Annotated in this window: 52 protein-coding genes and 1 tRNA gene (1 of these 53 running past the window's edge); 26 read left to right on the plus strand and 27 right to left on the minus strand. The window is 71.5% G+C overall.

Annotated elements, in window-relative coordinates:
• The first annotated feature begins 83 nt into the window (after window positions 1-83).
• Both ACFWV8_RS15755 and ACFWV8_RS15760 read left to right on the plus strand, forming a co-directional pair.
• Window positions 84-1,388 carry a M18 family aminopeptidase gene (locus ACFWV8_RS15755; RefSeq protein WP_384201517.1) on the plus strand — a complete coding sequence of 435 codons (1,305 nt, stop codon included), beginning with the start codon at window positions 84-86 and terminating at the stop codon, window positions 1,386-1,388.
• 103 nt (window positions 1,389-1,491) lie between these two features.
• Window positions 1,492-1,710 (plus strand): DUF6458 family protein, encoded by a 219-nt coding sequence (locus ACFWV8_RS15760; protein WP_384201520.1) that lies wholly within the window; start codon window positions 1,492-1,494, stop codon window positions 1,708-1,710.
• A gap of 93 nt (window positions 1,711-1,803) precedes the next feature.
• Here ACFWV8_RS15760 and ACFWV8_RS15765 read toward each other — a convergent pair whose 3' ends face one another.
• The 3 genes from ACFWV8_RS15765 to ACFWV8_RS15775 form a co-directional block, all read right to left on the minus strand.
• A complete protein-coding gene (locus tag ACFWV8_RS15765) occupies window positions 1,804-3,645 on the minus strand; it encodes an NHL domain-containing thioredoxin family protein (protein WP_384201523.1) in 1,842 nt (613 codons plus the stop codon).
• Window positions 3,646-3,833: 188 nt separating this feature from the next.
• On the minus strand, window positions 3,834-3,998 hold the full coding sequence (locus ACFWV8_RS15770) for a hypothetical protein (RefSeq protein WP_384201526.1): 165 nt from the start codon (window positions 3,996-3,998) through the stop codon (window positions 3,834-3,836).
• Window positions 3,999-4,124: 126 nt separating this feature from the next.
• The gene (locus ACFWV8_RS15775; protein WP_384201529.1) at window positions 4,125-5,114 is read right to left on the minus strand and encodes an ArsR/SmtB family transcription factor; all 990 of its coding nucleotides are present in this window, start codon (window positions 5,112-5,114) and stop codon (window positions 4,125-4,127) included.
• A gap of 81 nt (window positions 5,115-5,195) precedes the next feature.
• On the opposite strand from ACFWV8_RS15775, the gene ACFWV8_RS15780 reads away from it, so the two are divergent.
• A complete protein-coding gene (locus ACFWV8_RS15780) occupies window positions 5,196-6,443 on the plus strand; it encodes an MFS transporter (protein ID WP_384201532.1) in 1,248 nt (415 codons plus the stop codon).
• On the plus strand, window positions 6,440-6,934 hold the full coding sequence (locus ACFWV8_RS15785) for an LURP-one-related/scramblase family protein (protein WP_384201535.1): 495 nt from the start codon (window positions 6,440-6,442) through the stop codon (window positions 6,932-6,934). The genes ACFWV8_RS15780 and ACFWV8_RS15785 overlap by 4 nt, the downstream gene beginning before the upstream one ends.
• A gap of 64 nt (window positions 6,935-6,998) precedes the next feature.
• Here ACFWV8_RS15785 and ACFWV8_RS15790 read toward each other — a convergent pair whose 3' ends face one another.
• A complete protein-coding gene (locus tag ACFWV8_RS15790; RefSeq protein WP_384201538.1) occupies window positions 6,999-7,811 on the minus strand; it encodes a carbon-nitrogen family hydrolase in 813 nt (270 codons plus the stop codon).
• A 177-nt stretch (window positions 7,812-7,988) separates the two neighbouring features.
• Here ACFWV8_RS15790 and ACFWV8_RS15795 point away from each other — a divergent pair, with 177 nt between their 5' ends.
• Window positions 7,989-8,813 (plus strand): maleylpyruvate isomerase family mycothiol-dependent enzyme, encoded by an 825-nt coding sequence (locus tag ACFWV8_RS15795; RefSeq protein WP_384201541.1) that lies wholly within the window; start codon window positions 7,989-7,991, stop codon window positions 8,811-8,813.
• A 94-nt stretch (window positions 8,814-8,907) separates the two neighbouring features.
• On the opposite strand, the gene ACFWV8_RS15800 is transcribed toward ACFWV8_RS15795, so the two are convergent.
• Together ACFWV8_RS15800 and ACFWV8_RS15805 are read right to left on the minus strand one after the other, a co-directional pair.
• The gene (locus tag ACFWV8_RS15800; protein WP_384201544.1) at window positions 8,908-10,272 is read right to left on the minus strand and encodes a nitrate/nitrite transporter; all 1,365 of its coding nucleotides are present in this window, start codon (window positions 10,270-10,272) and stop codon (window positions 8,908-8,910) included.
• Window positions 10,269-10,952 (minus strand): GntR family transcriptional regulator, encoded by a 684-nt coding sequence (locus tag ACFWV8_RS15805; protein WP_384201548.1) that lies wholly within the window; start codon window positions 10,950-10,952, stop codon window positions 10,269-10,271. Before ACFWV8_RS15805 ends, ACFWV8_RS15800 begins: the two co-directional genes overlap by 4 nt.
• 163 nt (window positions 10,953-11,115) lie before the next feature.
• Between ACFWV8_RS15805 and ACFWV8_RS15810 the strand changes: the two genes are divergently transcribed.
• Entirely contained in the window at window positions 11,116-12,117 is a 1,002-nt protein-coding gene (locus tag ACFWV8_RS15810) for a D-alanyl-D-alanine carboxypeptidase family protein (protein ID WP_384201551.1), read from the plus strand.
• Window positions 12,118-12,274: 157 nt separating this feature from the next.
• Window positions 12,275-13,102: an RNA methyltransferase gene (locus tag ACFWV8_RS15815; RefSeq protein ID WP_384201554.1), complete on the plus strand. Its 828-nt coding sequence runs from the start codon at window positions 12,275-12,277 to the stop codon at window positions 13,100-13,102.
• A 95-nt stretch (window positions 13,103-13,197) separates the two neighbouring features.
• Here the strand turns inward: ACFWV8_RS15815 and ACFWV8_RS15820 are convergent, their stop codons facing one another.
• Genes ACFWV8_RS15820 through pdhA (ACFWV8_RS15830) form a run of 3 tightly spaced genes read right to left on the minus strand, consistent with a single transcriptional unit; the run spans window position 13,198 to window position 16,759 of the window.
• On the minus strand, window positions 13,198-14,580 hold the full coding sequence (locus tag ACFWV8_RS15820) for a dihydrolipoamide acetyltransferase family protein (RefSeq protein ID WP_384201558.1): 1,383 nt from the start codon (window positions 14,578-14,580) through the stop codon (window positions 13,198-13,200).
• A 14-nt stretch (window positions 14,581-14,594) separates the two neighbouring features.
• Window positions 14,595-15,575, minus strand: coding sequence for an alpha-ketoacid dehydrogenase subunit beta (locus ACFWV8_RS15825; protein WP_384201561.1), 981 nt, complete (start codon window positions 15,573-15,575; stop codon window positions 14,595-14,597).
• A gap of 2 nt (window positions 15,576-15,577) precedes the next feature.
• Window positions 15,578-16,759, minus strand: a complete 1,182-nt coding sequence (pdhA, locus tag ACFWV8_RS15830; protein WP_384201564.1) for a pyruvate dehydrogenase (acetyl-transferring) E1 component subunit alpha — start codon at window positions 16,757-16,759, stop codon at window positions 15,578-15,580.
• A gap of 325 nt (window positions 16,760-17,084) precedes the next feature.
• Here pdhA (ACFWV8_RS15830) and ACFWV8_RS15835 point away from each other — a divergent pair, with 325 nt between their 5' ends.
• The 3 genes from ACFWV8_RS15835 to ACFWV8_RS15845 all read left to right on the plus strand — a co-directional run bounded on the left by ACFWV8_RS15835 (window position 17,085) and on the right by ACFWV8_RS15845 (window position 19,454).
• Window positions 17,085-17,744 carry a response regulator gene (locus ACFWV8_RS15835; RefSeq protein ID WP_384201567.1) on the plus strand — a complete coding sequence of 220 codons (660 nt, stop codon included), beginning with the start codon at window positions 17,085-17,087 and terminating at the stop codon, window positions 17,742-17,744.
• A gap of 120 nt (window positions 17,745-17,864) precedes the next feature.
• The gene (locus ACFWV8_RS15840) at window positions 17,865-18,359 is read left to right on the plus strand and encodes a pyridoxamine 5'-phosphate oxidase family protein (protein WP_384201569.1); all 495 of its coding nucleotides are present in this window, start codon (window positions 17,865-17,867) and stop codon (window positions 18,357-18,359) included.
• A gap of 72 nt (window positions 18,360-18,431) precedes the next feature.
• Window positions 18,432-19,454 carry a phosphotransferase gene (locus tag ACFWV8_RS15845; RefSeq protein WP_384201572.1) on the plus strand — a complete coding sequence of 341 codons (1,023 nt, stop codon included), beginning with the start codon at window positions 18,432-18,434 and terminating at the stop codon, window positions 19,452-19,454.
• 28 nt (window positions 19,455-19,482) lie between these two features.
• Here ACFWV8_RS15845 and ACFWV8_RS15850 read toward each other — a convergent pair whose 3' ends face one another.
• Entirely contained in the window at window positions 19,483-21,093 is a 1,611-nt protein-coding gene (locus ACFWV8_RS15850) for a protein kinase (RefSeq protein WP_384201575.1), read from the minus strand.
• A 383-nt stretch (window positions 21,094-21,476) separates the two neighbouring features.
• Between ACFWV8_RS15850 and ACFWV8_RS15855 the strand changes: the two genes are divergently transcribed.
• From ACFWV8_RS15855 to ACFWV8_RS15880, 6 genes are all read left to right on the plus strand, one after another.
• A complete protein-coding gene (locus ACFWV8_RS15855; protein WP_384201577.1) occupies window positions 21,477-23,102 on the plus strand; it encodes a protein kinase in 1,626 nt (541 codons plus the stop codon).
• Between the two features lie 195 nt (window positions 23,103-23,297).
• On the plus strand, window positions 23,298-23,963 hold the full coding sequence (locus ACFWV8_RS15860) for a hypothetical protein (protein ID WP_384201580.1): 666 nt from the start codon (window positions 23,298-23,300) through the stop codon (window positions 23,961-23,963).
• A gap of 158 nt (window positions 23,964-24,121) precedes the next feature.
• Window positions 24,122-24,823, plus strand: coding sequence for a PadR family transcriptional regulator (locus ACFWV8_RS15865; protein ID WP_384201583.1), 702 nt, complete (start codon window positions 24,122-24,124; stop codon window positions 24,821-24,823).
• Between the two features lie 88 nt (window positions 24,824-24,911).
• A complete protein-coding gene (locus ACFWV8_RS15870) occupies window positions 24,912-25,652 on the plus strand; it encodes an ABC transporter ATP-binding protein (RefSeq protein WP_384201586.1) in 741 nt (246 codons plus the stop codon).
• Window positions 25,649-28,609 (plus strand): FtsX-like permease family protein, encoded by a 2,961-nt coding sequence (locus tag ACFWV8_RS15875; RefSeq protein WP_384201589.1) that lies wholly within the window; start codon window positions 25,649-25,651, stop codon window positions 28,607-28,609. The genes ACFWV8_RS15870 and ACFWV8_RS15875 overlap by 4 nt, the downstream gene beginning before the upstream one ends.
• 98 nt (window positions 28,610-28,707) lie before the next feature.
• On the plus strand, window positions 28,708-29,262 hold the full coding sequence (locus ACFWV8_RS15880) for a bacterial proteasome activator family protein (RefSeq protein ID WP_329384796.1): 555 nt from the start codon (window positions 28,708-28,710) through the stop codon (window positions 29,260-29,262).
• 78 nt (window positions 29,263-29,340) lie between these two features.
• Here the strand turns inward: ACFWV8_RS15880 and ACFWV8_RS15885 are convergent, their stop codons facing one another.
• The 7 genes from ACFWV8_RS15885 to pdhA (ACFWV8_RS15915) all read right to left on the minus strand — a co-directional run bounded on the left by ACFWV8_RS15885 (window position 29,341) and on the right by pdhA (ACFWV8_RS15915) (window position 37,647).
• Complete coding sequence (locus ACFWV8_RS15885) at window positions 29,341-30,327, minus strand: NAD(P)H-quinone oxidoreductase (RefSeq protein ID WP_384201593.1); 987 nt, start codon at window positions 30,325-30,327, stop codon at window positions 29,341-29,343.
• Between the two features lie 94 nt (window positions 30,328-30,421).
• Entirely contained in the window at window positions 30,422-31,477 is a 1,056-nt protein-coding gene (locus tag ACFWV8_RS15890) for a potassium channel family protein (protein WP_384201765.1), read from the minus strand.
• Window positions 31,478-31,497: 20 nt separating this feature from the next.
• Window positions 31,498-32,949 (minus strand): molybdopterin molybdotransferase MoeA, encoded by a 1,452-nt coding sequence (locus ACFWV8_RS15895; RefSeq protein WP_384201596.1) that lies wholly within the window; start codon window positions 32,947-32,949, stop codon window positions 31,498-31,500.
• The gene (locus ACFWV8_RS15900) at window positions 32,946-33,851 is read right to left on the minus strand and encodes a DUF6457 domain-containing protein (protein ID WP_384201768.1); all 906 of its coding nucleotides are present in this window, start codon (window positions 33,849-33,851) and stop codon (window positions 32,946-32,948) included. Before ACFWV8_RS15900 ends, ACFWV8_RS15895 begins: the two co-directional genes overlap by 4 nt.
• Window positions 33,852-33,986: 135 nt before the next feature.
• On the minus strand, window positions 33,987-35,426 hold the full coding sequence (locus ACFWV8_RS15905; protein WP_384201599.1) for a dihydrolipoamide acetyltransferase family protein: 1,440 nt from the start codon (window positions 35,424-35,426) through the stop codon (window positions 33,987-33,989).
• The gene (locus tag ACFWV8_RS15910; protein ID WP_384201602.1) at window positions 35,426-36,457 is read right to left on the minus strand and encodes an alpha-ketoacid dehydrogenase subunit beta; all 1,032 of its coding nucleotides are present in this window, start codon (window positions 36,455-36,457) and stop codon (window positions 35,426-35,428) included. Before ACFWV8_RS15910 ends, ACFWV8_RS15905 begins: the two co-directional genes overlap by 1 nt.
• Window positions 36,454-37,647 (minus strand): pyruvate dehydrogenase (acetyl-transferring) E1 component subunit alpha, encoded by a 1,194-nt coding sequence (pdhA, locus tag ACFWV8_RS15915; RefSeq protein WP_384201605.1) that lies wholly within the window; start codon window positions 37,645-37,647, stop codon window positions 36,454-36,456. The genes ACFWV8_RS15910 and pdhA (ACFWV8_RS15915) overlap by 4 nt, the downstream gene beginning before the upstream one ends.
• A 157-nt stretch (window positions 37,648-37,804) precedes the next feature.
• Here pdhA (ACFWV8_RS15915) and ACFWV8_RS15920 point away from each other — a divergent pair, with 157 nt between their 5' ends.
• Window positions 37,805-38,320, plus strand: a complete 516-nt coding sequence (locus ACFWV8_RS15920; protein WP_329384811.1) for an Lrp/AsnC family transcriptional regulator — start codon at window positions 37,805-37,807, stop codon at window positions 38,318-38,320.
• 44 nt (window positions 38,321-38,364) lie between these two features.
• On the opposite strand, the gene ACFWV8_RS15925 is transcribed toward ACFWV8_RS15920, so the two are convergent.
• Both ACFWV8_RS15925 and ACFWV8_RS15930 read right to left on the minus strand, forming a co-directional pair.
• Window positions 38,365-38,961, minus strand: coding sequence for a TetR/AcrR family transcriptional regulator (locus ACFWV8_RS15925; RefSeq protein WP_329384814.1), 597 nt, complete (start codon window positions 38,959-38,961; stop codon window positions 38,365-38,367).
• Window positions 38,958-40,505 carry a 3-hydroxyacyl-CoA dehydrogenase gene (locus tag ACFWV8_RS15930; RefSeq protein WP_384201609.1) on the minus strand — a complete coding sequence of 516 codons (1,548 nt, stop codon included), beginning with the start codon at window positions 40,503-40,505 and terminating at the stop codon, window positions 38,958-38,960. Before ACFWV8_RS15930 ends, ACFWV8_RS15925 begins: the two co-directional genes overlap by 4 nt.
• A gap of 241 nt (window positions 40,506-40,746) precedes the next feature.
• Here ACFWV8_RS15930 and paaN point away from each other — a divergent pair, with 241 nt between their 5' ends.
• Window positions 40,747-42,456, plus strand: a complete 1,710-nt coding sequence (gene paaN / locus ACFWV8_RS15935) for a phenylacetic acid degradation protein PaaN (RefSeq protein ID WP_384201612.1) — start codon at window positions 40,747-40,749, stop codon at window positions 42,454-42,456.
• Between the two features lie 114 nt (window positions 42,457-42,570).
• On the opposite strand, the gene ACFWV8_RS15940 is transcribed toward paaN, so the two are convergent.
• From ACFWV8_RS15940 to ACFWV8_RS15950, 3 genes are read right to left on the minus strand one after another with little or no spacing between them, the layout of a single operon-like run.
• A complete protein-coding gene (locus ACFWV8_RS15940) occupies window positions 42,571-43,323 on the minus strand; it encodes a TrmH family RNA methyltransferase (protein ID WP_384201615.1) in 753 nt (250 codons plus the stop codon).
• Between the two features lie 34 nt (window positions 43,324-43,357).
• The gene (locus ACFWV8_RS15945; RefSeq protein WP_384201618.1) at window positions 43,358-44,656 is read right to left on the minus strand and encodes an HTTM domain-containing protein; all 1,299 of its coding nucleotides are present in this window, start codon (window positions 44,654-44,656) and stop codon (window positions 43,358-43,360) included.
• On the minus strand, window positions 44,653-45,411 hold the full coding sequence (locus ACFWV8_RS15950) for a DUF5819 family protein (RefSeq protein WP_384201621.1): 759 nt from the start codon (window positions 45,409-45,411) through the stop codon (window positions 44,653-44,655). Before ACFWV8_RS15950 ends, ACFWV8_RS15945 begins: the two co-directional genes overlap by 4 nt.
• A gap of 114 nt (window positions 45,412-45,525) precedes the next feature.
• On the opposite strand from ACFWV8_RS15950, the gene paaA reads away from it, so the two are divergent.
• Genes paaA through ACFWV8_RS15975 form a run of 5 tightly spaced genes read left to right on the plus strand, consistent with a single transcriptional unit; the run spans window position 45,526 to window position 49,179 of the window.
• Window positions 45,526-46,575, plus strand: a complete 1,050-nt coding sequence (paaA, locus tag ACFWV8_RS15955) for a 1,2-phenylacetyl-CoA epoxidase subunit PaaA (RefSeq protein ID WP_384201624.1) — start codon at window positions 45,526-45,528, stop codon at window positions 46,573-46,575.
• Entirely contained in the window at window positions 46,572-46,862 is a 291-nt protein-coding gene (gene paaB / locus ACFWV8_RS15960) for a 1,2-phenylacetyl-CoA epoxidase subunit PaaB (protein WP_069628646.1), read from the plus strand. Before paaA ends, paaB begins: the two co-directional genes overlap by 4 nt.
• On the plus strand, window positions 46,859-47,632 hold the full coding sequence (paaC, locus tag ACFWV8_RS15965) for a 1,2-phenylacetyl-CoA epoxidase subunit PaaC (RefSeq protein WP_384201628.1): 774 nt from the start codon (window positions 46,859-46,861) through the stop codon (window positions 47,630-47,632). The genes paaB and paaC overlap by 4 nt, the downstream gene beginning before the upstream one ends.
• Complete coding sequence (paaD, locus tag ACFWV8_RS15970) at window positions 47,626-48,129, plus strand: 1,2-phenylacetyl-CoA epoxidase subunit PaaD (RefSeq protein WP_329384838.1); 504 nt, start codon at window positions 47,626-47,628, stop codon at window positions 48,127-48,129. Before paaC ends, paaD begins: the two co-directional genes overlap by 7 nt.
• Window positions 48,130-49,179 (plus strand): 2Fe-2S iron-sulfur cluster-binding protein, encoded by a 1,050-nt coding sequence (locus tag ACFWV8_RS15975; protein ID WP_384201631.1) that lies wholly within the window; start codon window positions 48,130-48,132, stop codon window positions 49,177-49,179. It begins immediately after the preceding gene.
• Window positions 49,180-49,680: 501 nt separating this feature from the next.
• On the opposite strand, the gene ACFWV8_RS15980 is transcribed toward ACFWV8_RS15975, so the two are convergent.
• The 4 genes from ACFWV8_RS15980 to ACFWV8_RS15995 form a co-directional block, all read right to left on the minus strand.
• Window positions 49,681-50,025 (minus strand): rhodanese-like domain-containing protein, encoded by a 345-nt coding sequence (locus ACFWV8_RS15980; RefSeq protein ID WP_329384842.1) that lies wholly within the window; start codon window positions 50,023-50,025, stop codon window positions 49,681-49,683.
• A gap of 71 nt (window positions 50,026-50,096) precedes the next feature.
• Window positions 50,097-51,059 carry a J domain-containing protein gene (locus ACFWV8_RS15985; protein WP_384201635.1) on the minus strand — a complete coding sequence of 321 codons (963 nt, stop codon included), beginning with the start codon at window positions 51,057-51,059 and terminating at the stop codon, window positions 50,097-50,099.
• Between the two features lie 101 nt (window positions 51,060-51,160).
• A complete protein-coding gene (locus tag ACFWV8_RS15990; RefSeq protein WP_384201638.1) occupies window positions 51,161-52,621 on the minus strand; it encodes a DUF2252 domain-containing protein in 1,461 nt (486 codons plus the stop codon).
• A 142-nt stretch (window positions 52,622-52,763) separates the two neighbouring features.
• Entirely contained in the window at window positions 52,764-53,120 is a 357-nt protein-coding gene (locus tag ACFWV8_RS15995) for a winged helix-turn-helix transcriptional regulator (protein ID WP_384201641.1), read from the minus strand.
• A 164-nt stretch (window positions 53,121-53,284) separates the two neighbouring features.
• Between ACFWV8_RS15995 and ACFWV8_RS16000 the strand changes: the two genes are divergently transcribed.
• Entirely contained in the window at window positions 53,285-53,896 is a 612-nt protein-coding gene (locus tag ACFWV8_RS16000; RefSeq protein ID WP_384201644.1) for an FMN-dependent NADH-azoreductase, read from the plus strand.
• 325 nt (window positions 53,897-54,221) lie between these two features.
• Here ACFWV8_RS16000 and ACFWV8_RS16005 read toward each other — a convergent pair.
• Window positions 54,222-54,308: transfer RNA gene (locus tag ACFWV8_RS16005), tRNA-Leu, on the minus strand.
• Between the two features lie 315 nt (window positions 54,309-54,623).
• Between ACFWV8_RS16005 and ACFWV8_RS16010 the strand changes: the two genes are divergently transcribed.
• Both ACFWV8_RS16010 and ACFWV8_RS16015 read left to right on the plus strand, forming a co-directional pair.
• Window positions 54,624-55,481 (plus strand): FhaA domain-containing protein, encoded by an 858-nt coding sequence (locus tag ACFWV8_RS16010; protein WP_384201647.1) that lies wholly within the window; start codon window positions 54,624-54,626, stop codon window positions 55,479-55,481.
• Window positions 55,482-55,491: 10 nt separating this feature from the next.
• Window positions 55,492-55,655 carry the 5' end (the start) of an FHA domain-containing protein gene (locus ACFWV8_RS16015; RefSeq protein ID WP_329384922.1) on the plus strand. It continues 352 nt past the right edge of the window, so 164 of the gene's 516 nt are visible here — the first part of the coding sequence; its start codon is at window positions 55,492-55,494; its stop codon lies beyond the right edge, outside the window.

Raw genomic sequence — 55,655 nt, forward strand, 5'->3', positions numbered from 1 at the left:
GGCCGTGATCACGGCCCGCCCGGCGCCCGGCGCCCGCTTCAGCCATGCGAATACGCCACAGCATGGCTCGTTATGGTGATCCCATGAGCAGATCCGCCCGCTTCGACCGCGGCCACACCGACGACCTGATGACCTTCCTCGCCGCAAGCCCCACGCCGTACCACGCGGTGGCGAGCGCCGCCGAGCGCCTGGAGAAGGCCGGCTTCCGGCAGGTCCAGGAGACGGACGCGTGGGAGGGGACCACCGGCGGCAAGTACGTCGTGCGCGGCGGGGCGCTCATCGCCTGGTACGTCCCGGAGGGGGCCGAGGCGCACACGCCGTTCCGGATCGTCGGCGCGCACACGGACTCTCCCAACCTCCGGGTGAAGCCGATCCCGGACACCGGTGCGTACGGCTGGCGGCAGGTCGCCGTCGAGGTGTACGGCGGGCCGCTGCTCAACACCTGGCTCGACCGGGACCTCGGGCTGGCCGGCCGTATCTCCCTGCGGGACGGCAGCCACCGGCTCGTCGACGTGGACCGGCCGCTGATGCGCGTACCGCAGCTGGCCGTCCATCTGGACCGCGGGGTCAACACCGACGGTCTGAAGCTCAACCCGCAGCGGCACATGCAGCCGATCTGGGGGCTCGGCGAGGTCGGGGAGGGCGACCTGATCCGCTTCGTCGCCGAGGAGGCGGGGGTCGCGGCGTCCGACATCACGGGCTGGGACCTGATGCCGCACTCCGTCGAGCCGCCCGCCTATCTCGGGCGCGACCGCGACCTGGTGGCCGGGCCGCGGATGGACAACCTGCTGTCGGTGCACGCCGGGACGGCCGCGCTGGCCGCCGTCGCGGGGGCCGCCGGTTCGGGCACGGAGCTGCCGTACATCCCGGTCCTCGCCGCCTTCGACCACGAGGAGAGCGGCTCCCAGTCGGACACCGGCGCCGACGGGCCCCTGCTGGGCACGGTGATGGAGCGCTCGGTGCTGGCACGCGGCGGTTCGTACGAGGACCGGGCGCGGGCCCTGGCCGGTACGGTCTGCCTCTCCTCCGACACCGGGCACGCCGTGCACCCCAACTACCCGGAGCGGCACGACCCGACGCACCACCCGCGCGCCAACGGCGGCCCGATCCTCAAGGTCAACGTCAACATGCGGTACGCCACGGACGGCGGCGGGCGCGCGGTGTTCGCGGCGGCGTGCGAGCGGGCCGGGGTGCCGTGGCAGACGTTCGTCTCGAACAACTCGATGCCCTGCGGCACGACGATCGGCCCGATCACGGCGGCCCGGCACGGCATCAAGACGGTCGACATCGGGGCAGCGATCGTCTCGATGCACAGCGCGCGCGAACTGTGCGGCGCGGACGACCCGTTCCTGCTGGCGAACGCGCTGGCCGCGTTCCTGGAGGGCTGACTTCCGCGGGCCGAACTCCCTTCTCCCGCATGGGTGTTCCCGGGCCGGGTACCCGCATGGGCGGCCCGGGAACGACCACCACTCGTGTCAGGAGGCGGGATTCATGGGCGTTGGCGGATGCATCGCACTCATCGCGGTGGGGGCGATCCTCACCTTCGCGACGGACTGGGAGGCGGAGAGCGTCAACCTCGACCTGGTCGGGGTGATTCTGATGGCGGTCGGCCTCATCGGTATCGCGACATTCACGAGCATGGCGAAGCGCCGGCGGGCGATCGTGACACCGCCGACGGTCATCGAACGCGACCGGCAACACGACCTGTAGGCCGGGGCGGTACGCGCTCCGCACGCCGGGGGCGGTACGCGCTCCGTAAGCCGTCGGCCGTACGCCGAAGCCCGTACGCCGGGGCCGTACGTGCTACGCGTCCAGCCCGGCCAGCACCAGACCCAGCCTGCCCGCGCCGGACCCGGTGACGCGTACGGGCACGCCCCAGTCCTGCTGGTGCACATGGCACGCCGGGTACTCGATCTCCGGAGCGTCGTCGCAGGACGCGGCCATCGCCGAGACATGCAGCACGCCCTCGGTGACACCGTCCGCGAGCACCAGTTCGCGCCCCAGGTCGGTACCGGCACCGGCGCCCTCCGCCAGCAGCTCCGGCGGGGTGGCGGAGACCAGGAGCCGGGTCGAGGGACCGTAACGGGTGTCCAGCTTCTGCCCCTTGGGCGCCTCGAAGACCACGTCGAGCCGCAGCGCGCCCGGCGCGACATCGGTCGCGGCGCGCTGGGTGCGGTGAGCGACCGACTCGACCCGGACGGCCTCGTCGGGCAGCCGCAGCCGGGTCAGCCGGTGCCGGGCGGACTCGACCACGACGATGTCGTCTCCGACGAGCACCGCGCCGGACGGCTCGCGCAGGTCGGTGGCGAGCGTCGTGACCTCGCCGGTCGCCGGGTCGTAGCGGCGCAGGGCGTGGTTGTAGGTGTCGGACACGGCCACGGAGCCGTCCGGCAGCGCGGTCACCCCGAGCGGGTGCTGGAGCAGGGCCTGGCCGGCGGGGCCGTCACGGTGACCGAAGTCGAAGAGCCCGGTCCCGACGGCGGTCCGTACGACGAAGCCGTCCCCGTCCCCGTCCCGCTCCACGTACCGCAGGGCGCTGGTCTCGGAGTCGGCGACCCACAGCCGGTCCTCGGTGGCGGCCAGCCCGGACGGCTGCGCGAACCACGCCTCGGTGGCGGGCCCGTCGACCAGCCCCTCGTTGGTGGTACCGGCCGCGACCGCGACGGTGCGGGTCTTCGGGTCGTACGTCCACAGCTGGTGCACCCCGGCCATCGCGATCCAGAGCCGGTCGTGCCACCAGGCCACGTCCCACGGCGAGGAGAGCGCCACGTCGAGCGCGGGGCCGTGGGCCGGTGAGCCCTGCCACCACTGCCTGCCGGTGCCGGCGAGGGTCTCGACGGCGCCGGAGGCGGGGGTGAACTCGCGGATCGCGTGGTTCACGGTGTCGGCGACGGCGATCCGGCCGTTCGGTATCAGGGCGAGCCCCTGCGGCTCGTTGAACGACTCGGGCCCGAAGCCGCGCTCGCCGCCGCCGATTCGCCGTACGACGCTCTCGCCGTCGGCCGCCAGCTCGACGAGCTGGTGGCGGGTGGTGTCGGAGACCAGGAAGTTCCCCGAGTCCAGCGTGACCGCCTTGCCGGGGAAGCGCAGGTCGGTGGCGACGGGCTCGGGCGCGACGTAGGGCCCGTCGCCGCGCCGCAGGGTGCCCTTCGCGGCGTGCTCGGCCTCCAGCTCCTCCACCAGCTTCTCGATGGCGTGCGCGTGCCCCTCGCCGGCGTGCTGCGCGACGACGTACCCCTCGGGGTCGATGACGACGAGCGTGGGCCAGGCCCGTACCGCGTACTGCTTCCAGGTCGCCAGCTCGGGATCGTCCAGGACGGGGTGGTGCACCTCGTACCGCTCGACGGCGTCCACGACGGCCGTGTGCTCGGCCTCGTGGACGAACTTCGGCGAGTGGACGCCGATGGTCACCACGGTGTCGCTGTGCTTCTGCTCCAGCTCGCGCAACTCGTCGAGGACATGCAGGCAGTTGATGCAGCAGAAGGTCCAGAAGTCGAGCAGAACGATACGTCCGCGCAGGTCGGCGAGGGTGAGCGCGCTGCCTCCTGTGTTCAGCCAGCCGCCCTTGCCGACCAGCTCGGGGGCACGGACACGGGCACGGCGGCGGGGCGCGGGAGAGGAGCCGGAGGCGGAGACGTCGTTCATGGTTCCAGGGTGCCACCCGCCTCGGACAACGCGACCCGGACCCCGCGTCGGCCTGCCGGAATGAAGAGTTACGGGCTACCGCGTCCCACTCGCACCGGCCCACCGGGGCCAGGCGCGTGCGCCCGCGCGGGTGCGGCGTTCCCGGGGGGGTGCCCGCGAAGCGGCGTCGTCCGCCCACACGGGGGGGCTCACGCCCGCCGCGTCAGCGGCTGACGCGTCCCGCTGGTGCGTGCGATCGCGGCAGAGCCGTGCCGACCGACGACCACGGAGGGCGCACCTCGTGCCCGAAGGGCGCCGAGTCCCTCGCCGTCCAGCGCGGCCGTGAGCAGCGCGCCGAGGCCTGCTCCGTGCAACGGCTCCTCGGCCTGTGGTCGGTGGCGGTCGTGCGCGACCCCGCCACCGGCGCTCTGATGAACCAGCTGCGCCGACTCCCGTGGCCGGGCAGGCCGACCGCGAGCCCAGCAGGAGCGGAAGGGGCCCTATCCGCGTCCCCCGGCCTCCGCCGCGCCCATCAGGACCTCGCCCGCCTCCGTACGGAAGTAGAGCACCGAACGGCCCGCCCGGCGCCGGGCGATCAGGCCCGCGTCGTGCAGCACCCTGAGGTGGCGGCCCACCGAGCCCAGGCCCTGGCCGGTCAGGGCCACCAGTTGCGTCGTGCTCTTCGGGGAGCCGAGCAGGGCCAGCACCGCGGCCCGGCCGGGACCGAGCAGGGCGCGCAGCGGCTCGGGCACCGGCGGCCGGCCGCCCTCGTGGGCCAGGGCCCCGGCGCACGGGTAGACCACGGCGTACCGGTCGGCGTCCCACGACACCCAGCTCTGCCGAGGCGTCACCGGCACGAACATCAGCCGCGCCCCGGGGATCTCCTGCGACCGGTCGGCGCGGGTGGAGATCTGGAGCCGGCTGCCGCCGAGCCAGCGCATCCCGCGGCGCATGTCGCCCAGCGCGCTCGCCCAGCCGCCCCGGCTCAACTGGGCCGTGCGCGCGACGATGTCGGCCTCGATGAGGCGCCGGCGCCGTGGCCAGTACGGCAGCACCGTCCGCGCCCACACCCACTCCACCACCGCGGCTGCCCGCTCCGGCAGATCGTCGCGGCCGGCGAGGAGCGCGGGGAGCGGGCCGTTCAGGGAGACCAGCAGGTCGGCGCGGACGGTCGCGGGCGGGGTGTCCCGTATCCGGGTCAGTTCGGTCTCGAAGGTCTGCCCCGTCAGGGGCTGACCGGTGGGCGTGGGGGTGATGAAGTCCGCGTTCCAGGTGCGGCCGAAGGCCGCCCGTACGAGCAGCGCCGTGACCGGGTCGCCGGCCTGCCGGGCCCGGTAGGCGGGCAGATGGGCGTCGAGCCACGCGCGCTCGCCCGGGTGCGCGGCCCGGCCGTCCTCCAGCGCTCGCAGGCTCGCCACCGCCTCCGTAAGAGGCGACACGACGAACCGGCTCCCGGCGAGCGTGTCCGCGTCGACCTGCCACCAGCCCATGCGCCCCCTCCCGCCCCCACCATGTTTCGCTCTCACGCGAAACATTAACGCCGCCTCCCGCGCGCCTCGGAGACTCCGGACATGCGCACCTACCAAGAGCTGTTCCGCACCCGGGAGTTCACCCCGCTCTTCCTCACATCGGCCGGACAGGTCGGGGCTCAGACAGTGAGCGGGCTGGCGCTGAGCACGCTCGTCTACACGGCGACCGGCTCGCCGCTGCTCTCCGCGCTCGCCATGTTCGGCCCCTCCCTCGCCCAGGTGCTCGGCGCGACGATGCTGCTGTCGGCGGCCGACCGGCTGCCGCCGCGCGCCGCGCTGACCACGCTGTCGCTGGTCTTCGCGCTCGGCACGGCGGCCACCGCCCTGCCGGGTCTGCCCGTCCCGGCGGTCCTCGCGATCGTGCTCTGTCTGGGCACCGTCTCCGCGCTGGGCGGCGGGGTGCGCTACGGGCTCGTCAACGAAGTCCTCTCCAAGGAGGGCTATCTGCTCGGCCGGTCCGCGCTCAACATGTCCGCGGGCCTGATGCAGATATGCGGCTTCGCGGCCGGGGGTGCGCTGGTCGTGTTCCTGTCGCCGCGCGGCGCGCTGCTCACCGGCGCCGGGCTCTTCCTCGCGGCGGCGGCCGTCGCGCGGCTCGGCCTCAGTAGAAGGCCGCCGCGCGCCACCGGCCGCCCCTCGGTCGCCCAGACGTGGCGGAACAACGCGCGCCTGTGGTCGTCCCGGCCCCGGCGCACCGTCTATCTGGCGCTGTGGGTGCCCAACGGTCTGGTCGTCGGCTGTGAATCCCTGTACGTGTCCTACGCCCCCGAGCACGCGGGGCTGCTCTTCGCCGCGGGTGCGGCGGGCATGCTCGCCGGGGACATCCTGATCGGCCGGTTCGTCCCCCGCCGCCTGCGCGCGCACCTCGCGGTCCCGCTGTTGCTGCTGCTCGCCGTGCCGCACCTGTTCTTCTTCCTCGGCCCGGCCCTCCCGCTCGCCGTACCGCTCGTGACGCTCGCGACCGTCGGCTACGCGGCGAGCCTCGTCTCCCAGGAGCGGCTGATGGCCCTGACCCCGGACGAGCTGAGCGGGCACGCGCTCGGACTGCACTCCTCCGGCATGCTCACGATGCAAGGCGTGTGCGCCGTCCTGGCGGGCACCGTCGCCGAGTGGACCTCGCCGGGGACGGGCATCACGGTGCTGGCCGCGGCCTCCGTCGCCGTCACCCTCACGCTGGCGCGCGGGCTTCGGGAGAAGGCGGTGCCGACGGGCGACGCCGTCATCCGTACGCGTGCAGGTGACGCCGTACCACCCTCGCCCGGCAGCCCGGTGGGTACGGATCCTTCATGAAGTACTTGGTGCGCGACAAGATCTTCGCCATCGGCGACGACTACTGGATCGAGGACGAGCAGGGCCGCCAGGCCTTCCTCGTGGACGGAAAGGCGCTGCGGCTGCGCGACACCCTGGAGCTGAAGGACCCTCAGGGGCGGGTACTGGTCACGCTCCGTCAGAAGCTGCTGAGCCTGCGGGACACGATGACGATCGAGCGGGACGATGAGCCGCTGGCCACCATCCGTAAGAAGAGGCTGTCGCTGCTCCGTAACCACTACCGGGTCGAACTGGCCGACGGCACCGAGCTGGACGTGAGCGGGCGGATCCTGGACCGCGAGTTCGCGATCGAGTACGACGGCGAGCTGCTGGCGCATGTCTCACGCCGGTGGTTCCGGGTGCGGGAGACATACGCCGTGGACGTGATCAGGGACGAGGCGGACCCGTCACTGCTGATCGCGGTCACGGTATGTGTGATCCGGATGGCGGAGAAGGAGCACGAGGGGGGCTGAAGGGTGGCCGCCGACCCGGCGCGGGCCCGCCTCCTTGAGAGGCGGGCCCGTCCCGTGAAGAAGCTCAGCCGCGCGGCGCCGTCACACCCAGCAGACGGTCCTTCAGCACCGGGAACTGCTCACGCGTCGTCGCGACCTTCGCCGGGTCGAACTCGACGCTCAGGACCTCCTCGCCGGTCCCCGCCTCCGCCAGCACCTCGCCCCAGGGGTCGACCACAATGCTGTGCCCGGACTGCTCCACCCCGGCGTGCGTGCCGGCGGTCGAGCAGGCGAGCACATACGCCTGGTTCTCCACCGCGCGCGCCTGCGCCAGCAGCGTCCAGTGCGCACGGCGGCGGGCCGGCCAGCCCGCCGGGACCACGAAGAGCTGTGCCCCCTCGTCGAGCAGCCCCCGGAACAGCTCGGGAAACCGCAGGTCGTAGCAGGTGGCGAGACCCATCACCGCGTCCGGCAGGGCGACGGTCACCAGGTCGCCGCCCGCGCCCATCAAGGTCGCCTCACCCTTGTCGAACCCGAAACGGTGAATCTTGCGGTACGAGCGCACGAGGGAGCCGTCCGGCGCGATGACGAGCGCGGTGTTGTAGAGGTCGGCCGCACCGTCCAGGACCGCCTCGGGGGCACGTTCCACGATGGACCCGGCGTGCAGCCAGACGCCCGCGTCCCGCGCCGCCCGCGACATCTCCTGGAACGTAGGACCGTCCAGCGTCTCCGCCTCGGCGGCGAACGACTCGTACGCGAAAGCCCCCACCGGCCAGAGCTCGGGCAGGACCACCAGGTCGGCGCCGCGCTGCTGCCGTACCAAGGAGGCGGCGCGCTGCCTGCGGGAATTGACTGGTTCGTCCGGGTCTACTGCGATCTGGATGAGGGAGGCGCGCACACTACCACCGTCCTGGCATTCGAGCCGTCTACACGGGCCTACGATCGTCACACGAAAGCACTGCCGGGGTGCCAACGGGCAGCGTAACTTAGGCCTTCGAACCTCCCACGCAGCCCACAGCCCGCCGCCCGCAGCCAGCAGCCCAGCCCGCTAACCGCAGAACCGTCGAGGGGTCCCGTGACCGTCCATCCCAGCCTTCAAACCTACGCCGACGCCTGGTCCGACTCCATTGAAGCCATAGCCGAGCTGGTGCAGCCACTCGTCGAGGGTGAGTGGAACCGGCCCACGCCGTGCCCCGGCTGGTCGGTGCGGGACATCGTCTCGCACGTCATCGGTCTGGAGTGCGAGATGCTCGGGGACCCACGCCCCATCCACAGCCTGCCGCGCGACCTGTACCACGTACGGAGCGAGATCGCCCGCTACATGGAGATGCAGGTGGACGTGCGGCGCCACCACACCGCTCCGGAGATGACCTCCGAGCTCGAATACACGATCATCCGCCGCAACCGCCAGCTGCGGAACGAGAACCGCGCGCCCGACGCCATGGTCCGCGCGCCGCTCGGCACCGAGCAGACCCTCGAACAGGCCATGCGGGCACGCGCGTTCGACATCTGGGTGCACGAGCAGGATCTGCGTACGACGCTGAGCAAGCCCGGCAACCTCGCCTCCGGCGGCGCGCTGGTCACCCGCGACGCGCTCCTGGAAGCTCTCCCGAAGGTCGTCGCGAAGGGTGCCGGCGCCCCGCCGCACACGGCGGTCGTCTTCGACGTGCACGGCCCCGTGGAGTTCCTGCGGACGGTGCGGGTCGACGCGGACGGCCGCGGCACGATCGACGGCTCGCCGTCGCTCGGCCCGGCGGTGACGCTGGTGATGGACTGGGAGACGTACTTCCGGCTGGCGTGCGGGCGGGTGCGGGCCGCCGCGGTGCCGGACCGGATCAAGACGGAGGGGGACGCGGAGCTGGCGGCGGCGATCCTGCGGGAGTTCGCGGTCACGCAGTAGCGCCGCGCGCCCTGCCCTCGCCCCGTACGTGTCCTTGTGCGGGTCCTCGTACAGATCCACGGGGTCCTTGTACGTGTCCTGGTGCGGGCCGTGCTCAGACGGGCACGTGCACCGCCTCCACCCGGCTGGCCACCAGCCGCTCACGCTCCCGTCGCGCCGTGCGCGCCCGCAGCCGCAGGATCTGGACGATCCCCAGCGCTTCGAGGACGAAGACGGACGAGAACGCGACGCGGTAGTCGCCGCCGGTCGCGTCGAGCAGCACACCGATGGCGAGCAGCGTCGTCATCGAGGCCACGAAACCGCCCATGTTGACGATGCCGGAGGCAGTGCCCTGACGGGCCGGCGGGTTCGCGGGCCGGGCGAAGTCGAAGCCGATCAGCGAGGCCGGTCCGCAGGCGCCGAGGATGACGCAGAGCGTGATCAGCAGCCACATCGGCGCGTGGTCGCCGGGATAGGCGAGGGTCGACGCCCAGACGAGGGCGGTCATGCCGATCGTCCCGAGCGCGATCGGGGCCCTGGCGGCGTGGTGGCGGGCGATGATCTGCCCGAAGACGAGGCCGATCACCATGTTGACGAGAACGACGAGGGTGAGCAGATCGCCCGCCGTGGCCCGGGACAGCCCCTGGGCCTCGACGAGGAACGGCAGGCCCCACAGCAGCATGAAGACCATGGCGGGGAACTGGGTGGTGAAGTGCACCCAGAGCCCCAGCCGGGTGCCGGGCTCCCGCCACGACTCGGCGATCTGCTTCCGTACATAGGTCGCGCCCGCGTGTTCGGCCGGCGGCGGCTCATGGCCCTCGGGGTGGTCCTTGAGGAAGAGCAGCAGGAGTACGAGGACGACGACACCGGCCATCGAGCTGCCGACGAACGTCGTGGTCCAGCCGAGGTCGCTCAGGAGGCGGGCGATGAGAAGGGTCGAGACGAGATTGCCCGCCATCCCGAAGAGCCCGGCGAACTGCGCGATCAACGGGCCCCGGCGGGCGGGGAACCAGCGGGCGCCGAGGCGCAGTACGGCGATGAAGGTCAGCGCGTCGCCGCAGCCGAGCAGGGCGCGGGCGGCGAGGGCCATGCCGAAGGTGGGGGCGAGGGCGAAGCTGAGCTGGCCGATGGTGAAGAGCGCCGCGCCGAGGGTGAGGACCCGGCGGGTGCCGAGCCGGTCGACCATGAGGCCGACGGGTATCTGCATCCCGGCGTAGACGAGGAGTTGGACGATCGAGAACGTGGAGAGGGCGGAGGCGTTGACGTCGAAGCGGTCGGCGGCGTCGAGTCCGGCGACGCCCAGACTCGTACGGAAGATGACGGCGACGAAGTAGACGGCGACGCCGATGCCCCAGACGGCGACGGCGCGACGGCCGCCGGGCGGGTCGCCGGGAAGGGTGAGGGCGGGGCCGCGGCCGGAGCCTCCGGGGGTTCCCGGGGCTCCGCCCGGTCCCTCGGCTCCGGAAGAGGACGAGCTCACCGGGCCTCACCCCGAATGAGCACCTTGACGCGGCTGACGTGGGCACGCACGCAGCGGGCGGCGGCCTCGGCGTCACCGGCCCGGATGGCTTCGAGCAGTTCGGCGTGCTCGACGATGCTGGTCTCGACGCGCTCGGGATGCGCCTCCATGACGGCGACGCCCATCCTCAACTGCCGGTCCCTGAGCTGGTCGTAGAGCTTCGACAGGATCTCGTTGCCGGCGTTGCGCACGATCTCGGCGTGGAAGCAGCGGTCGGTGACCGCGACGGCGGCCAGATCGCCTTCCTCCGCGAGGCGGCGCTGCTCCTCGACGAGTTCCTCCAGGCGCGCGATGAGCCGCGCGGACGCGGGGACGGCCTTGCGGGCGGCGAACTCCTCGACCAGCAGGCGGGTTTCGACGACGTCGGCGATCTCCTGCGCGGAGACGGCGAGGACGAGGGCGCCCTTCTTGGGATAGAGCTTGATCAGCCCCTCGACCTCCAGCTTGAGCAGCGCTTCGCGTACGGGCGTACGTGACACCCCTACGGCCTCGGCGAGTTCGCCCTCCGTAAGGAGGGTCCCGCCCTGGTAGTGCCGGTCGAGAACGCCCTGCTTGATGTGGCTGTAGACACGGTCGGCGGCGGGCGGCTGTTTCACGGGGACGGCGGACACGGGGGAGGTGGCGGGAGGCGCGGATGGCATGGGCACAGCTTAGATACAACAGGGATGCGACAGTGATCGCGTCCATATCGCGGACCGGCGAGATTTCCGGTGCGTGCCGTACATCCCTTCGGATCACCCATGAGTCTTTTCAGTGGACCACCCCTGCACGGGCGTGCGTCGAATTCACTTCAGACCAGCGCATATGCGACATCGGAGCGTTCCTTTGATAACCAGCTTCCCGGGCGTGCGGAGAAACGTGCGCAGGTCCACCGTGGTAGCCCTCACCGCCGGCGCGATGCTGACGGGCACGGCCCTGGTCGCCCCCGCGACCCAGGCGGCCGAGTCCGCGCCCGCCGCCCAGGCGGCTGCCGCCGCCCTGCCGACCCTCTCGGCCAAGGGCGCCTTCCTGCTGGACAACACCACCGGTGCGAAGCGGTACGGCAAGGCCGCGGACACCCGCCGGCAGATGGCCAGCACCACGAAGATCATGACCGCGGCCGTCGTGCTCAACACCAAGGGCATCGACCTCAACCGCAAGATCACCGTCAAGCAGACGTACCGCGACTACGTGGTCCGCGAGGGCGCGAGCACCGCGGACCTGCGCACCGGCGACAAGGTGACGATTCGTCAGCTCCTGTACGGCCTGATGCTGCCGTCCGGCTGCGACGCGGCGTACGCCCTCGCGGACGCGATCGGCACCGGGTCGACGGTGGCGGCGCGCACGAAGTCGTTCATCGGGAAGATGAACACGAAGGCCAAGGACCTGGGCCTGACGAACACCAAGTTCGACTCGTTCGACGGCATCTCGGCGGCGGGCAACAACTACACGACGCCGCGGGACCTGGCGACGATCGCCCAGTACGCGATGAAGAACACCACGCTGCGCGCGGTCGTCAAGTCCACGAGCTACAAGACGACGGCGACGACCAAGACGGGCGGCACCCGCACGTACACCTGGTACAACACGAACCAGCTGCTCGGCTCGTACACGGGCGCGTTCGGCGTCAAGACCGGCACGGGCACGGCCGCGGGCCCCTGCCTGATCTTCGCCGCCACCCGCAACGGCAAGACGCACATCGGCGTGATCCTGAACGGCACGGACCGCTACAAGGACGCGGCGAAGCTGCTGGACTACTACTCGGGCGTGTCAACGGCCAAGACGATGCAGCTCCGCACCCTCCCGCCGGGCGCCCAGCGCGACTGACCCCCCTACGGGATGCGGCAAGGGGCGCGGCCACCACGGGGTGGCCGCGCCCTTGTCGTTGCGGCGGCTTCGTCCACGGTCCCCGTCCACGGGCCGAGCCCCCGCGCGTCCCTGTAGCCTTCCCCGGTCAGGGATCGCGGAGCGACGAGGAGTACGGGTGGCCGGTCAGCGGATCACGAGCCGCAACGCCCGCTTCCAGCAGTGGCACGCGCTGCTCGCCAATCGCAACAAGCGCAAGCGCCAAGGCGAGTTCCTCGTCCAGGGCGTGCGCCCCATCACGATGGCCGTCGAACACGGGTGGACCGTACGCGCCCTGCTGTACGACGCGAGCCGTCCGCTCTCGCGGTGGGCCGAGCAGTTGCCGCGCGGCATCAGTACGGACCGGGTCGCCATGGCCCCCGAACTCCTCGCCGAACTGGGCGAACGCGCCGACGGCGCACCCGAGGTCGTGGCCGTCGTCGAGATGCCGCCGGACGATCTGCGCCGGATCGCCGTCCACGACACCTTCCTGGGCGTGCTGTTCGACCGCCCCACCCAGCCGGGCAACATCGGCAGCATCATCCGCTCGGCCGACGCCTTCGGCGCGGACGGTCTGATCGTCACCGGCCACGCGGCCGACGTCTACGACCCGAAGGCCGTACGCGCCACCACCGGCTCCCTGTTCGCGCTCCCGGTCGTCCGAAGCCCCTCGCACCACGAGGTCGCGGAGTGGCTGGCGAAGGAGCGCGCGGAGGGACGCCCGGTCGCCGTGGTCGGCACGGACGAGCGCGGCGACGCGGACACCGACGCCTTCGACCTGACGCAACCGGTGCTGCTGCTGATCGGCAACGAGACGTCCGGACTGAGCACGAGCTGGCGCGAGTTGTGCGACCACGTGGTGAGCATCCCGATGACGGGCTCGGCAAGCTCACTGAACGCCTCGAACGCGGCGACGGTGATCCTCTACGAAGCCTCCCGCCAACGCCGCCTCAGCGCCCGCCGCTGACCGGGTGCGTCGGGTCGTCCAGCGCAGAAGCGAAAGGGTCGCAACTCCCGGCGGAGTCGCGACCCTTCCACGCGTCGGCTAGCAGCCGACAGCCGTCAGCCCCAGGTGATCAGTCTCTTCGGCTGTTCCAGGATCGCCGCCACGTCCGCCAGGACCTTGGAGCCCAGTTCGCCGTCCACCAGGCGGTGGTCGAACGACAGGGCCAGGGTCGTCACCTGGCGGGGTTTGACCTTGCCCTTGTGGACCCAGGGCTGGAGCTTGATCGCGCCGACCGCCAGGATCGCCGACTCGCCCGGGTTGAGGATCGGGGTGCCCGTGTCGACGCCGAAGACGCCGACGTTCGTGATGGTCACCGTGCCGCCCTGCATGGCCGACGGGGTGGTCTTGCCCTCACGGGCCGTGGACACCAGTTCGCCCAGGGACTGGGCGAGTTGGGGCAGGGTCTGGGCCTGGGCGTCCTTGATGTTCGGGACGAGCAGGCCGCGGGGGGTCGCCGCCGCGATGCCCAGGTTGACGTAGTGCTTGACCACGATCTCCTGGGCGGCCTCGTCCCACGTGGCGTTGACCTCCGGGTGGCGCTTGATCGTCACCAGCAGCGCCTTGGCGATGAGCAGCAGCGGGTTGACCCGTACACCCGCCATGTCCTTGTCGGACTTGAGCTCGTCCACCAGCTTCATCGTGCGCGTCACGTCGACCGTCACGAACTCCGTGACGTGCGGCGCGGTGAACGCGCTGCCCACCATCGCCGCCGCCGTCGCCTTCCGTACGCCCTTCACCGGGATCCGGGTCTCCCGGCCCACCGGCGCAGCCGGGGCGGCCACCGGCGCCGGCGCGGGCTCCGCGGCCGGCTCCTCGGCCACGGGTGCCGTCGCCGCGTGCACGTCCTCGCGGGTGATGATCCCCTCCGGGCCGGTCGGCGTGACCGTCGTCAGGTCCACGCCCAGGTCCTTGGCGAGCTTGCGCACCGGCGGCTTCGCCAGCGGGCGGGACGGGGCCTCGGTCGCGGGGGCGGAAGCGACCCCGTTCATCTCCGCCTGGATCGCGGCGGCGGCGGTGCCCTGCTCAGGGACCGCCGCCCCCCGGCGCGGACGCCGCTTCGTGGACGACTCCGAGACGCCGTAGCCCACGAGCACCGGTTGGCGCCCCTTCGGCTCGGCGGCCTCCGCGGCCTCCGCGGGCTCGGCGACCGGCTCCGCAGGCGCGGCAGCCCCGCTCCCAGGCGCCACGTCCACCGTGATGATCGACGCCCCGACATCGACGGTCGTGCCCTCGTCGAAGCGCAGCGCGTGCACCACCCCGTCGTAGGGGATGGGCAGTTCGACGGCCGCCTTCGCCGTCTCCACCTCGCACACCACCTGGCCGTCGACGACGGTGTCGCCCGGCTGTACGTACCACTTGAGGATCTCCGCCTCGGTGAGCCCTTCGCCCACGTCGGGCATCTTGAACTCTCTGTAGCGGGTGGAAGTGTCAGCAGTCATGGTCACGGCACTCCTCAGTACGCGAGCGAGCGGTCGACGGCGTCGAGCACCCGGTCCAGGCCCGGAAGGTACTCCTCCTCCAGGCGCGCCGGCGGGTACGGGGCGTGGAATCCGCCCACCCGCAGCACCGGAGCCTCCAGGTGGTAGAAGGAGCGCTCCGTGATCCGGGCGGCGATCTCCGCGCCGGAGCCGTAGAACACCGGCGCCTCGTGGACCACGACCAGCCGACGGGTCTTCTCCACCGACGTCTGGATCGTGTCGAAGTCGATCGGGGACATCGAGCGGAGATCGAGGACCTCCACCGACTTGCCCTCCTCAGCCGCGGCGGTCGCGGCCTCCAGACAGACCTTGACCATCGGGCCGTACGCCGCGAGGGTGAGATCCGTGCCGGCACGGGTGACCCGGGCCTTGTGGAGCGGGCCGGGAATGGCCTCGGTGTCGACCTCGCTCTTGTCCCAGTAGCGGCGCTTGGGCTCGAAGAAGATGACCGGGTCGTCGCTCTGGATGGCCTGCTGCATCATCCAGTAGCCGTCCGCGGACGTCGAGGGCGAGACGATCTTCAGCCCCGCCACATGTGCGAACAGCGCCTCGGGCGACTCGGAGTGGTGCTCGACGGCGCCGATGCCACCGCCGTACGGAATCCGGATGACGACCGGCATCTTGATCTTGCCGAGCGCGCGGGCGTGCATCTTCGCGAGCTGCGTGACGATCTGGTCGTACGCGGGGAAGACGAAGCCGTCGAACTGGATCTCCACGACGGGCCGGTAGCCGCGCAGCGCGAGGCCGATCGCCGTACCGACGATGCCCGACTCGGCGAGCGGGGTGTCGATGACCCGCCCCTCGCCGAAGTCCTTCTGGAGACCGTCGGTGACCCGGAATACACCGCCGAGCTTGCCGACGTCCTCGCCCATGATCAGGACCTTGGGGTCGGTGTCGAGGGCGACGCGCAGCGACTCGTTGATCGCCTTGGCGAGGGGGAGTTTCTGTACGGCCATGGCTACTTGCCCTCCTCGGCTGCGGATTCGAACGACGCCTCGTACGCCGCGAACTGCGCCCGCTCCTCGTCCACGAGCGCGTGCCCGTCCGCGTAGACATGCTCGAAGATCGCCAGGTGGTCCGGGTCGGGCATCGCACGCACCGCCTCCCGCACCCGCCTGCCGAGCGCCTCGCTCTCCTTCTCCAGAGCCGCGAAGAACGCCTCGTCGGCGGCCGACTCCCGCTCCAGATACGCGCGCAGCCGCAGGATCGGGTCCTTCGCCTCCCACGCCTCCCGCTCCTCGTCCGCCCGGTACTTCGTCGGGTCGTCGGAGGTGGTGTGCGCGCCCATGCGGTAGGTGAACGCCTCGACGAGCATCGGGCCCTCGCCACCGCGGGCGCGCTCCAGCGCGGCACGCGTCACGGCCAGACAGGCCAGTACGTCGTTGCCGTCGACCCGGACACCGGGGAAGCCGAAGCCCTGCGCGCGCTGGTAGAGCGGCACGCGCATCTGCTTCTCGGTCGGCTCCGAGATGGCCCACTGGTTGTTCTGGCAGAAGAACACCACCGGCGCGTTGTAGACGGCCGAGAAGGTGAACGACTCCGCCACATCGCCCTGGCTGGACGCGCCGTCGCCGAAGTAGGCGATGACGGCGGAGTCCGCGCCGTCCTTGGCCACGCCCATCGCGTAGCCGGCGGCGTGCAGCGTCTGCGAGCCGATGACGATCGTGTAGAGGTGGAAGTTGTTGGCCTTCGGGTCCCAGCCCCCGTGGTTCACACCGCGGAACATCCCCAGCAGATTCGTCGGGTCGACGCCCCGGCACCAGGCGACGCCGTGCTCCCGGTAGGTCGGGAAGACATAGTCCTCGTCGCGCAGCGCGCGTCCCGAGCCGATCTGCGCGGCCTCCTGGCCGAGCAGCGAGGCCCACAGGCCCAGCTCGCCCTGGCGCTGGAGGGACGTTGCCTCGGCGTCGAAACGGCGGGTGAGGACCATGTCGCGGTAGAGACCGCGCAGGGACTCGGGGGTGATGTCGGCTACGTAGCCGTCGTACTCGTCGTTCTTCACGCGCTCGCCATCGGGCGTCAGCAGCTGTACGAGCTGGGGCTCGGAAGCCTTCGGCTGCGGCGTCGTCCTGGCGCCGGCGCGCTTGGTGCCGCTGCTACGTCGCGGCTTTCGCGCGGCGGCAGTGCTCTCCACGGTCACGTGCGTGCTCCTCCGTCGGTCCGGTCCCCGGGATCCGCCGGGAACCAGTGCGGCTCCGCCTGCTTCCGGACGTGTGCACGGGGTGGGTGCGGCCCGGCCGGGACAGGCGTGACAGGTGCCCCGGCGAGCGCCCTGCCACAGGCACGTTACCCAGTGGGTCGCATTCCTGCGAAACCCCCCTGACCTGCAATTTTGCTTGGATTTCCAAGTAAATCGAAAAAGTCGGGTACAACCACTGGTCACAGCCTTGCAGGCCGCCGGAACAACGGCACGTTATCCCGGCGGCCCGGGGCGGGGATAGGGGGATGTGTGTTTGACTGAAGTCGTGCCTGAAAAGGGAAAAATCACCGTATTTCTTCTTGATGACCATGAGGTCGTCCGGCGGGGCGTCCATGAGCTGCTCGCCGTCGAGCCCGACATCGAGGTCGTCGGCGAGGCGGGTACGGCGGAGGACGCGCTCGCCAGAATCCCGGCGACCCGGCCCGATGTCGCGGTGCTCGACGTGCGGCTGCCGGACGGCAGCGGGGTGGAGGTCTGCCGTGAGATCCGGGCCAGGGACGAGAGCATCAAGTGCCTGATGCTCACCTCGTTCTCCGACGACGAGGCGCTCTTCGACGCGATCATGGCCGGCGCCTCGGGATACGTACTCAAGGCCATCCGCGGCGACGAACTGCTCACCGCCGTACGGGACGTGGCCGCGGGCCGCTCCCTGCTGGACCCGGTCGCCACCGCGCGGGTGCTGCAGCGGCTCCGCGAGGGCAACACCCCCAAGGGTGACGAGAAGCTGGCGAACCTCACCGAGCAGGAGCGCAAGATCCTGGATCTCATCGGCGAGGGCCTGACCAACCGCGCCATCGGCGAGCGGCTGCATCTCGCCGAGAAGACGATCAAGAACTACGTCTCCAGCCTGCTGTCCAAGCTGGGGATGGAGCGACGGTCGCAGGCAGCCGCGTACGTGGCCAGAATCCAGGCCGAGCAGCGCTGAAACCTGTCGAAGGGCCTCTCCCTGCCCGGGTTCCCTAAAGGCCCGATAAGGACCAAGGTCCCATGCATCCGGGGCGGGCTCCCCTGTTCTGTGGACGATCGGTGACAGAGAGTGGGAGCCATGTCCACCGATCATCTGCGCGCCATCGAGCTGCTCAACCGGGTCCGGTACGGACGGGTGGCGACGAGCATGCGGGCGATGCCCTTCGTGGCCCCCGCCCGTCACATCGTCCTGGATGACAGCGTCGTCCTGCGGATGCACCGGGGGATGGGCTACCACCGGGCGTGCAGCGGAAGCGTGGTGGCGTACGGCGCCGACAACTTCAACACCGGCGAGCCCGATCTCTGGTCGGTCCAGTTCACCGGCACCGCGAACGTGGTCAGGCCGACGGACGACGAGCTGGCGCTCTTCGGGCCGGGGCCGCACGACGTCGACGGCGAACCGTTCGATGCCGTCTACATGAGCATGACGCCGCAGTTCGCGACCGTGCATGTGCTGAAATACGCGACGGGTGGGGCGGGGAGCGGGGCCTCGGCCGAGATCGACAGCGAGGCCGGGAGCGGGACCTCGACCGAGACCGGCAGCGGACCGCGACACGATCAACACGCAGCGTGATCTATCATCTGACGGGTGCCGCGCTCATCTGCAACAACTGCGACCCCGCCCGGTGTCGCGACCGCTCCATCCGTGGCCGACCAGCCCTTCGGCCTCCTCCCCCTCGGTGACCTGCTCCGACGCTACAAGCGCGGTGGGGAGCCCCTGTCCTGCCGGCCCGTCGCCCAAGGCCTGCTGAATCGCGGCTACCGGCTCACCACCACCCACGGCTCCTACTTCCTCAAGCACCACCTCGACGGCGACCACGAGTCCATCGCCCACCAGCACCGGGCCACCCGGCGGCTCCAGGCCCTCGGCGTACCCGTCGTGCCGCCCGTACGCGACACCGAGGGCGGCACCGTCGCCGTCGTCGGCGGCCACTGTTACGCCTTACACCCCTGGGTCGACGGCCGGCACCGCACCGGTGCCCAGCTGACGTCCACCACGTCGGGGCGGCTCGGGTCGTTACTCGGAGTCGTACACACCTGTCTGGAACAGGTCATGGAGTCGGTGAAGTGCCACCTCGCCTATGACGGCGCGTACGACAGCGCCGCCCCCGAGGACACCTTCGCGCTCATCGACGAACTGCTGGCCCTGGCCCGCGGGCGCACCCCGCGCGACGGCTTCGACGCCCTCGCCGAACACCGGCTGCGGGAGCGCCGCACGCTCCTGGAGAGCCACGCCCACCACCGCCCGCCACCGGGTGCGGAGACGGCCACCGGGTGGGTGCACGGCGACTTCCATCCGCTGAACCTGCTCTACCGGGGCACCGAGCCCGCGGCGATCGTCGACTGGGACCGGCTGTCCGTCCAGCCGCGCGCCGAGGAGGCGGTCCGGGCCGCGGCGATCTTCTTCGTACAGCCGTCGGGGGAACTGGACCTTGAGAAGGTACGGGCGTACGCGCGCGCCTACCGGCTCGCGGCCGGGGCCGACGCCGGTGAACTGGCCGCGGCGGTCCACCGGGTGTGGTGGGAGCGGCTGAACGACTTCTGGATACTGCGCTGGCGCTACCAGCTGGACGACCGAAGGGCCGACCCGCAGTTCCCTGCGGTGTCGGCCCTGGCGGTCTGGTGGACGCGGAGGTACGAGGAGGTGCGCGAGGCGTTCACGGGGTGAGGGCGGGCAGCCTCCACTCCGGGGACTCCTACCTGCCCGTGACGCCGTCGATGGTGCCGGGTTCTCCCGCGCCACCCTCGGACGTCCCCGTGCTGCCTTCCGTCGTGCCCTCGGTCGTGCCCTCCGTCGTGCCTTCGGTCGTGCCCTCCGTCGCCCCCTCGGTCGTGCCCTCGGTGCCCTCCACGTCGCCGCCACCCTCGGTGGTGCCCTCCGTCGCCCCCTCGTCGTCACCCGGATCCGGCGAGGACGGGGGGTCCGTCGGCGTCTCGGACGGCGACGGCTGCCCGGTCGGGGTGTCGTCCGGCGGGTAGTCCGGCTGCTGGTTGCCGCCCGTGGAGGTGTCCGGCTCGTCGTCCGTCGGCGCCGACTCCTCGTCCGACTTCGTCGGCTTGTCGCTCGGCGTGGCGGTCGGGCTCTGCGTGGTCTTCTGGTCGTCCTTGTTGCCGGTGTCCGTGCCGGCCATGTTGTTCAGCGCGTACGCGGCGCCGGCGACGATCGCGATCACGGCGAGCACGGCGAAGAGCCACATCTTGCCGCGGCCCCCGCCCCCGTTGCCGTGGTGGCCCCCGTCGTAACCGCCGTCGTGCGGGTTCTGCGGCGGCAGCAGCGGGCGCTGCGCGGTGTCGCCGTGCGGCGGGTGACCGATCGCGGTCGTGGCGGCGACGCCCATCGCGGGGGTGCCGCCCTCGTGCATGTCGACGGGGCCGGTGTTCCAGGTGCCGACGTGGCTGCCCTGCTGCTGGAGCATCTGCATGCCGTACTGGACGAGGCCGCGCATCTCCTCGGCGCTCTGGAACCGGTCGTCCGGGTCCTTCGCGAGCGAGCGCATGACCAGCCCGTCCAGCTCCGGCGGCACCACGTCCGAGACCTCGGACGGCGGGACCGGGATGTCCTGGACGTGCTGATAGACGACGGAGAGCGGCGTCTCGCCGGTGAACGGCGGGCGCAGCGACAGGAGTTCGTAGAGCAGACAGCCCGTGGCGTACAGGTCGGACCGGTGGTCGACGGCCTTGCCGAGCGCCTGTTCGGGGGAGAGGTACTGCGGCGTGCCCATGACCATGCCGGTCTGGGTCATCGTCGACTGCGCGCCGTGCAGGGCGCGGGCGATGCCGAAGTCCATCACCTTGACCGCGCCGCCGTGCGTGATGATCACGTTCGCGGGCTTGATGTCACGGTGCACGATGCCGTGCTGGTGCGAGTACGCGAGCGCTTCGAGCACACCGGAGACGATGATCAGCGCCTGCTCCGGCGGCGGCGCCTCCGCGTTGATCAGCAGATCGCGGATGGTGCGGCCCTCGACGAGCTCCATGACGATGTACGGAACGGTCTGGCCGCCCACGACATCTTCACCGGAGTCGTACACCGCCACCACGGCGTGGTGGTTGAGACCGGCCACCGACTGGGCCTCGCGCGTGAAGCGGGCCTTGGAGACCGGGTCCTCGGCGAGGTCGGAGCGGAGCAGCTTGACGGCCACGGTACGGCCGAGCCGGACGTCCTCCGCCGCGTACACCTCCGCCATACCGCCCCGGCCGAGGCGGTACGTCATCCGGTAACGGCCGTCGCCGACCAGCCCGCCGACGCCCCATGAGTCCCCAGCATCAGGCACTCCGCCGCCGCCTGCTTCGGGTTCGGGTGCCATCAGTCCTCGCCGTCGTATCTATCCGCGCGTGCCGCGCGCGGGCGCGGGGTCGCGGTGGTGCCTGGGATGGGTGAAGGTGTGGGGCCAGGAGCCGCCACGAATCCTGGATTGGTGCTGTGCCGGTCACGCTACAGCCTTCGCGCGGCACGCCGATCGGAGATGGACCGGTCATCAAACCCGCTACGCCCGCGCACGGGCAAATTCCATGCGTTTCCTGTAACGCTTCCGAGACGCTTGTTGTGCGTAGGGTCACGGAACGGGCACCCCGCTTGACGTGTCAGGGCCCTGCGGCAGACTTGGCCCGTAAATACGGGAGCATGTGAGTACGGATCAGCGCGAAGCACTGAGTCACCGCGTCGCCGCGCCGAGGGGGAAGCACAGTCATGAGCCACGACGGCGCACAGGGCCGCTACGCGGGCGGTTCGGTCGCGGGCGGCCGGTACCAGCTTCGTGACCTTCTCGGCGAGGGCGGCATGGCGTCCGTCTACCTCGCGTACGACGCGGCTCTCGACCGGCAGGTCGCCATCAAGACGCTCCACACCGAACTGGGCCGTGAGCAGTCCTTCCGTGAACGCTTCCGGCGCGAGGCCCAGGCCGTCGCGAAACTGTCGCACACCAACATCGTCTCGGTCTTCGACACCGGTGAGGACGAGCTGGACGGCTCGCTCATGCCGTACATCGTCATGGAGTACGTGGAGGGGCAGCCGCTCGGCTCGGTGCTCCAGTCGGACATCCAGCAGTACGGCGCGATGCCGGCGGACCGCGCGCTGAAGGTGACGGCGGACGTGCTCGCCGCGCTGGAGACCAGCCATGAGATGGGCCTGGTCCACCGCGACATCAAGCCCGGCAACGTGATGATGACCAAGCGCGGCGTCGTCAAGGTGATGGACTTCGGCATCGCGCGGGCCATGCAGTCGGGCGTCACGTCGATGACGCAGACCGGCATGGTCGTCGGTACGCCGCAGTACCTCTCGCCCGAGCAGGCGCTGGGGCGCGGCGTCGACGCCCGCTCCGACCTGTACTCGGTCGGCATCATGCTCTTCCAGCTGCTGACGGGCCGGCTGCCCTTCGAGGCCGACTCGCCGCTGGCGATCGCGTACGCGCATGTGCAGGAGGAGCCGGTCGCGCCCTCCTCGATCAACCGCTCGCTCACTCCCGCGATGGACGCGCTCGTCGCGCGGGCGCTGAAGAAGAACCCGAACGAGCGGTTCCCGAGCGCCGCCGCGATGCGCGACGAGTGCGCGCGGGTGCTTCCGCAGGGCCACACCGGGGCCCCGGTGATCGTGCAGGGCGCCCCGTCGGTGAGTGGCGCGGGTGTGGGCTCGGCGGTCTTCCCGCCGGTCGACCAGGGGACGCAGCCGCCGCAGGGCGGCGTGCAGACGCCGTACCAGCCGGGGGCGTACGGACCGCCGACCCCGGCGCCGATGCAGACACCGCCTCCCACGTACGGCTACCCGCCGCAGCCCAACCAGGGCTACCAGACCCCGGCACCCACGTACTCGATGTCCCCGCAGCCCCCGATGGGCCCGGGGCACGGCGGGCACGGGGGCCACGGCGGTGGTGGCAACAGCGGCGGCAGCAGGCGGAACATGCCGGTGATCGTCGGCTCGATCGTGGTCGCGGTCGCGGCGATCGCGGGCCTGACGTTCGCGCTGACCCAGAACGGCGACGACGGGAAGGACGGCTCGGAGGCCAAGCCGAGCGGCTCGGCGGTGGAGGGCCACCGGCCGCCGGAGCGCAACCGCGTCATCGACAAGGAGAAGTGCTCGGACGCGTACGAGGACGGGGTGGACCCGACCAAGGTCCAGGCGCCCGACCTGCGTTACAAGGACATCCTTTCGGTGAAGGAGTGCCTGCGGTCCGCGGGGTGGACGTGGACGGTGACCGAGGTCAACGACCCCACGCAGGCGAAGGACATCGTGGTCGATCAGTACCCGCGCCAGAGCGCGGCGGTGCTGCCCAAGGACCAGGAGTTCGAGCTCAAGATCTCCACCGGCAACCCGGAGTAGCCGACGGCGCGGGCGTGAGTCCGACGGCCGGGGATTGGCGGGCGCGAGTCCGTCGGCCGGCGCCTCCGTAAGGCTCCGGTCCGGGGGGGGCCGTGACGGCGACCGCGCGGGGCGTCCGCGCGGGAGTGTACGGCCGCCGGGACGCCCGGCTCCCGCCGAGATGCCGCTTCTGTCACCGCATGTGACGCTGAGTCGGTGATGTCTCGGCTCCACGCACGGCTCCGTTCCTCCCGCGCGCTCGCGCTTGCCGTCGCCGTCGCGCTCATACTCGCCTCTCTGCTGTCGAACGCGTCCCTCGCGTTCGCCGAGGACCGCGAATCCCCGCGCGCGGAACCGTCGCGGTCGCCGGGTGCCACCTCCTCCCTGGCGGGGAACGAGGCCGGGCAGGGGCGGCCCCGGCCGGGGCGGACGAACCCGGCGACCGCCACCGGCGCGAGTGGTGAGGTGCCGTCGTCGGGTGTCGGCACCGTGTCCGCGGATCCCACCGTGCCGATGTCGCCCAGCCGTACGAGCGGAAGACCTTCGTCCCGTTCCGCTTCGCCGTCCCCCACTCGTTCAGTGCCCGCCTCGGCCGAGCCGCACAGGCAGCGGTCCCCGAGCGGGAGACCCGAGCGCGAGCAGGCCGACCCGGACGAGGGTGAACTCCGCGACGAAGAGCTCCTGTCGGACGGCTTCGACGCCTCGGAAGAGGGACCGGTCCCACCCCGTCCCCCCCCTCACGACGCCTCCGCACAGGAGCAGAACAGCCAGGCGGTCGCCCAGCCGGTCGCCCGCGCCGTCCCCGCGCTGACTCTCGGGGTCGGGATGGCGCTGATGGGCCTCGGCATCGGTTTTCTGGGCCTGAGACTCCGGCGACACTGACACCCACCATCCGCCGACGCCCTCACCTACCGCCTCTGACCTGCCCGTTTACCACCCTCGTACATCCCGCGTAGCCCTTACCTCCTCCTTACGACGGACTTGTCACGTCCCCCTCAAGGCCCTTGCCGTCGAAGCCATACCGGGTATACATACTGAGTATGTCGATCCGCCACGGGCTGCTCGCCCTCCTCGAATCGGGACCGCGCTACGGCTCCCAGCTCCGTACGGAGTTCGAATCCCGTACCGGCGCCACCTGGCCCCTGAACGTCGGCCAGGTCTATACGACGCTCAACCGTCTGGAGCGCGACGGGATGGTCGTCCAGGACGGTGAGGACGAAGCCGGCCACGCGCTCTACGTGATGACGGACGCCGGCCGCGATGAGCTGCGGAACTGGTTCCGGTCACCGGTCGACCGGCGCAGTCCGCCGCGCGACGAACTCGCCATCAAGCTCGCGATGGCCGTCGGCGCACCCGGGATCGACATCCGCGACGTGATCCAGTCGCAGCGCCACCACACCGTGCAGGCGATGCAGGACTACACCCGGCTCAAGGCCCAGGCCACCGATGTCTCGCCGGACAACCGGGACGACGTGGCATGGCTGCTCGTCCTCGAACAGCTCATCTTCCAGACGGAGGCCGAGGCGCGCTGGCTCGACCACTGCGAGGCCCGGCTCGTCCGGCTCTCGCTGCTGAACGCGCAGAAGGAGAAGCAGCGGAAGAAGGAAGCGGAGAGCGCCGCCGGGACCGCCGAGGGGACCACCACCGGGAACGCGGCCGGGACCGCCGACGGTGCCACTGATCAGCCGGCCCGGCAGCCCGGCGCCTCCCGGGCCGGCTCCGGCCGCTCCAGAAACCGCTGAGGCCCCACCAACCACATGCACCACGCACACCACACACCCACCCACCGACGCGTCTGCGCACCAGATCCGCACCCAAGGGGGACCATCCATGCCTGACCAGGCACCGCATCCCGTGCTCCAACTCAAGGACCTGACCCGCGTCCACGGCAGTGGCGCCACCGAGGTCCACGCCCTGCGCGGGATCAACCTCGACGTCTTCCCCGGCGAACTCGTCGCCGTCATGGGCCCGTCAGGCTCCGGCAAGTCCACGCTGCTCACCATCGCCGGCGGTCTCGACACCCCGACGTCGGGCCAGGTGATCGTCGAGAACACCGACCTCACCACCGCGGGCCGCAAGCAGATCGCCGCGCTGCGGCGCCGCAGCATCGGTTACGTCTTCCAGGACTACAACCTCATCCCGGCCCTCACCGCCGCCGAGAACGTCGCCCTCCCCCGCGAGCTCGACGGCACCTCCGCCCGCAAGGCCAGGGGCGAGGCCGTCGCCGCGCTGCGCGAGATGGAACTCGGCGAGCTCGCCGACCGCTTCCCGGACGAGATGTCCGGCGGCCAGCAGCAGCGCGTGGCCATCGCCCGCGCGCTCGTCGGCGACCGCCGCCTCGTCCTCGCGGACGAGCCCACCGGCGCCCTCGACTCCGAGACCGGCGAATCCGTGCTCGCCCTGCTGCGCAGCCGCTGCGACGCGGGTGCGGCCGGCGTCCTGGTCACGCACGAGCCGCGCTTCGCGGCCTGGGCCGACCGCGTGGTCTTCCTCCGGGACGGCGCCGTCGTCGACCAGACCCTCCGCAGCCAGGCCGACTCGCTGCTCACGGGCCAGGCGGCCGAACGGTGAAGAACTGGTACCACTCCTGGCGTGCCGCGATCCGCATAGCCCGCCGTGACGCCTGGCGCTTCAAGGGACGCAGCTTCCTCGTACTCGCCATGCTCGCCCTGCCGATCCTCGGGGTGAGCGCCGCCGACCTGACCCTGCGCAGCGCGGACCTCAGCCCCGCCCAGCAGCTGGACCGCGACCTGGGGCGGGCCGACGCCCGCGTCAACGACCCGCGTATGGGCGGGGTTCCCCTCATGCAGAACCCCAAGGGTGACAACTACCAGCCGGTGAAGAGCTACGGCGACGACGAGCCGTGGCCCGAGGGCGAGATGGACATCGCCTCCGCCCTCCCGGCGGACGCGAAGTCCCTCATCGACTCGGAGGGCACCGCCAAGCTCAGGACGACCCACGGACTGCTGAGCACCTCGGTCCGGGAGCTGAAGGCGGCGGACCCGATGGCCGAGGGCATCATGGTCCTCGACCGCGGCCGGTTCCCGAAGAAGGCCGACGAGGTCGCCGCGACCAACGCCTTCCTGGAGAGCAGCGGACTGCACGTCGGTTCGAAGCTCACGGCTCGCGGACTCGACACCGCGTACCGGATCGTCGGCGCGTACGAGCTGCCGAACGACCTGGACACCACCCAGGTCAACGCGCTTCCCGGCGCGCTGCTGGCCCCGCTCGACAAGGCGCTGGCCGTCGCGGAGCTGCCCGGCACCGATACGTACAGCACCTATCTGACCTCGGTCCCCGGCGACGCCGGTTTCACGTGGAACATGGTCGAGGAGACCAACGCCAAGGGCGCAACGGTCACCTCGCGCGCGGTGGTGCTCGATCCGCCGCCGGACTCCGAGGTGGCGCTGTACGTGAAGGAGGGCCTGCCCGACCTCGGGGGCGGCTCCGCCGGCGCCGCCGAGCTCGCCATTATCAGCACCATCGTCGGTCTCGCGATGCTGGAGATCTGCCTGCTGGCGGGCCCCGCGTTCGCCGTCGGCGCCCGCCGCTCCCGCCGCCAGCTCGGCCTGGTCGGCGCCAACGGCGGCGACCGGCACCACATCAGGGCCATCGTCCTCAGCGGCGGTCTGGTGATCGGCGCGGTCGCCGCCGTGGTCGGCACGGTGCTGGGCATCGTCCTGACCTTCGCGCTCCAGCCGGTACTCGAAGGCGTGCTCGGCAAGCGCTTCGGCAGCTTCGACCTGCGTCCGCTGGAGCTGATCGGGATCGCGCTGGTCGCGGTCGTCACCGGTCTGCTGGCCGCGATCGTGCCGGCCGTGACCGCGTCCCGGCAGACCGTCGTCGCCTCCCTCACCGGGCGCCGTGGCATCCGCAGAAGCAACAGGGTGCTGCCGATGGTGGGCCTGGGGGCCGTCGCACTCGGCGCGGGCATCGCGCTGTACGGCTCGACCGTGTCGGACCAGGCCATGATCGTCGCGGGCGGCAGTGCGCTCGCGGAGCTCGGTGTGGTGGCGCTGACGCCCGCCCTCGTGGGCCTCTTCGGCCGGATCGGCCGCTGGCTGCCGCTCTCGCCGCGGCTCGCGCTGCGGGACTCCGTACGTAACCGGGGCCGTACGGCTCCGGCCGTGGCGGCGGTGCTCGCGGCGGTCGCGGGCACGGTTGCCGTGGCGACGTACGCGGCCAGCTCCGACGCCCAGGCCGAGGCCCGGTACGAGCCGGAGTTGCCGTACGGCGCGGTCGCGATCCTGTCCCCGGAATCCGCCGTGGACGTCCCGTCGATGCGCGAGGACGTACGGAAGCTGCTGCCCACGGACCTACGGGCCGATGTGGACCGTGTCGTGGTCGGCACGAAGAGCTGTTCCATGTACGGGGATGGCGGGGAGTGCGGAATGTACGAGCTCGTCACGCCCAAGGCGTACGAGTGCCCGCTCTGGTCGTACGACGAGTCGGGCGAGGACCCGACGGAGAAGTTCTCCAAGGCCGAGAGGCGCAAGCTCGCCACGGACTTCCGCTGCGACCAGGACCTCAACGGCATCGGCAGCTCGGCCGGCGAGATCCTGATCGGTGACGACAAGCTGCTCAAGGTGCTGGAGATCAACAATCCGGAGGCGAGCGCGGCGCTGGCCAACGGGCGGGCGGTCTCCTTCAGCAAGCGGATCCTTACTCCTGAGGGCGCTGCCGGCGAGGACAAGGACAAGGGCGGGGCGAAGGGCGACGCGGGCGGCACCGCAGTCGCGCCGAAGGGCGGCGTCAACGGGACGATCGACGTCCGCCTCACCACCGCGGCCCAGTCCGAGGCGTCCGAAGAGGCGGGCGCGTCGGACGGCGAGAAGCAGCCGGGCACCGTCAAGACGATCCCCGCCCACCAGTTCTCGGGCAGCGAGAACACCTACGGCGTCCAGGTGATCATGCCTCCGGACGCGGCCGAGAAGGCGGGCATCACCACCGTCCCGTACGGTTCCTTCTTCACCACCGAGAAGCTCCCGAGCGACGCGCAGCAGCAGAAGCTCGACAGCGAACTCGCCAACACGGGCGCCGATCCCTGGCTGACCATCGAGAAGGGGTTCGTCCCCGAGAACAGCACCACGATGCTGGCACTCGCCGTCTTCGCGGGGCTGATCACCATCGGCGCCGCCGGTATCGCCACGGGCCTCGCCCAGGCCGACGCGGAGGCCGATCTGAAGACGCTCGCCGCCGTCGGGGCGCCGCCCAGGGTCCGCAAGGCGCTGAGCGGATTCCAGTGCGGGGTGGTGGCCGCGATGGGTGTCGTACTCGGCTCGGCGTCCGGGATTCTGCCCGCCATCGGGCTGCGCTTCACCGAGCGCCGCGCGGAGGACCAGATGTACGCGCGGATGCTGGACGAGGGGTGGTCCAACGGGGAGCAGGCCACTGCGCCCTTCGTGCCGGTGGTCATCCCGTGGGAGACGCTGGGCGTACTGCTCGTCGTGGTCCCGCTCGGCGCGGCGCTCCTGGCCGCGCTGGTCACCCGCTCGCGAGGCGCGCTGGCGCGCAGGGCGGCGATCTGACACCGGTCACGGGCACGGGTGAGCCCCCGTGGGAAAGCGATTCGCTTTCCCACGGGGGCTCACCTCGCATCGGCACCCAGGTGCGAGACAATGAAACTATGGAAATGCCGAGGAACGAACGGTCGCAGGAGAGCAACCCCCATGTCCTCGTGGTGGGGCAGGACGGGATGGCGCTCGGCGGCGGACCCGGGGACGACGAGCCGCGCGAGATCCCGGTGACGGAGATGGTCGAGCAGCCGGCGAAGGTCATGCGTATCGGCAGCATGATCAAGCAGCTGCTCGAAGAAGTGCGGGCGGCTCCTCTGGACGAGGCGAGCAGGGTACGGCTCAAGGAGATCCACGCCGGTTCGGTGAAGGAGCTTGAGGACGGACTCGCGCCCGAACTCGTCGACGAGCTGGAAAGGCTCTCGCTCCCGTTCACCGACGAGGCCATTCCCTCCGAGGCCGAACTGCGCATCGCGCAGGCCCAGTTGGTGGGCTGGCTGGAGGGCCTCTTCCACGGGATCCAGACGGCGCTGTTCGCCCAGCAGATGGCGGCGCGGGCGCAGTTGGAGCAGATGCGCCGGGCACTGCCGCCGGGCGCCTCGCAGGACGGCGACGACGGCGAGGACCCGGGTGCGCACGGCGCGATCCGGTCGGGGCCGTATCTCTGACACTTCCGTCGGCCGGCGCGGGCGGTCGGGGTCGGTCTCCGAGGGGCCTCGGAGACCGACCGGGGAAATCCGTCCTCGTTACGGGCGCAGCAGCAGGATCTTGCCGACATGGTCGCCCGACTCCAGCGCGTAATGCGCCTTCGCCGCCTCCGACAACGGGAAGGTGCGGTCCACGATGGGCCGCACCTGCCCAGCGCCTATCAGCGGCCAGACATGCTCCCGTACGGCGGCGATGATCGACGCCTTCTCGCCGGCCGGACGTCCCCGCAGCGACGTCGCCGTGATCGCCCCACGCTTGCCCAGTAGGGCGGCCAGATTGAGTTCGCCCTTCAGTCCGCCCTGGAGACCGATCACCGCGAGCCGGCCGTTGACGGCCAGGGCTTTCACATTGCGGCCGAGATACTTGGCGCCGACGATGTCGAGGATGACATCCGCCCCGGCACCGCCCGTGGCCTTTCTCAACTCGTCGACGAAGTCCTGTTCGCGGTAGTCGATCAGGATGTCCGCGCCCAACTCGGCGCAGCGCGCCAGCTTTTCGGGCCCGCCCGCCGTGACGGCGACCCGCGCGCCGACCGACTTGGCGAGCTGAATCGCCATCGTGCCGATGCCGCTCGCGCCACCGTGCGCCAACAGCGTCTCGCCGGGCCGCAGATGGGCGATCATAAAGACGTTCGACCAGACGGTGGCGGTCACTTCGGGAAGCCCGGCGGCCGTCGCCAGGTCCACGCCCTCGGGTGTGGGGAGCAGTTGGCCCACGGGGACGGCGACCTTCTCGGCGTAACCGCCGCCCGAGAGCAGGGCGCACACCTCGTCGCCGACCGACCAGCCGGAGCCCTCGGTGCCGGGGCCCAGCGCGGAGATCCGGCCCGAGCACTCCAGACCGGGGTAGGGGGAGGCGCCGGGCGGGGGGTCGTAGAAGCCCTGGCGTTGCAGCAGATCGGCGCGGTTGACCGCGCTCGCCACGACGTCGACGAGGACTTCGCCTTCGGCGAGTACGGGATCGGGTACTTCGGCCCAGACGAGCGCCTCGGGGCCACCGGGTTCCGGAATCGTGATCGCATACATGGTCGGAGGCTACCCCCCGGCTCTCCCGGCAGTACCGGCCCGCGGGTTCGGGCTCGTTTCGACCGGATTCGTGTGGGGGGCGGTGGCGGGCCGGTCAGTCCGACTTGCTCTGCAGGGGGTTGGGATCCGCCCGTACGATCGTGATCAGCCGGTCCGTGAGCTGGAGCGGGCTGGCCGACGGGTCGTCGTACCCCAGCAGGCGGTGCCCACGCAGGACACTGACCACCAGGTCGTCCGTCTCCCGTACGCTCCGCCCCACCTCCGCTTTTATCACCGGCCGTTCGATGAGATCGAGACCGCTGCCCTGGTGGATCAGATCCTCCATCACCGTGCCGGCGACGGGGCTGAGCACCGAGAGGCCGAGCAGCCGGCCTGCCGCGCTGGCGCTGGTGATCACGGCGTCCGCGCCGGACTGGCGCAGCAGCGGTGCGTTCTCCTCCTCACGTACGGCGGCGACGATCTTCGCCCCGCGGTTGAGCTGACGCGCGGTCAGCGCGACCAGTACCGCCGTGTCGTCGCGCTGAGTGGCGATCACCACCTGCCGCGCCCGCTGGAGTTCGGCCCGCAGCAGTACGTCGCTGCGCGTCGCGTCGCCGATGACGCCCACGAATCCGTCCGCGTTGGCCGCCTCGATCACCTTCGCGCTGGGGTCGACGATGACGATCTGGTCCTTCTTGAGCCCGGTGGCGCAGAGGGTCTGCATCGCCGACCGGCCCTTGGTGCCGAAGCCGACGATGACGGTGTGGTCACGCAAGTTGGACCTCCAGCGGTTCAGCCGCCACTCCTCCCGGGTGCGCTCCGTGAGGACCTCAAGAGTGGTGCCGACCAGGATGATCAGAAAGAGCACGCGCAGCGGGGTGACGAGCACGACGTTGATGAGCCGGGCCGCGTCGCTGTACGGGACGATATCGCCGTAACCCGTCGTGGAGAGGGTGACGGTGGAGTAGTAGACGGCGTCGAGGAAGTCGACCGAGTCGTCCGCGTTGTCGTGGTAACCGGAGCGGTCGATCCAGACGATGAAGACCGTGGTCGCCAGTACCCCCAGCGCCATCAACAGCCGCTTGCTGACCTGTCGCAGCGGCCGGTCGACGATCCGGCGCGGCAGCTTCACCCGGCCGGTGACCAGGTGTTCGTCGGCATGACGCGCCATGGCGTCGTGGCCGGGAAGTTTCACGTGAAACACCCGTCGTCTATCGAGGCGGCGGCTTCGCCCCAGGCGGCCCAGGGCAGGTCGAGGACTTCCAGCTCGTCGCCGGGACGCGCGCCGCCCGGCGGGACGACCGCGAGCCCGTCGGCGACGGCGATGCCGCGCAGCATGGCGGGACCGTTGTAGCGCAGCGGCACGAGCCGGTCGTCGCGGTGGACGAAGGGCACGAGCCGGGTGTCCTGCGGATGGCCGTGCACCTCGTCCCGTACGGGCACGTGGTACGCGGGCGCCGGTGCCCGTCCGCCCAGGGCCCGCAGCAGCGGCTCGGCCAGCGTGAGCAGTCCTGATACGGCGGCGAGCGGATTGCCCGGCAGGCCCACCAGATGGCGGCCGGAGGCGAGCCTGGCCAGCAGCATGGGATGCCCGGGGCGTACGGCGACGCCGTCCACGAGCAGTTCGGCGCCCGCCTTGCTGAGCACGGGGTGGACATGGTCGACGGGGCCGCCGGCGGTACCGCCCGTGGTGAGGACCAGATCGGCCTCGGACTCGGTGACCGCGCGGTACAGGGCGCGTTCGTCGTCGGCGACCCGGCGGGTGTCGATGACCTCGGCGCCGAGCGCGCGCAGCCAGGGCGCGATCATCGGGCCGAGCGCGTCGCGGATGAGGCCGTCGTGGGGCAGTCCGCGGACGAGGAGTTCGTCGCCGAGGACCAGGATGTCGACGGTCGGGCGGCGGGCGGTGAGCAGTTCGTCGTAACCGGCGGCGGCGGCCAGGCCGAGCACCGCCGGGGTCACGACGGCGCCGGCGGGCAGGAGTTGGTCGCCGGAGCGGCACTCCTGGGCGCGGGGGCGGATGTCCTGGCCGTGGGTCACCTCGCGGTCGGCGTGGAGATGACCGGTGGTGTCGGTGAGGGCGTGCTCGCTGCGGATCACGGCGGTGGTGTCGGGCGGGACCCGGGCGCCGGTGGCGATCCGTACCGCTGTGCCGTCGGGGAGAGGGGTGGTGGCGGCGTGCCCGGCGAGGATGCCGGTGGTGGGGGCGGCTGCGGGGTCCGGGGCGTCGGGGGCCGCCGGTCGCAGGGACCAGGGGCCAGGTCCGGACACCGCCCAGCCGTCCATCGCGGAGGTGTCGAAGGACGGCAGGTCGGTGAGGGCGGTCAGGGGCTCGGCGAGTACCTGACCCAGGGCCTGTTCGAGGGGGACGCGCCGGGTGCGGGTGGTGGAGGTCTTGGGGGCGGTGGAGGTCTTGGGGGCGGTGGCCGCCGTACGGCCCGAACGAGCCGCGACAGCACAGGCATCGGCCCACGGGGTGGCGTGGTGCCTGCCCCTGCCTTCGGGCTTCACCGGCGCGGAGCTGTGGCCGCCGCCGTGGTGCGAGTCGGCGCCGGGCCGGTCTCCCGGGCCCGCATCCGGCTGCCTGCCGAACAGCGCGAGGACATCCTCGACGCCGTCCACCTCGGGGTCCTGGGCCGTCATCCGGCCACGTCCCCCTCGGCCTTGCCGCCGCCCTCGGCCTTGCCGTCCGGCGCGTCCGTCTCCTCGGCCCAGCGCAGGGCGAGCGCCGTGGCCTTCCGGGACGCCTCTGCCACCGCCTCGGGACCTCCGCCGCCGGCCGCCGCACGGCCCGCCGCGTACCCGACGAGAAAGGTCGTCAGGGGTGCGGCCGGCCGCGCCACACCGTGCGCGGCGTCGCGGGCGAGATCGAGCAGGACCTTGATGTCGACGTCGAGTTCGAGGCCGAGTTCGTCCTTGACTGCGGTAATCCATTCGTCCAGCACGGTTCCATGCTCCCTGATGCGTGCGCGCGCCGTGGAGATGTCTTCCCAGGTGTCGCAGTCGAAGGACGCGAGCGGGTCGGTGTCCGCGGCGACACGGGCGAGGTCGAGTTCACTGGTCAGCAGTCGGAGCGGCAGCCCGGCGAGGCTGCCGTACTCGGTGGCGAGGAGGGCGATCTCGCGGCGCAGCGGCTCCGTGCGGTACGCCGCGACCAGCGGCTGGTCGCGGCCGTCCGCGTCGGTGAGCAGCGCGCCCTCACGTGCGGCGTCCGCGGCGAGTACGTCCAGGAGCCGGTGCGTCGTCTCCCGTGTCAGGAAGGGCAGATCGGCGGAGAGCACGAGCACGGTGTCCGCGTCGACCTGCCGTACGCCCGCGTCGAGCGCGGCGACCGGGCCGCCGCCCGGCGGCTCCTCGCGTGCCCAGCGCACCGGCCGCGCCGTGGGCCGCCGGCCGCCCACGACCACGGTCCGCGCGGCATCGCCGCAGGCTCCGAGCACCCGGTCGAGCAGCGCCCTGCCGCCGACGCTGACGGCGGGCTTGTCGATTCCGCCGAGCCGCTTCGCGGCACCTCCGGCGAGCACGATGGCGTCATGGGCGGTCATGGTCATGGCTGAAGTATGGTCCGCGATCGGGTGTCCGACGCATGTGATGTCGGACCGTGATGTACGACCGTGATCTTGGCCGGTGCGGACCGTGATCCTGGACCCCGTGCCGGGCGCGGTCCACCCGGGCGTGGCCTACAACGTGCGCAGCAGCACCGCCGGCTGTTCCACACAGTCCGCCACGTACCTCAGGAAGCCGCCCGCCGTGCCGCCGTCGCAGACCCGGTGGTCGAAGGTGAGGGAGAGCTGGACGACCTGGCGTACCGCCAACTCGCCCTGGTGCACCCAGGGTTTGGCGACGATACGGCCGACGCCGAGCATCGCGGCCTCGGGGTGGTTGATGATCGGCGTGGAGCCGTCGACGCCGAACACGCCGTAGTTGTTCAGCGTGAACGTGCCGCCCGTGAGATCGCCGGGGGTCAGCTTCCCCGTCCGGCCGGCCTCCGTGAGCCGGGCGAACTCCGCGCTCAGGGACTCCGCCGAACGGTTCCGCGCGTCCCTCACGACGGGGACGACCAGGCCGCGGTCGGTCTGCGCGGCGAAGCCGAGATGGACGTCGCGCAGGCGGACGATCTCCCTGGCCTCCGTGTCCACCGTGGAGTTGAGCTCCGGGAAGCGCGCGAGCGCCGCCGTGCAGATCCGCGCCAGCAGGGCGATGAGGGAGATCTTCGGGCCGCCGGCCGCGTTGGCGGCGGTCCTGGCCGCCAGCAGTTCCGTCGCGTCCGCGTCGACCCAGCAGGTCGCCTCGGGGATCTCGCGCCGGCTGCGGCTGAGCTTGTCGGCGACCGCGCCGCGCACACCGCGCAGCGGTACGCGCTCGGTGACCGCCCCGTCGGTGGAAGCGGACGGGAAGCCTGATGTGGAAGGTGAGGCGGGAGCGGAGGGCGCCGCTGTCCGTGCGGCCTGCTGCTCGATCCGCTCGATCGCCTGCTCGACGTCGCACCGCAGGATCAGCCCGTCCCGGCCCGATCCGTCCAGCGCCCGGAGGTCGAGCCCGTTCTGCCTGGCCAGCCGCCGCACCAGCGGCGAGATGACCGGCACGGGCCCGGACCGCTCAGGTACGGGCGCCGCCGCCGACGCCGGAGCCGCCGTCGGCAGCGGATCAGCGAGTGCGACGGGGGCGGCCGGAGCCGCCGGAGCCGCTGGTGCCGCGGCGACGACCGTCGCGGGGCGGACCCGTCGCCGCCGGGCGGCCGGAGCACCCGTGCCGTACCCGACCAGCACGTTCCCGGACGTCTCGGCCGGACCGGACTTGGCGGCCGGAACCCCCTCGGCGCCCGTACCGGTACCCGAATCCGCCGGGGGACCGGCGTCAGCGGCGGGCTCGGATGCCCCGACCGCCACCGTCAGCAGCGGCGCGCCGACCGGCAGCTCCGTGCCCTCCTCGCCGTACCGCGCGGTGACCACGCCCCCGTAGGGGCACGGGACCTCCACCATCGCCTTGGCCGTCTCGACCTCGACGACCGGCTGGTCGATGGCGACGACGTCGCCGACCGCCACCAGCCAGCGGACGATCTCGGCCTCGGTCAGGCCCTCACCGAGATCCGGCAGCTTGAATTCGAGCACCTGGGCCATCAGCTGTCCGCCTCCCACTGAAGCCGCGCGACCGCGTCCAGCACCCGGTCCACACCCGGCAGATGGTGCTGTTCCAGCATCGGCGGCGGATACGGGATGTCGAATCCGGCGACCCGCAGGACCGGTGCCTCCAGATGGTGGAAGCAGCGCTCATTGATCCGGGCGGCGATCTCCCCGCCGGGCCCGCCGAAACCGTTGGACTCGTGGACGACTACCGCGCGCCCCGTGCGCCGTACGGAGGCGACGACCGTCTCGTCGTCGAAGGGCACCAACGAGCGCAGGTCGACCACTTCCAGGTCCCAGCCCTCCGCGCGGGCGGCCTCCGCCGCCTCCAGACAGACGGTGAGGGAGGGGCCGTACGTGACGAGGGTGGCGCTCAGTCCCGTACGCCGCACGACGGCCCGGCCGATCGGCTCCACCGCCGCCGGCGCCTCCGGCGACCACCGCGCCTTCGACCAGTACAGCCGCTTGGGCTCCAGGAAGACCACCGGATCGTCGGAGGCGATGGCCGCCCGGAGCATCCCGTACGCGTCCTCGACCGTCGCCGGGGTGACGACATGGAGGCCGGGCGTCGCCATGTAGTACGCCTCGGAGGAATCGCTGTGGTGCTCGACGCCGCCGATCCCGCCGCCGTACGGCACCCGGATGGTGATCGGCAGCGGCAGCGCACCGTGCGTGCGGTTGCGCATCTTGGCGACATGGCTGGCCAGCTGCTCGAACGCCGGATAGGCGAAGGCGTCGAACTGCATCTCCACGACGGGCCGCAGCCCGTACATCGCCATACCGACGGCCGTACCGAGGATCCCGGCCTCGGCCAGCGGCGTGTCCGTACAGCGGTCCTCGCCGAACTCGGCTGCGAGTCCGTCGGTGACCCGGAAGACCCCGCCGAGCGTGCCGACGTCCTCACCGAGGATGTGCACGGCCGGGTCATCGGCCATCGCGTCGCGCATCGCGCGCCGCAGCGCCTGCGCCATGGTGGCCGGCTTCGCCGCAAGGTCGGTCCTGGGGGCCCTGGAGGCGACGGTGGTCATCGCGCCTCCCCCTGTCCCGCGTCGGCCGGCTCGTCAGAAGCGTCCAGCTCGGCCCGCAATTGGGCCGCCTGCTCGCGCAGTTGCGCCGTCTGCTCCGCGTAGACGTGCGCGAAGAGGTCCATGGGGTCCAGCTCCGGCTCGGCGTTCATCCGGTCGCGCAGCCGCGCGGCCATCGCGTCGGCGTCGTCGGCGGCCTTCCTGATCCCGTCCCCGTCGAGCATCCCGCGCTCCGTCAGCTCGTGTTCCAGCAGCCGGACGGGGTCGTGGGCGCGCCACGCCTCGACCTCGCCGTCGCCGCGGTAACGCGTCGCGTCGTCCGCGTTCGTATGAGCCTCGATGCGGTAGGTGACGGCCTCGACGAGCGTCGGGCCGCCGCCGCTCCTGGCCCGCCGCACGGCCTCGGTGAGGACCGCGTGCACCGCCGGGGCGTCGTTCCCGTCGACCAGCCTGCCGGGCATTCCGTAGCCGACGGCCTTGTGGGCCAGCGAGGGCGCCGCGGTCTGCTTGGCGAGCGGGACGGAGATGGCGAAGCCGTTGTTCTGCACGAGGAAGACGACGGGCGCCTTCCATACGGCGGCGAAGTTCAGCGCCTCGTGGAAGTCGCCCTCGCTGGTGCCTCCGTCGCCGACCAGGGCGAGCGCGACCACGTCGTCACCCTTGAGGCGCGCGGCGTGCGCCAGCCCGACGGCGTGCGGGAGCTGGGTGGCCAGCGGGGTGGAGAGCGGGGCGATGCGGTGCTCGCGCGGGTCGTATCCGGTGTGCCAGTCGCCGCGCAGCAGGGTGAGGGCCTGCACGGGGTCAAGGCCGCGCGCCACGACGGCGAGGGTGTCGCGGTAGCTGGGGAAGAGCCAGTCCTGCTCCTGGAGCACCAGGGCCGCGGCGACCTCGCAGGCCTCCTGGCCGGTGCTCGACGGGTAGACGGCGAGCCGGCCCTGCTTGGTGAGGGCGGTGGCCTGCGCGTTGAACCGACGGCCGCGGACCAGCTCCGCGTAGAGCCGCCGCAGCAGCTCGGGGTCGGCGTCCGCCACCGCTTCCGTGCCCAGTACGCGATACGGCTCGGGGTCGGGGAGCAACGGGGCGGGGTCCGTACGGGGCTGCCACGCCGGGGGCGGGGTGGGCCGGTGGACGACAGGTCCCGGGGGCTCCTGGACCGTCGTGCTGCTCTTCTTCAACGCGTGCACCTCCTCCATGGGAGCGGGCTGGGCGGCGCGTGAGTGTGGCGCGCCTCACCTACCGATTGTTCGGTTTGCGCGGCATTTTGGCTACCGGCGCCTTCAGCCTGTGGACAAACGGTTCTGCACAGCCTGTGATGGGCACAGGGTGTCCAAGAGTGGAGAGGTGGGGGACATGGCGGCTGAACAAATGGCCGAGGACTGGGAGCGGACCGGGCAGCGGGAGCCGCCCGCCCGGCCGCTCGACGCGATCGACCACGACATCCTGCGCATCCTCCAGACGGACGGCCGCGCCTCGATACGGTCGGTGGCCGAGCGCGTCCATGTCTCGCGCGCCAACGCGTACGCCCGGATCAACCGGCTCGTCGAGGACCGCGTCATCCGCGGGTTCGGTGCCAGGATCAACCATGAACGGGCAGGTCAGGGCGCCTCCGCGTACATCACGCTCAAGATCGTGCAGAACTCCTGGCGCACGGTGCGCGAACAGCTCCAGGAGTTGCCGGGCGCCACGCACATCGCCCTGGTCAGCGGCGATTTCGACGTGCTGCTGCTGGTCCACGCGCCGGACAACCGGACGCTGCGGGAGCTGGTCCTGACCCGGCTCCAGTCGATCCCCGAGGTGCTGTCCACCCGCACCCTGCTGGTCTTCGAGGAGACCGACCTCGACCCGCCGGGCCCGCCCACGCCCTGAGAAGCCGGGGGCGGCCCGAGCGCCGTACGGGTGCCGTACAGGTGCTACGAGGATTCCCCGCGGAGCCCGTCGAACGCCATCCGTACGACCGTCTCGGCGACCTGGTCGCTGTCGTAGCCGCCGCCCGGCTGCGGCCGGTACCACTCCACGAGCGAATTGATCATGCCGAAGAGCAGCCGCGTCGCCAGCCGGATGTCCATGTCCGCGCGGAGGTCGCCGTCGGCCGCCGCCGCCTTCAGCAGGCCCGCGACCCGCTGGTCGAACTCGCGCCGCCGCTCCATGGCCCAGCGCTCGGTCCTGGTGTTGCCCCGCACCCGCAGCAGCAGAGTCACATAGGGCAGCTCCGCCATCAGGACCTCGACGGTGCGGCGCGTCACGTACTCGACCCGCTCGATGGCCCGGCCCCGCCCGGCGTCCGGCTCGTCGAGGATCCCGAAGAGGCCGTCGATGGCCCGGCTGACCGCCCGGCGCAGCAGCTCCTCCTTGCCCGAGACATGGTGGTATATGGAGGACTTGGAGATACCGGCGGCCTTCGACAGATGCTCCATGGAGGTGCCGTCGTAGCCGCGCTCGATGAAGACGCCGACGGCGACCGTGAGCAGTGTCTCGGGGGTGTAGGTGTCCCGCTTGGCGGTGGTCATGAGCCCGCCCCTTCCGGCGCGGCGCCGGCCGCCGACGCGGCCTCGGCGGCGGCGAGGCGGCGCAGCGCCTGCGAGGCGGCGTACCGGCCCGACGGATACTCCTCGTGCAGCCGCTCCAGCAGGTAGAGCGTCCGGTCGGCCCCCAGCTCCGCCACCCAGTCGAGCGGCCCGCGCGGGTAGTTCACGCCGAGCCGCATCGCGGTGTCGATGTCATCGGCGGACGCGACACCGCGCGCCAGGGCGTCGAGCGCGAAGTCGGCGAGCATGGCGACCGTACGGCCCACGATCATGCCGGGGACGTCGGCGATCACACTGACCTGCTTGCCGAGCGCCTGGAAGAGGCCCACGGCCGCGACGACGGACTCCTCGGGCACCGTGGCGGACGGCGCGAGGGCTATCCGGGTCGCGGCGCGGTAGTCGTGCGCGAGGTCGAAGTGGATCAGCCGCAGGTCGGAGGAGTCCGCCGCCTCGCCGTCGGTGAGGAAGAGGCGGGTGCCGCAGGGCAGTTCGAGCCAGCCGGGGTATCCGGGGACGGCGTCCTCCTTACGTATGACCTCGATCCCGGCCTCTTCGATCATCCCGGGCAGCGCCGCCGCGGCGAACAGCTCGCCCTGGACGACCACGGACGGCGGCGGGTCGGCGGGCGGCGCGGTCAGCGGTTCGGGCGCGGGGGCGCCGTCCTCGTAGGAGAACCAGCCCCGGCCCGACTTGCGTCCGAGCCGGCCCGACTCCACCAGGCGCCGCTGGGCCAGGGAGGGCGTGAAGCGCACGTCCTGGAAGAAGGACTCCCAGACGGAGCGCGTGACCGCCTCGTTGACGTCCTGCCCGATGAGATCGGTCAGTTCGAAGGGGCCCATCCGGAAGCCGCCGCACTCGCGCAGGACGGCGTCGATGGTCGCGGGGTCGGCGGCCCGCTCCTCGTACAGGCGCAGCGCCTCGGCGTAGTAGGGGCGGGCGACGCGGTTCACGACGAAGCCCGGGGTGTCGGCGCAGCGCACGGGCGTCTTGCCCCAGGCGGCCGCCGTTTCCCGGGCGCGCGTGGCCGCGCTCTCCTCGGTCGCGTGCCCGCTGACGACCTCGACCAGCGGCAGGAGCGGCGCGGGGTTGAAGAAGTGCAGGCCGACGAAGCGGCCGGGGAGGCGCAGGGCGCCCGCGACGGCCGTGACGGAGAGGGAGGAGGTGTTGGTGGCGAGCAGGCAGTCGTCGCCGACGATGTGCTCCAGCGCCGCGAACAGCTCCTGTTTGACGGTCAGTTGCTCCAGGACGGCTTCGACGACGAGGGCGGCGTCCGCGAGCTCGGACAGTTCCGCGGCGGGCAGCAGCCGGGCCTTGGCGCTGTCGCGGGCGTCCGCGTCCAGCCGCCCCTTCTCCGTCAGCCGGTCCAGCCGGGCTCCGACGGCGTCGGCCGCCTGCTGTGCGCGGCCGGGCAGGACGTCGTAGAGGCGCACGGGATGTCCGGCGACGAGGGCCACCTGGGCGATTCCCTGTCCCATCGTGCCGGCGCCGACCACCGCGACGACGCGGGAGCGCTCGATTGCTGTCATGACCCGATCCTCCTGTATGAACATCCGCCGCGATACGTGATCTCCCAAGGAGACCGGTCGCGGGCGGCGATCAGCCGGAACTGACCGGAACGACACCGTCCGCGGCGACGGGAAAGCGCGGGTTTTCCACAGCCCCCCTTGTCCCGACCGATCGTTCGGTTACTCTAACTCTGTCCGTCGCTCGTGTCCCCCTGTCGCTCATTTCCCCGATCCCGCCCAGCTCGACGAGGAGTTGGTCCTCATGGCCGCCCAGCTCAGCCCCCAGCAGCTCAACGAGAAGCACCGGCCCACGCTCGACCAGGCCCTCGACGCGATTCGCACGCGTGCCTACTGGTCGCCGCACCCTGAGCACCCGAAGGCGTACGGCGAGAGCGCGCCGGCCGAGGGCCTGGCCGCGTTCAAGGCCCTGCACGGCACCCGTATCGACCTCGATCAGCCGGGCACCGACGGCTGGACGGGCGGCGAGACCTCGCCGTACGGGCCGGAGCTCGGCGTCGAGTATCCGCACGCCGACATCGACGTCCTGCTGCCCGCCATGCGTGCCGGCATGAGCGCCTGGCGCGCGGCGGGGCCCGAGACGCGCGCCCTGGTCAGCCTGGAGATCCTGGCCAGGATCAGCGCCAGGACCCACGAGTTCGCCCATGCCGTGATGCACACCAGCGGACAGGCGTTCATGATGGCGTTCCAGGCGGGCGGACCGCACGCCCAGGACCGCGGCCTGGAGGCGGTGGCGTACGCGTATCAGGAGCAGACCCGCACGCCCGCCGACGCCGGCTGGTCCAAGCCCCAGGGCAAGCGCGACCCCCTGGAGCTGCGGAAGTCCTTCACGGCCGCGCCGCGCGGCATCTCGCTGCTGATCGGCTGCAACACCTTCCCGACATGGAACGGCTATCCGGGCCTGTTCGCCTCGCTGGCCACCGGCAATCCGGTCCTCGTCAAGCCGCACCCGCGCGCGGTGCTGCCCCTCGCCCTCACGGTGCGGGTGGCCCGCGAGGTGCTCGCCGAGGCCGGCTTCGACCCGAATCTGGTCGCGCTGGCCGCCGAGCGGCCCGGCGAGGGCATCGCCAAGACCCTGGCCGTCCGGCCCGAGATCAAGATCATCGACTACACCGGGTCCACCGCCTTCGGCGACTGGCTGGAGACCAACGCCCGCCAGGCGCAGGTCTACACGGAGAAGGCGGGCGTCAACACGGTCCTCGTGGACTCCACCGACGACTACAAGGGCATGCTCGCCAATCTGGCCTTCTCGCTCTCGCTCTACAGCGGCCAGATGTGCACCACCCCGCAGAATCTCCTCATCCCGCGCGACGGAATCACGACGGACGCGGGCCCGAAGTCCTTCGACGAGGTGGTCGCCGACCTGGCGGCATCGGTGAGCGGCCTGCTGGGCGACGACGCCCGAGCCAACGGCCTGCTCGGCGCGCTGGTCAACCCGGACGTGAAGAGCAGGCTGGACGCGGCGGACGGTCTCGGGGACGTGGCGCTCGCCTCGCGCGTGATCGCCAATCCGGACTTCCCGGACGCCCTGGTCCGTACGCCGGCGATCGTCAAGTCCGACGGCTCGCGCAAGCAGTGGGACCCGGCGGCGGGGGCGAACGGCTCGGAGGCGCCGTATCTGTCGGAGTGCTTCGGCCCGGTCTCGTTCGCGGTCGCCGTGGAGTCGACCGAGGAGGCGCTGGAGCTGCTGCGCCGTACGGTCCGCGACAAGGGCGCGATGACGGTCGGGGCGTACACGACATCGGCCGGGACGGAGCGCGCGGTCGAGGACGTCTGTGTGGAAGAGCTGGCCCAGCTGTCCCTGAACCTGACGGGCGGGGTCTATGTGAACCAGACGGCGGCCTTCTCCGACTTCCACGGCTCGGGCGGGAATCCGGCGGCGAACGCGGCGCTGTGCGACGCGGCGTTCGTGGCCAACCGCTTCCGTACGGTGGAGGTCCGCCGCCAGGCGTGACACCGCGCCCGTGCCCGGCCGTCGAACGGCGGCCGGGCGCGGGGTGGTTGGGCGCAGGGCGGTTGGGCGCAGGGCGGTTGGGCCGGGCGGGCCGGTGCGGCCCGGCCCTGCACGTCAGTTCGGCCCGCCCCAGTGGAACAGCGCCATGGCCACGCTGGTGGCGAGGTTGTAGCTGGAGACCTGGGGGCGCATCGGCAGCGCCAGCAACGTGTCGGCGCGCGCCCGCAGTTCGGCCGAGAGCCCGTGCCGTTCGGAGCCGAAGGCGAGCAGCGCGTCGTCGGGGAGAGTCACCGACCGGATGTCCGCCCCCTCCGGATCCAGGGCGTACAGCGGCCCCGGGGGGAAGTCGTCGGGTGCCAGCCGCTCGACGGCGGTGGCGAAGTGCAGCCCGGCGCCGGCGCGGACGACGTTCGGGTGCCAGGGATCGAGATCCCCGGTGGTCACCACCCCGGTCGCGGCGAACCCGGCCGCGAGCCGCACCACCGCCCCGACGTTCCCGAGATTGCGGGGATTGTCGAGGACGACGACGGGAGAGCGCCGGGGCGCCGCCGCCAGCGCGGCCAGATTCTCCGTACGGCCACGCCTGACGGCCAAGGCGACCACCCGCGTCGGGTGCACCTTCGGCACCAGCTCCCGCAGATCATCGGCGGGCACTTCGACCAGCGACGCCCGCAGGGTGCCGACCAGATCGTCGGCGAGCTCGGCCGCCAGGGCGAGCACGGACTCCTTGTCGCTCGTGACCGCGAGCCGCACGTCCGCCCCGAACCGCAGCGCGTGCTTCAGCGCGTGGAAGCCGTCGAGCACCACGGCGCCAGGGGCTTGGTCGTGCCACAACCGCAGGGCGCTCGCGGGATCGACGTCGTTCATCGCCCCAGCGTAGGCGGGCGGACGGGGAGAGCCGTCACCGGACGAGCGAGGGGTCCGCCTCCACACCGGGCGGTCCCGGAGGTGTCGCGTCCTGCGCGGCAGACCCGGCGTCGTCGCCCGTGCGCCGGTCCGGCATGTCGGCCCCGTCACCGCCCTTGGGCACCGGCCCCTTGGTGAAGCGCAGCCGCAGGCGCGTCGCCGCGTGGCCGATCCGGATCATGAAGCTGGTCGGCAGGAAGACGGCGTCGGCGGCGATCATGGCAAGCGAGAAGAACGGCAGCCCGAGCAGGACGGCGATGCCCGCGTGCTCCAGCATCATCGCCACCAGCAGGACGTTCTTGACCCGCCGGTTGAAGAGCGTGAACGGGAACGCGACCTGGACCATGACCGTGCCGTACGTCAGCGCCATCACGATCAGGCCGCTGGAGGCCAGGATGTCGGCGAGAGCGGGCCAGGGGGCGAAGTAGTCCAGGTGCAGCGGGTAGTAGAGCGCGGTGCCGTCCTGCCAGCGCGACCCCTGGATCTTGTACCAGCCGGCCGTGGCGTAGATCAGACAGACCTCCGCCATGATCACGACGAGTGCGCCGTTGTGCGCGAGGTTCGCGATGACATCCAGCAGCGCGCGCGGCTCGCTCTTCGGCGCGTAACGGTTCAGCGCCCACCACAGCCCCTGGGAGAGCCACAGCGTCCACAGCAGCGCCGTCACCCACCACTCGCCGCCGGTCCTGTCCAGCAGCGTGCCCAGCAGGGCGACACCGAGCACGGCCCACAGGAGGGGCCCGACCCGGTCCACGGGTGCGGCCTTGCCGGAGGCGACGGCGCGCGCGGCGCGGTCCTCCCGGCGGGCGTCGAGCGACCAGACCCGGCCGCAGCGGGTGAGCACCAGATAGATCGCCATCAGATGGATGACGTTGTCGCCGCCGTCGCCCATGAAGATGCTGCGGTTCTGGAGGGACAGCACGCCCACCATGAAGAGCACGGACATGGTGCGGGTGCGCCAGCCGAGCATCAGCAGGGCGCTGGACAGTACGGAGACGGCGTAGACGATCTCGAACCAGACACCGCTCTCGGACCACATCAGCGTGGTGAACGCGCCGTTGCCCGCGATCAGTTGCTGGGCCATGTCCCAGCTCCACGGGCTGCCGGGCCCGTACAGCTCACGGCGGTTGGGCAGTTCGCGCAGTAGGAAGAGGAGCCAGGCGGCGGAGAATCCGATCCGGACGACGGCGCTCTGGTGGGGACCGAGGGGCCGGGAGGTGACGCGCTGGAGGACGAGCGCGGCCTTGTGGGCGACGGTGGGGGCGTGGGCGGGAGTGTGGGCGGGGCGGCTCATCCGCGGGCCTCCGTACGGCTGCCGGCACGCGGGCCGTCGCCCGGCGAGCCGTCGTTCCGCACGCCTTCGGACAGATCGCCCGGGGTCACGGTCCACCACGGGAAGACGCGGTAGCCGGGCTTGGTGTTGGTCTTCTCACCGCTCCACGGGGGCGCCTGGACGACCCGGGCGGCGGAGCGGAGCTGAATGCGCTCGACGGGGCCGCCGAGGTCGTACGACTCCAGGCGCAGCATCACGATCCTGCGTATGTAGCTCTCGGAGAGCTGCCCGCGCAGACCGTTGGGGCGGGCCTTGTCGTCGTGGGAGTTGACGTAGAAGTCCCAGCCCCGGCGCAGTTCGTTCTGGTCGACATGGCTGGGGAAGGGGTTGCCGCGGATCGCCTCGGCGTCGTCGGCGGTCAGATTGATCCAACCGGTCGTCTCGCGCGCTCCGTCCGCCGTGTTCACGTCGGCGCGGACCTCGACGGCGATGTTCTGCTGGAGGGGATTGGGCGCGAAGAGCTTCCAGTTCTGTTCGAACTCGGGATAGATCCAGTCGCCCACCTGCTCGCTGTACTCCTTGGAGACGGTGTTCTGGGGCGCGACGTGCAGGAACACCATGGCCACATGGCCCACGGCGAGCAGCCCGACGACCGCGAGGGCGACGGCGGCGACCACCTGGTACGGGAAGGAGAGCCCGGCTATCCCCGGTGTCGGAGCCGCTGGTGGACCCGGTGGAGATTCCGGGTTTCCACCCTTGTCGTCGTTCGAATCCATCCCGCCCCGATCCCCGTCTTCCCACAGTCGGTTATCCACAGGGTTGACACCCTACGGGCCGCCGACCGACCATTGAAGTCATTGAACCGAACGATCGGTCGGTAGGGGGCCCGGATGACCGCAGTGACCGCGGGGACGGCTGTGGAGGCAACGGTGGAGACGACGGCAGCGGCGTACGAGGCGGCGTTCGACGCCGCGGTGGCCGCCGACGAGCGCATCGAGCCCCGTGACTGGATGCCGGAGGCCTACCGTGCGTCGCTCGTCCGCCAGATGGCCCAGCACGCGCACTCGGAAATCATCGGCATGCAGCCGGAGGCGAACTGGATCACGCGCGCGCCCTCGCTGCGGCGCAAGGCGATCCTGATGGCCAAGGTGCAGGACGAGGCGGGGCACGGGCTGTATCTCTACAGCGCGGCCGAGACCCTGGGCACAAGCCGCGACGAGCTGCTCGACAAGCTCCACTCCGGCCGCCAGAAATACTCGTCGATCTTCAACTACCCGACGCTGACCTGGGCGGACGTCGGCGCGATCGGCTGGCTGGTGGACGGGGCCGCGATCACGAACCAGGTCCCGCTCTGCCGCTGCTCCTACGGCCCGTACGCCCGCGCGATGGTCCGTATCTGCAAGGAGGAGTCCTTCCACCAGCGCCAGGGGTACGAATCGCTGCTGGCCCTCAGCCGTGGCACGCCCGCGCAGCACGAGATGGCGCAGGACGCGGTGAACCGCTGGTGGTGGCCCTCCCTGATGATGTTCGGCCCGCCGGACGACGAGTCGGCGCACTCCGCGCAGTCGATGACCTGGAAGATCAAGCGGCATTCGAACGACGAGCTGCGGCAGCGGTTCGTCGACATCTGTGTCCCCCAGGCCGAGACGCTCGGTCTCACGCTCCCCGACCCGGACCTGAAGTGGAACGAGGAGCGGGGACAGCACGACTTCGGGACGATCGACTGGGACGAGTTCCGCGAGGTCCTGAAGGGCAACGGCCCCTGCAACGAGCAGCGGATCAGCCAGCGGCGCCGCGCCCATGAGGAAGGCGCGTGGGTGCGCGAGGCGGCGACGGCGTACGCGGCGAAGCACAGCGGCACTGACAGCGGCGGTGGCAGCGGCACCGGAACCGGCGGCGCGGACATCGCGCGCCCCGTGGAGAAAGAGGCGACGGCATGAGCGGATCGACCCAGTGGCCTCTGTGGGAGGTCTTCGTGCGGTCCCGCCGCGGGCTCTCGCACACGCACGCGGGCAGCCTGCACGCCCCGGACGCCGAGATGGCGCTGCGCAACGCGCGCGACCTCTACACCCGGCGCAGCGAGGGTGTGTCGATCTGGGTGGTCCCCTCCGCCTCGGTCACGGCGTCCTCGCCGGACGAGAAGGACTCGTTCTTCGAACCGGCCGGCGACAAGCCCTACCGGCACCCGACGTTCTACGAGATCCCGGAAGGGGTGCGTCACCTGTGACCGGCACCCCGACCGCGACGGCGCTCGCCCTCGCCGACGACGCCCTGATCCTTTCGCACCGGCTGGGGGAGTGGGCGGGACACGCACCCGAGCTGGAAGAGGACGTGGCGCTCGCCAACATCGCCCTGGATCTGCTGGGCCAGGCCCGGATCCTGTACTCCCTGGTGGGGGACGAGGACAAGCTGGCCTATCTGCGCGAGGAGCGCGCCTTCCGCAATCTCCAGCTGGTCGAGCAGCCGAACGGCGACTTCGCGCACTCGATCGCCCGCCAGCTCTACTTCTCCACCTATCAGCGGCTGTTGTACGAGGAGTTGGCGACCGGTGACGGGCCGTTCGCCGGGCTCGCCGCCAAGGCCGTGAAGGAAGTCGACTACCACCAGGACCATGCCGAGCAGTGGACGCTGCGGCTCGGTGACGGCACCGCCGAGAGCCATGGGCGGATGCAGCGGGCCTGTACGGCGCTGTGGCGGTTCACCGGCGAGATGTTCTCACCCCTGGACGGAAGCGCCGGACGCGACGGCAGCGGTGCCGGCGAGCGCGAGGGGTACGGCGAGGGGCTGGACGGCGTCAACAGGCAGGAGCTGGCGGAGCGTTGGCTCTCCTCGGTCACGGCGGTGCTTGAGCGCGCGACGCTGACGGTGCCCGACGGGCCGCGCGCCGGGGCATGGACGGCGGGCGCGGGACGGCAGGGCCTGCACACCGAGTCCTTCGGCCGGATGCTCGCCGAGATGCAGCACCTGCACCGCAGCCACCCGGGAGCGTCATGGTGAGCGCAGCCGGACCGACCGCGCTGGAGAGCGAACTGCGCGCGCTCGCCGGCTCGGTCCCCGACCCCGAACTGCCCGTGCTGACGCTGGAGGAGCTGGGCGTGCTGCGTGCCGTCCATGTCTCTGGACCAGGCAGGGTCGAGGTCGAGCTGACCCCCACGTACACCGGCTGCCCGGCGATCGAGACGATGTCCTCGGACATCGAGCGGGTGCTGCACGAGAAGGGGATACCGGACGTCTCCGTCGTCACGGTGCTCTCCCCCGCCTGGTCGACAGACGACATCAGTGCCGAAGGGCGGCGCAAACTCGCGGAGTTCGGCATAGCCCCGCCCCGTCCGCACCCTACGGACGGACCGGTGCCACTCAGCCTCGGTATCCGCTGCCCGCACTGCGGCTCGACCGACACCGAACTGCTGAGCAGGTTCTCCTCCACCGCGTGCAAGGCGCTGCGCCGCTGCTCGTCCTGCCGCGAACCGTTCGACCACTTCAAGGAGTTGTAGATGTTCCATCCGCTCCGCGTCAGCGAGGTCGAGCGGCTCACGGACGACTCGGTGACCGTCACCTTCGCCGTGCCGCCCGAGCTGGACGAGACGTTCCGCCACACTCCGGGCCAGCACATCGCGCTGCGCCGAATCGTGGACGGCGAGGAGATCCGTCGTACGTACTCGATCTGCGCGCCCGCCGGCGAACGGCCCGTCCTGCGGGTGGGCATCCGGCTGGTCGAGGGCGGCGACTTCTCGACGTACGCCCTGAAGGAACTCGCCGTGGGCGACACGGTCGAGGTCATGGAACCGACCGGCCGCTTCGTACTCCCGCCGCGCCCCGGGCACTTCGCCGCGATCGTCGGCGGCAGCGGGATCACCCCGGTGCTGTCGATGGCCTCGACGCTCCTCGCGCGGGAGCCGGACGCCCGGTTCTGTCTGATCCGCAGCGACCGCACCGTGGCTTCGACGATGTTCCTGGAGGAGGTCGCCGACCTCAAGGACCGCTTTCCGGACCGCTTCCAGCTGGTCACGGTCGTGTCCAGGGAGGAGCAGCAGGCAGGGCTCCCCTCGGGCCGGCTGGACGAGGAGCGACTGGCGGCGCTGCTGCCCGCGCTGCTCCCGGTCGACAGGGTCGACGGCTGGTTCCTGTGCGGCCCCCTGGGCCTGGTGAAGGGCGCGGAGCGGGCGCTGCGCGGCCTGGACGTCCGGCGGAAGGCGATCCACCAGGAGATCTTCCACGTGGACGACGGCGCCCTGGACGCGGCGCCGACGCTGAACGCGACCACCGTAGGAAGCACACTCACCGCGACGCTCGACGGCCGCTCGGGCAGCTGGCCGGTCCAGGAGGGGGACTCCCTGCTGGAGACGGTACTGCGCAGCCGGTCGGACGCGCCGTACGCGTGCAAGGGCGGCGTCTGCGGCACCTGCCGCGCGTTCCTGGTCTCGGGCGAGGTACGGATGGACCGCAACTTCGCCCTGGAGCCGGAGGAGACGGAAGCGGGCTACGTACTGGCCTGCCAGTCCCACCCGGCCACCAAGGAGGTCGAATTGGACTTCGACCGCTGACGCGACGGGTCGGACGCGCTGTACGCCTCCAACACGCCGGGCGGGGCCCTTCCGGATCGCCCCACACTCGACGTACGCGAGCGCCTGAAGCCGACGCAGAGGGCAGCTCCCGTGCCCGAAGGGCCGCGGGGGAGCACGCCTACCAACAAGTCGTCAGCCGCTCCGGGCCGGGCGTGAACCACCCTCGGCCCTCCTACGGGCACGCACGGACCTCCCCCGCGCGCCCCGCGGGGGAGCACCGCCCGCCGGGGAACGGCCGTGCGCTCGTCGGCGCGTGCGCTCGCACGGCGACGCTGACGCACGACCCGGGCGGGGATCCGCCAGATCACCCCGCACCGGACGTACGCGAGCGGCTGAAGCCAACGCGGACGGCACCCCCCGTGCCCTGCCCGAAGGGCTACGGGGGGCTCGGTCAGAGCACGAACCCGGGGCCGCGGTAACCGCTCCGCAGCAGGTCCGAGCCGGACCGGGCCCTCCGAACAGGCCCCAGGGCGCCCCCCGTCAGAGCACGAACGCCGGGCTGCCGTTGTCGGTGACCATCGGGCGCCCCGCGCCCTCCCAGGCCTGCATGCCGCCCTCGACGTTCGCCGCGTCGACGCCCTGCTGGACCAGGTACTGGGTGACCTGCGCGGACCGTCCGCCGACCCGGCACATGACGAAGGCCTTGCGCCCGTCGGCGACCGCCTCGGTCACCTCACCGAAGCGCGCCACGAATTCACTCATCGGGATGTGCAGCGCGCCCTCGACATGGCCCGCCGCCCATTCGTCGTTCTCACGGACGTCGAGCACCAGACCGTCGGACGGGACCGCCGCGGCATCCACCGCGGGCAGCTGGGCGAAACTCATGTGATGTGCCTTCTCTCGTACGTGTGGATCCCCCGGTGCGACAGATACAGCCTCGCGCACGGAGCGCGCCGTCACTGCACCAACCGCGCCAGTTCGGACTCGCGTGCCGAAACCTCCGCCAGCAACTGCTCGGCGATCTCCTCCAGCAGCCGGTCGGGGTCGTCCGGCGCCATCTGAAGCATCGCGCCGATCGCGCTCTGCTCCAGATCCTGCGCCACGATCGTCAGCAGCTCCTTGCGCCGGGCCAGCCAGTCCAGCCGGGCGTAGAGCTCCTCGTTCTCGCTCAGGCGCGGTTCCTTCGGCACGGGCCCCGCCGCCCACTCCTCGGCGAGCTGCCTGAGCAGCGCCTCGTCCCCGCGTCCGTACGCCGCGTTCACGCGCGTGATGAACTCGTCCCGGCGGGCCCGCTCCGTGTCGTCCTGCGCGAGATCCGGGTGCGCCTTGCGGGCCAGGTCGCGGTAGAGCTTGCGCACCTCGTCCGTCGGCCGCACCCGCTTCGGCGGCTGCACGGGCTGGTCCGTCAGCATCGCCGCGGCCTCGGGCGACAGACCGTCGGAGTCGAGCCAGTCGTGGAACAGCTCCTCGATCCCCGGCATCGGCTGCACCATCGCCCGCGCCTCACGCGCCTTGCGCAGATCCTCGGGGTCGCCCGACCGGGAGGCACGGGCCTCGGCGATCATCGCGTCCAGCTCGTCCAGCCGCGAGTACATGGGGCCGAGCCGCTGGTGGTGCAGCCGGGAGAAGTTCTCCACCTCGACCCGGAAGGTCTCCAGGGCGATCTCGAACTCGATCAGCGCCTGCTCCGCGGCCCGCACCGCCCGCTCCAGCCGCTCGGACTCCTGCCCCGGACCGGCAGCCCCCTCGGCTCCCCCCGCCCCGTCTCCGGCGCCCTGCGGGGCATCCACGCCCTCCGTGGCCGCCCCCGCCGTGGCTTCCCCGCCCGTGGTGGCATCCGTCGTCGCATCCGGCACGTCTGGCACGTCCTGCTCGTCGTCGTTACGGATCGTCGGCTCCCGGAAGGCGTCCTGCGTCACCCGTCCAGCCTACGGGCGGACCCGCCCCCCTCCTTCACATCCCTGGTCCCACACCCCCGCGAGCTCCGTCGGCCCCAGCCCCCGCCGGGGCCCCGTCGCCCTCACACCCCGAGCTCAGCGGCGATCCGCCCGCTCCTGACAGCCGTCACCAGCTCCGAGTGATCCGCCTCGGTCCGGTCCGCGTACGCGACGGCGAAAGCCGCGACCGCCTCGTCCAGCTCCTCGTTCTTGCCGCAGTAGCCCGCGACGAGCCTCGGGTCCACGCTGTGCGCGTGCGCCCTGGCCAGCAGCGCGCCGGTCATCCGCGCGTAGTCGTCGACCTGGTCCGCCGGGAGCGCGGCCGGGTCCACACTGCCCTTGCGGTTCCTGAACTGCCGTACCTGATACGGCCTGCCGTCCACCGTCGTCCAGCCCAGCAGGTTGTCGCTCACGACCTGCATCCGCTTCTGCCCGAGCACCACCCGGCGCCCCTCGTGCTCCACGCCCGGCGTCTCGAACCCCGCGGCCCCCACGAACGGCAGCAGCGCCGAGGCCCGCGCCTCCTTCACCTGAAGCACCAGCGCCTCGCCCCGGTGGTCCAGCAGCAACACCACGTACGAACGCGTCCCGACACTGCCCGTGCCGACCACCCGGAACGCCACGTCATGGATCGCGTACCGCGCGAGCAGCGGCAGCCGGTCCTCCGAGAGCGTGCCCACGTACTCACCGAGCGCCGCCGCGACCGCCGCGGCCTCCCCGTCCGGCACCCGCCGCAGCACCGGCGGCGCGTCGACGAACCGCCGCCGCGCCACCCCACCCGCGCCCCCGCCCTCGTCGCCGTCGCCGTCGTCCACGATCTCCGTCGACTTCGCGGCGAACCGCGCGCTCGTGTTCTTACGCGCCTTCTCCGACACCCGCTCCAGCGTGCCCATCAGGTCGCGCGCGTCCGTGTGGGAGACGAGCTCCTCGTCCGCGATCGCGTTCCACGCGTCCAGGGCCGACAGCTTCGACAGCAGCCGCATCGTGCGCCGGTACGCCCCCACGGCGTCCCTGGCGCCCCTGCGGCACGTCTCCTCGTCCGCACCCGCCTCCCGCCCGGCGAGCACCAGCGAGGTCGCGAGCCGCTTGACGTCCCACTCCCAGGGGCCGACCACCGTCTCGTCGAAGTCGTTCAGATCGATGACGAGGCGGCCTCGCGCGTCCCCGTACAGCCCGAAGTTCGCCGCGTGCGCGTCACCGCAGATCTGCGCGCCCGCGCCGGTCACCGGTGTCCCCACCAGGTCGTGCGCCATCAGTCCGGCCGCGCCCCGCAGAAACGCGAAGGGAGAAGCGGCCATCCGGCCCACCCGCAGCGGCGTCAGCTCGGGCACCCGGCCCCGGCCCGACTCCTCGACGGCCCGCACCGCGTCCGGCCGCGAGGCCGAGAGCACCAGCGAATCGTGCGACGACCTCGGCACCCGCTGCCTCAGTGCCTTCCCCGCGTCCTTCGGCGTGCTCCCCGCCCCGCCCGGCACCATACGCCGCGCGAAACCCGGCACCACCGGAATGCGCTCGTCCGTCACCACCGAACCAGCCTCGCCCATGGCACGCCGCCTCCCCCGTACTCGCCCAACATCAACTGCCCACGACGTTACCCCCGTGCCCCACGGCCGTCTCCCCCTGTGGATAACCCCGCGAACCCCCAGCTCCCGCCGGTGCGGCAGGGTCCGAACGGCACGACGGGCCTCAGCATGTGTCCGAGCAGCCGCTCTCGCCGGCCAGGTGCTTCTCGGCCCACCGCCCCAGTTCCTCCAGCGCGGGTTCCATCGCCGCCCCCGCGTCCGTAAGCCGATAAGCGACGCGCAGCGGCGGCCCTTCGTCGACCTCTCGTACGAGCAGCCCCGCGCCCGCCAGCTCTGTCAGCCGGTCGGACAGCATGCGCTCGCTGATGCCGGGGATCGCCCGCCTCAACTCCGCGAAGTGCACGGCGCCCGGCATGAGAACAGAAACGATCAACCCGGTCCACCTCTTGCCGAACAGCTCGAAGACGCGGGTCATCCCCACATCCGCCGGCTTGCACAGGTCCCCGTGGCTTCCCTCCATGGCTCCAGAGTACTGCGAACCAAAGAGGAACTAATAAAAAGTAAGCTACTGTGTTATCAATAGGTACGTACGAAAGTGCGGCAACGCGAGCACCGGCACCCCGCCGGACGCTCCCACCACCCACTCGTACGTCCACTCATCCGTGAACCCCACTGGAGAACCTCATGGCCACGTTGCTGCACCTCGACTCCGCCGTTTCCCCGCAGGCATCCGCCTCGCGCGAAGTCACCGCCGCGTTCGTACAGAGCTGGCGTGAGCAGCACCCACAAGGCGCGGTCGTCTACCGCGATCTCGCGGCAGCCCCGCTGCCGCACCTGGACATCGCCGCCGTCGCGGCGGGCGCCGAGAACGCGCTGCGCGCCGAGCTCGCCGCCGAACTGGCGGCCGCGGACGCGGTTCTCATCGGCGCCCCGATGTACAACTTCACGATCCCGTCCACCCTGAAGGCATGGCTGGACCACGTGATCATCACCGGCCACAACTCCGGTGACGACAGCCCGATCAAGGGCAGGCCGTTCACGGTCGTCGCCAGCCGGGGCGGCTCCTACGCGGCCGGAACCCCGCGCGAGGACTTCGAGTTCGTCCAGAACTATCTGGAGAAGGTGCTGAACGGCATGTTCGGCGTCGAGGTCGACTTCATCGTTCCCGAACTGACCCTGGCCCACCGGGTTCCCGCCATGACGGACCTCATCCCGCTCGCCGAGGCCTCCCGCGCGAAGGCGCAGGAAGAGGCCGCCGAGAAGGCCAAGGCCCTCGCCGCCCGCCTCGCCGCCTGACCCCCGAGGACGGACCGACCGCGAGGACGGACCAGGCAACACCGCGAGGACAGACCGGGGCAACACCGGCAGACCGACCCGCACCCAAGACCGTACCGGGTGCGGGCCGGCCCGTCTCCACCCCCCGCTCCGCACGCGCCCGGTGACATGCGTCACCGCACCACCCGCGCGCACCACCCACGCCGGCCACCAGCCGCACCAGCCGCACCGGCAACACCGCACGCACCACCGGCCACACGCCCCGACGGCGGGATCCGGACATACGAGAAGCGGGCCTCCACCAGGACTTTCGTCCTTGGCGGAGACCCGCTTCCTCGGTCTCTTCTGGTGCGCGAGGGGGGAGTTGAACCCCCACGCCCTTTCGGGCACTGGAACCTGAATCCAGCGCGTCTGCCTATTCCGCCACCCGCGCATTGGGTGTGCCGTCGAGCCTCTCACCTGCTGGTGTGATCGCCTGGCGACATCGAAAAGATTAGCACGCTGCACAGCGTGGAATCACATCCGTTTGTCCCGGCGACCCGGCCGGGGAACAAGCAACCTCAAGCGGCCTCCCCCCACTCCTCCGGAGTGCACCCCGCGTGCGGGACACTGTCCTGAGGCCGCCTCTACGATCCGTGTGAGAGGTGACACTCATCGACGGGGCAGACAAGGGGAACCAGCCGATTTCCCGACGCGTGGATACGATCAGTAAGCAGTACCAGGACGGCGACGACGAAGGAGGTGCCCCATGGGAGTCCTGAAGCGGTTCGAGCAGCGACTCGAAGGTCTGGTCAACGGCACCTTCGCGAAGGTGTTCAAGTCCGAGGTCCAGCCTGTGGAGATCGCCGGCGCCCTTCAGCGTGAGTGCGACAACAACGCCACGATCTGGAACCGCGAGCGCACCGTCGTCCCCAACGACTTCATCGTGGAGCTGAGCGCGCCGGACTTCGAGCGCCTCAGCCCGTACTCGGGACAGCTCGGCGACGAACTCTCCGGGCTCGTCCGCGACTACGCGAAGCAGCAGCGCTACACCTTCATGGGCCCGATCAAGGTCCATCTGGAGAAGGCCGACGACCTCGACACCGGTCTGTACCGGGTGCGCAGCCGCACCCTCGCGTCGAGTACGTCACAGGGCCCCGAGCACGGCCCGGGACCCGCCCCCGCGCGGGGCCCCGCGGCCCCGCCGGCCGCACCGCCCGGTGGCTACGGCTATCCGCCATCGTCCCCGCCTCCCATGCCGTCGGCACCCCCGCCGGGTGCCGTACGCCCGGGACAGGGTGCGCAGGCGCCGTCGACACCGCCCCCCGGGACGATGCCGGGCGCCCAGGTCCGCCGGTGGATCGAGATCAACGGCAACCGCCACCAGATCTCCCGCCCCACGCTGGTGCTGGGCCGCAGCACCGACGCCGACGTGCGGATCGACGACCCCGGCGTCTCGCGCCGGCACTGCGAGATTCGGACCGGAACGCCCTCGACGATCCAGGATCTCGGGTCCACCAACGGCATCGTGGTAGACGGACAGCACACCACCCGCGCTACGCTCCGCGACGGCTCGCGGATCGTCGTGGGCCAAACCACCATCGTTTACCGGCAAGCCGAAGGGTGAAGCGGGGGCAATGTCAGAGCTGACCCTGACGGTCATGCGGCTAGGTTTCCTAGCCGTTCTGTGGCTGTTCGTGATTGTGGCCGTCCAGGTCATTCGGAGCGATCTGTTCGGCACACGTGTCACGCAGCGCGGCTCACGCCGCAACGCCGACGCACGGCCGCCGCAGGGCGCCGC

This window comes from Streptomyces sp. NPDC058665 (assembly GCF_042714995.1).
Lineage (GTDB): Bacteria > Actinomycetota > Actinomycetes > Streptomycetales > Streptomycetaceae > Streptomyces.

Bases quoted from the DNA above. Each gene is read 5' to 3' on its own strand.
- ACFWV8_RS15755 (WP_384201517.1), top strand. From the start codon at position 84: ATGAGCAGATCCGCCCGCTTCGACCGCGGCCACACCGACGACCTGATG.
- ACFWV8_RS15760 (WP_384201520.1), top strand. From the start codon at position 1,492: ATGGGCGTTGGCGGATGCATCGCACTCATCGCGGTGGGGGCGATCCTC.
- ACFWV8_RS15765 (WP_384201523.1), bottom strand. From the start codon at position 3,645: ATGAACGACGTCTCCGCCTCCGGCTCCTCTCCCGCGCCCCGCCGCCGT.
- ACFWV8_RS15775 (WP_384201529.1), bottom strand. From the start codon at position 5,114: ATGGGCTGGTGGCAGGTCGACGCGGACACGCTCGCCGGGAGCCGGTTC.
- ACFWV8_RS15780 (WP_384201532.1), top strand. From the start codon at position 5,196: ATGCGCACCTACCAAGAGCTGTTCCGCACCCGGGAGTTCACCCCGCTC.
- ACFWV8_RS15785 (WP_384201535.1), top strand. From the start codon at position 6,440: ATGAAGTACTTGGTGCGCGACAAGATCTTCGCCATCGGCGACGACTAC.
- ACFWV8_RS15805 (WP_384201548.1), bottom strand. From the start codon at position 10,952: ATGCCATCCGCGCCTCCCGCCACCTCCCCCGTGTCCGCCGTCCCCGTG.
- ACFWV8_RS15810 (WP_384201551.1), top strand. From the start codon at position 11,116: ATGCGACATCGGAGCGTTCCTTTGATAACCAGCTTCCCGGGCGTGCGG.
- ACFWV8_RS15820 (WP_384201558.1), bottom strand. From the start codon at position 14,580: ATGACTGCTGACACTTCCACCCGCTACAGAGAGTTCAAGATGCCCGAC.
- ACFWV8_RS15825 (WP_384201561.1), bottom strand. From the start codon at position 15,575: ATGGCCGTACAGAAACTCCCCCTCGCCAAGGCGATCAACGAGTCGCTG.
- ACFWV8_RS15840 (WP_384201569.1), top strand. From the start codon at position 17,865: ATGTCCACCGATCATCTGCGCGCCATCGAGCTGCTCAACCGGGTCCGG.
- ACFWV8_RS15850 (WP_384201575.1), bottom strand. From the start codon at position 21,093: ATGGCACCCGAACCCGAAGCAGGCGGCGGCGGAGTGCCTGATGCTGGG.
- ACFWV8_RS15855 (WP_384201577.1), top strand. From the start codon at position 21,477: ATGAGCCACGACGGCGCACAGGGCCGCTACGCGGGCGGTTCGGTCGCG.
- ACFWV8_RS15865 (WP_384201583.1), top strand. From the start codon at position 24,122: ATGTCGATCCGCCACGGGCTGCTCGCCCTCCTCGAATCGGGACCGCGC.
- ACFWV8_RS15870 (WP_384201586.1), top strand. From the start codon at position 24,912: ATGCCTGACCAGGCACCGCATCCCGTGCTCCAACTCAAGGACCTGACC.
- ACFWV8_RS15880 (WP_329384796.1), top strand. From the start codon at position 28,708: ATGGAAATGCCGAGGAACGAACGGTCGCAGGAGAGCAACCCCCATGTC.
- ACFWV8_RS15885 (WP_384201593.1), bottom strand. From the start codon at position 30,327: ATGTATGCGATCACGATTCCGGAACCCGGTGGCCCCGAGGCGCTCGTC.
- ACFWV8_RS15890 (WP_384201765.1), bottom strand. From the start codon at position 31,477: ATGGCGCGTCATGCCGACGAACACCTGGTCACCGGCCGGGTGAAGCTG.
- ACFWV8_RS15895 (WP_384201596.1), bottom strand. From the start codon at position 32,949: ATGACGGCCCAGGACCCCGAGGTGGACGGCGTCGAGGATGTCCTCGCG.
- ACFWV8_RS15900 (WP_384201768.1), bottom strand. From the start codon at position 33,851: ATGACCGCCCATGACGCCATCGTGCTCGCCGGAGGTGCCGCGAAGCGG.
- ACFWV8_RS15905 (WP_384201599.1), bottom strand. From the start codon at position 35,426: ATGGCCCAGGTGCTCGAATTCAAGCTGCCGGATCTCGGTGAGGGCCTG.
- ACFWV8_RS15910 (WP_384201602.1), bottom strand. From the start codon at position 36,457: ATGACCACCGTCGCCTCCAGGGCCCCCAGGACCGACCTTGCGGCGAAG.
- pdhA (WP_384201605.1), bottom strand. From the start codon at position 37,647: ATGGAGGAGGTGCACGCGTTGAAGAAGAGCAGCACGACGGTCCAGGAG.
- ACFWV8_RS15920 (WP_329384811.1), top strand. From the start codon at position 37,805: ATGGCGGCTGAACAAATGGCCGAGGACTGGGAGCGGACCGGGCAGCGG.
- ACFWV8_RS15925 (WP_329384814.1), bottom strand. From the start codon at position 38,961: ATGACCACCGCCAAGCGGGACACCTACACCCCCGAGACACTGCTCACG.
- ACFWV8_RS15930 (WP_384201609.1), bottom strand. From the start codon at position 40,505: ATGACAGCAATCGAGCGCTCCCGCGTCGTCGCGGTGGTCGGCGCCGGC.
- paaN (WP_384201612.1), top strand. From the start codon at position 40,747: ATGGCCGCCCAGCTCAGCCCCCAGCAGCTCAACGAGAAGCACCGGCCC.
- ACFWV8_RS15940 (WP_384201615.1), bottom strand. From the start codon at position 43,323: ATGAACGACGTCGATCCCGCGAGCGCCCTGCGGTTGTGGCACGACCAA.
- ACFWV8_RS15945 (WP_384201618.1), bottom strand. From the start codon at position 44,656: ATGAGCCGCCCCGCCCACACTCCCGCCCACGCCCCCACCGTCGCCCAC.
- ACFWV8_RS15950 (WP_384201621.1), bottom strand. From the start codon at position 45,411: ATGGATTCGAACGACGACAAGGGTGGAAACCCGGAATCTCCACCGGGT.
- paaA (WP_384201624.1), top strand. From the start codon at position 45,526: ATGACCGCAGTGACCGCGGGGACGGCTGTGGAGGCAACGGTGGAGACG.
- paaB (WP_069628646.1), top strand. From the start codon at position 46,572: ATGAGCGGATCGACCCAGTGGCCTCTGTGGGAGGTCTTCGTGCGGTCC.
- paaD (WP_329384838.1), top strand. From the start codon at position 47,626: ATGGTGAGCGCAGCCGGACCGACCGCGCTGGAGAGCGAACTGCGCGCG.
- ACFWV8_RS15975 (WP_384201631.1), top strand. From the start codon at position 48,130: ATGTTCCATCCGCTCCGCGTCAGCGAGGTCGAGCGGCTCACGGACGAC.
- ACFWV8_RS15980 (WP_329384842.1), bottom strand. From the start codon at position 50,025: ATGAGTTTCGCCCAGCTGCCCGCGGTGGATGCCGCGGCGGTCCCGTCC.
- ACFWV8_RS15990 (WP_384201638.1), bottom strand. From the start codon at position 52,621: ATGGGCGAGGCTGGTTCGGTGGTGACGGACGAGCGCATTCCGGTGGTG.
- ACFWV8_RS15995 (WP_384201641.1), bottom strand. From the start codon at position 53,120: ATGGAGGGAAGCCACGGGGACCTGTGCAAGCCGGCGGATGTGGGGATG.
- ACFWV8_RS16000 (WP_384201644.1), top strand. From the start codon at position 53,285: ATGGCCACGTTGCTGCACCTCGACTCCGCCGTTTCCCCGCAGGCATCC.
- ACFWV8_RS16010 (WP_384201647.1), top strand. From the start codon at position 54,624: ATGGGAGTCCTGAAGCGGTTCGAGCAGCGACTCGAAGGTCTGGTCAAC.